This window comes from Streptomyces sp. NPDC043427 (genome assembly GCF_056436655.1).
The window spans coordinates 182,776-240,446 of record NZ_JBWKCC010000003.1 but is presented as its reverse complement, the minus strand read 5'-3'; the positions used below and the strand labels follow the sequence as shown (position 1 = coordinate 240,446).

The window sequence follows — 57,671 nt, the reverse complement described above, 5'->3', positions numbered from 1 at the left end:
GACGTACGCCCACAGCACCTCGTTCTCCGTCAGCTTCCAGCGATTGCACTTGAAGTGACCGTGGTAGACCGCGTCGAAACGCACCAGCGTGGTGAACAGCCGGATGTCCGCCTCGGTGATCGTGTCACCGACCAGATAGCGCTGCCGGGTCAGCCGCGGCACCAGCAGCTCCAGCCGCCGGAAGACGGCCGCGCACGCCTCCTCGTACTCCTCCTGGTCGGTGGCGAACCCCGCACGGTAGACACCGTTGTTGACGTCCTCGTACACGTCCGCCATCACCGAGTCGATCTCGTCGCGCAGCGCCCGCGGGTACAGGTCGGGCGCGCCCGCCCGGTGCAGGGCCGTCCACTCCGTCGCGAAGTCGAGGGTGATCTGGTGGTAGTCGTTGGTGACCAGCTTCCCGCTGGGCACGTCCACGACCGCCGGCACACTCACCCCGCCCGGGTAGCCGGTCTCCCGCCGGTCGTACGCCTCACCGAGGTAGCGGATGCCGAGGACCGGGTCCCGCCCGCCGGGGTCGAGGGTGAACCGCCAGCTGCGGTCGTCCTGGACCGGGTCGGCGACCGCCAGGGACACGGCGTCCTCCAGGCCCAGAAGCCGTCGCGACACCAGCGTCCGGCTCGCCCACGGGCAGGCGCGACTGACCACCAGACGGTAGCGTCCCGCCTCCACCGGCCAGCCGTCGCGGGCGTCCGCGGTGATCCGGTCGGTGAAGTGGCTCTTGGACCGCTTGAACCTCGTGTGGCCGTACGCGTCGTTGCCGGCGCCCCCGCCGCTCATGGTTCCTCCTCGCTGTCGTGCGTGTCTCGCGGCCGTGTACCCCCGCTTTCCGGCCGTTTTCCCCGCTTCTCCCCGGGTTCCCCGTTTTCCGCCGACGGCACGGTGTGATCAGCCATGGCCCGGGCAATCGGCGAAGGGTGAGTGAGACACCTACGGAACGCCAAGCCGATCGCAAGACACGCGTCACCGTCCTGGTGGCCCTGGCAGCCAACCTGGTCATCGCCGTCGCCAAGGCGGTGGGCGGCCTCCTCGCGCACTCGCCCGCGCTCCTGTCGGAGGCGGCCCACTCGGTCGCCGACAGCCTCAACGAGGTCTTCCTGCTGGCCGCACTGCGCCGCAGCCGCCGCCCGGCCGATGCCCGTCATCCCTTCGGCTACGGCAAGGAGCGGTTCTTCTGGTCGCTCCTCGCGGCCGTCGGGATCTTCGTGATGGGGGGCTGCTTCTCCTTCTTCCAGGGCTTCGAGGCGCTCAGGAACGGTGCGGAGGAAGAACTCGGCGGATACGTGGTCGGTCTGATCGTGCTCGGCGTCGCCCTTCTCGCCGAGGGCGCCTCCCTCGTACGGGCCCTGTACCAGGTGCGCAAGCAGGGCGGCGCCGCCGGTCTGCGCGACCCGGCCCTGCGCACGGTCGTCGCCGAGGACGGCACGGCGGTGCTGGGGGTGACCTTCGCCATTGTCGGCATGGCGCTGCACATGGTCACCGGCCAGGTGGTGTGGGAGGCGTCCGCGTCGCTCGCCATCGGCGCGCTGCTCGTGTACGTCGCCTACCGGCTGGGCCGTGACGCGCGCGACCAGTTGATCGGGGAGGCCGCCGACCCCGAGGCCGGCCACAGGATCCGGGCGCTGCTGCAGGCACAGCCCGAGATCGACAGCGTCGAGGCGCTGTTCACGATGAAGACGGGCCTGGACGCGGCACTCGTGGCCGCCCGGATCGACCTGGCCCCCGGTCTGGACAGCGAACGGGTCGAGGAGGTCGCCGACCGCATCAAGCGGTCCATCGCCGGGATCGTCCCCGAGGCGGACCAGATCTTCCTCGACGTGACCGACCGAGCGCCGCGCGAGACATGGGAAAGCCCCGCCGCGACGGGGGAACGCGGCGGGGCCTGACGTTCGGGTGCCCGGGGTCGGCCGGTTCATGCACCCGGACGCGGAAATTTTCCTGGATCAGCTTCCGTCGGCCGGTTCGAGGACGAAGACGGGGATCTCCCGGGTCGTCTTCGTCTGGTACTCGGCGTACGGGGGATAGGCCGCGACGGCACGGTCCCACCACGCGGCCTTCTCCTCGCCGGTGACCTCACGGGCCGTCAGATCCCGCTTCTCCGGGCCGTCCTGGAGTTCCACCCGGGGATCGGCCTTGATGTTGTGGTACCAGACCGGGTGCTTGGGAGCCCCGCCCTGGGAGGCGACCACGGCGTACCGTCCGTCGTGCTCCACGCGCATCAGCGGCGTCTTGCGGATCTTCCCGCTCCGCGCGCCCCGCGTGGTCAGCACTATGACGGGCATTCCCGTGTCCAGCAGGGTCGTTCCCTCCGTGCCGCCGGACTTCTCGTACAGCTCCACCTGCTCACGCACCCACTGGGTCGGGCTGGGTTCGTACTCGCCCTCAAGAGGCATGGCATCCGTCCCTTTCGTCGCTCGTCGCGTGGTACGGCTGACCCGTACCGCACTACAACACGCGTATGCGCGGGATTCATCCGCACCATGCCCGTGATCCTGTCCGCTCCTTCACGGGTCATGGCCCGGCCCCGCTCACACCTGCACGACGATCCGTACGGCCAGCACCGCCATCACCCCGCTCGACACGAGCGCCGTCACCAGGCGTCCCCGGTGCCCGGTCAGGGCCCGGCCCAGCAGTGCGCCGCCCCCGGCGAGCAGGAGTTGCCAGCTGGCCGACGCGGCGAAGGCGGCCAGCACGAACGCGCCCTGTTCCAGGGGGCGTGCCGCGTCCGCGGTGCCGGTGCCGAGCACGAGGGCCGCGAAGTAGAGGACGGTGGTGGGATTGAGGAGCGTGATCCCGAGCAGGGACAGGAAGGCCCGCGCCGGACTCGGCGGAGTTGGCTCGGAGCGCGCGCTGAGATGGTGCGCGCGGTACTGCCGTACGGCGGTGACCGTGCCCAGCGCCGCCAGCGCGAGCAGCACCAGGGCGGAGGCCCAGGCCAGCGGTGCCAGCACGGGCCGCAGCACGGCGGCCACGGCGGAACCGCCGACCGTGGCGAGCAGGGCGTAGAGCCCGTCGGCGGCCGCGACGCCGAGCGCGGCGCACGCGCCGGTGCGCAGGGAGGTGCGCGCGGTGAGGGAGACGAGGTATGTGCCGACCGCGCCCACAGGGATGGCGATGCCGTAGCCCGCGACCAGCCCCGCGACGAGCGCGCCCGTCATGAGCGCGCGGCGTCGAGCCTCCGTGGATCCCCGGGCTGCTGTCGGCCTCGCACCGGGACGGCGGGGGCGGACATCAGCGGCGCAAGGGCATCGATCGTGGGCATGGCTGGATCCTGGGGGTGGGCCCCTCGCGGCGGCAACCGAATTACCGGGCGAGGGCGGCATCCGCCCCTCCGGCCGACGCCGCGGAACGCTCAACTCCGGCCAGATCGTCCCGTTCACCGATCTGGCCGAACTTCGCGTCGCCCCATAGGTGCCCCGGGCATCTAATGAAGATCGGCACGACGCTCCCTTCGTCTGTGAGGTCTTCCATGACGGAACTCTCGGAACTGTCGGAACCCGTCGCCTTCCCCCAGGACCGCACCTGTCCCTACCACCCGCCGACCGCCTATGACCCGCTGCGCGACGCGCGCCCCCTGACGCGTGTCAGCCTCTTCGACGGCAGCCCCGCCTGGCTGGTGACCGGTCACGGTGTCGCCCGTGACCTGCTCGCCGACCCCCGCCTGTCGACCGACCGCACCCAGCCCGGTTTCCCCGCGCCCACCGAGCGCTTCGCGGCCGTCCGCCACAAGAAGACCGCCCTGCTCGGCGTCGACGACCCGGAGCACCGGGTACAGCGCCGAATGATGGTCCCCAGCTTCACCCTGAAACGCGCCAACGAACTGCGCCCGAGCATCCAGCGCGTCGTCGACGAGCGGCTCGACGCGATGACCGCCCAGGGACCGCCCGCCGATCTGGTGAGCGCCTTCGCGCTGCCCGTGCCGTCGATGGTGATCTGTGCCCTGCTGGGCGTGCCGTACGCCGACCACGAGTTCTTCGAGGAGCAGTCACGGCGGCTGCTGCGCGGACCCACAGCAGACGACACGCTCCGGGCGCGCGACCGACTCGAGGAGTACGTCGGCGAGTTGATCGACCGCAAGCGGAAGGAGCGGCAGCCCGGGGACGGCATCCTCGACGACCTCGTCCATCAGCAGCTGCGCGAAGGCGCCGTGGACCGTGAGGAGTTGACCGCTCTCGCGATCATCCTGCTGGTCGCCGGCCACGAGACGACCGCCAACATGATCTCGCTGGGCACCTACACGCTGCTCCAACACCCGGAAAAGCTTGCAGAGTTGCTGGCCGACCCGGCACTGCTGCCCGCCGCCGTCGAGGAACTGATGCGGGTGCTGTCCATCGCGGACGGGCTGCTGCGGCTGGCCACCGAGGACATCGAGGTGGCCGGGACGACGATCCGGGCCGGTGACGGTGTGGTCTTCTCGACCTCGGTCATCAACCGCGACGAGAGCGTCTACGCCGAACCCGACACCCTCGACTTTCACCGCTCCGCCCGCCACCACGTGTCGTTCGGCTTCGGCATCCACCAGTGCCTCGGCCAGAACCTGGCCCGCGCCGAGATGGAGATCGCCCTGCAGTCCCTCTTCGCATGCCTGCCGGAACTGCGGCTCGCCGCCCCGGCGGACACGATCCCCTTCAAGCCCGGCGACACCATCCAGGGGATGCTGGAACTCCCCGTGACCTGGTGAGAGGCCGACGGTCATGCACATCGACATCGACAGGGACGTCTGCATCGGCGCCGGCCAGTGCGCCCTCGCCGCCCCGGGCGTCTTCACCCAGGACGACGACGGCTACAGCGCCCTCCTGCCTGGCCGGGCGGACGGCGGGGGCGACCCGATGATCCGCGAGGCCGCCTGGGCCTGCCCGGTGAGCGCCATCGCCGTCACGGACCCGTGACCGGCGGCAGCCGATCGCCGTACGGCGGCCGGGCACGGTCGGTCCCACCCGCTTCAGTAGGGTTCCCCGCGTGACCGAACCGGATGGAAAGCCCTTCCTCTACGTCGTCGTCTGTGCCGCCGGGATCGCCGCGGGTGTCAGCAAGCTGATCACCGCCGCGCAGGAGCGGGACTGGGCGGTGGGCGTCTTCGCCACGCCCACCGCCCTGAACGGCTTCTTCGACACCGCCGCGGTGGAGGCACAGACCGGGCGACCCATCCGCTCCGCGTGGCGGCGCCCCGGCGACCCGCGCCCCTTCCCCGACCCGGACGCCGTCGTCGTCGCGCCCGCCACGTTCAACACCGTCAACAAATGGGCGGCCGGCATCGCCGACACCCTCGCCCTGGGCACCCTGTGCGAGGTGTCCGGCCTGGGCGTGCCGATCGCGGTCCTGCCGTGCGTGTCCGACTCCCTCGCCGCCCACCCCGCCTACCAGGACAGCCTGATCCGCCTGCGCGGCATGGGCGTGCGCTTCGCGGAGCCGTACGCGGGCGGCGAGGCGGGGGAGTTCGGCTGGGAGCGCGCGCTGGACCTGCTCGGTGGGACGTAGGGCGTGTTGCGAACGTCCCGCCTGCCCTGCGACGCCCGGCACGCGCGCTCGCCGCGTTGCCGGGATCGCCCCCGTACGCCCGGTACGCGGGCGACCCTCCGCCGTGCGATCACACGCACCGGACGCCGCAGGGCCCGCCCTTCGGGCGGACGACGGGACGCCCGCCACACGCCCTGGGCTCGAGGCGCCGTCTCACAACTGATCGGTGACGACGCGGCCGTACCCTACGACCGCGAGACCTTCGGCCAGGGGGAGTGGGAGGACCGCACCGTCGGTGCCGGCGCCCCGGCAGACGGCGCCGACCAGCCTTCAGGCGGACGTCCTCCTCCGTACCTCTCAGTGAGGCCCGTGCGGCGCGAACTCCGTGCCGCACGGCCCCGCGCCCTCGCTCTCCGCCAGGGCCACCCGCTCACCGCTCATGTTCACCGTCCGGTAGTACGCACCGATGCGGGCGGTGGAGCGGCCCACGTAGTGCCCGATGAACGAGCGCCGGAACCGGTCGCCGGTGCGGTTGGGCTGTGACCCGTGCACGAGACTGCCGTTGAAGAACAGCACGTCCCCCGGCGCCATGTCGACGGGTACGGTCGCGAGGCCGGGCGGCGGCGGTACGTACTCCCGTGCGAACGACACCCCCGCGTCCGCCTCCTCGGGGCAGAACAGGTCCATCGCGTGCGTACCCGGCACGACTTCGAGGCCCCCGTTCTCCCGGTCGATCTCGTCGCACGCGATCCACGCCGCCACGCACGTGCCCGGTTCCACCCGCAGATAGAAGTTGTCCTGGTGCAACGCCTGCCCTCGCGCCCCCGGCGGCTTGAAGTAGTACATGCTCTGGGCGGCCAGCACCTCCTCACCGAGCAGCGCCTCCAGCACACTCCGCAGCCGGGCGTCCAGCAGCACCCGCCGCGCGAGCGGGCTGACCTCGTGCGGCTGCATCACCCTCGGGTACGTGTGCAGCGGGTCGGCGGAGCCGGGGCGCGGCTCGAAGTGCCCGGGCACCGGCCCGGCCGCGTGCAGCGCCGCGAACTCGGCGCGGAGCCGGTCGATCTCCCCGTACCCGAACATCCCGCGCACGACGGTGAAACCGTCCTCCCGGTACTGCCGCAGTCCCCCCTCCGTCAGTATGGGAGCCTCGGCGGCGTCGATGCCCGTGGCTGTCATGCGGTCCCTCCCCGGTCCGGTGTCCTCTGCCCACCACGCTAGGGCCTCTCGTTTGGATCATGCCGGGCTCGCGGGGTCCGGCACCGCGCCTCGCCGCGTTGTCGTCGGTCGGCAGGGCTCCGCCCTGCCGCCCTCCTCTGCCTTGCGACGCACGGCACCGGACCCCGCTCCCTGATCCGGCCTGATCCAAACGAAAGACCCTAGGCCGACGCTGCGTACGAAAGGATGCCCATGCGTGCTGACGACATGCCCCGGGCTGCCACACCCGGCGACCCCTCGCCGCCGCCCGGCCATGTGGTCGTCGGCCATTTCGACCAACTCCCCGCGTACACCGTCGACCGGCCCGGGGGATCGGACAGCTGGCTGTTCACCTGGACGACCGGCGGGCGCGGCCGCCTGCGGCAGGGGCATGCGGGGACGCGCGCCGGAGCGGGGGACCTCGTGGTGCTCGCGCCGGGCGTCCCGCACGGCTACGGCGTCGAGCCCGGCGCCCCGCACTGGCGTTTCTGGTGGGCGCACTGTCAGGCGCGGCCCTCCTGGGTGTCCTGGCTGCGGCCGTACGGCACCGGCGACGGGATGTACGTCGTCACCCCCGTCCCCGCCGGCCTGCACGGGCGCGTCGAGGCGGCGTTCGGTCGCATGCTCGCCGACGCCCGCTGGACCGGCACCGAGGCCCCGCCCGTCACGACCCCCGCCGCGGACTATCCGGTCGCCGTCGCGCACGGCAGCGCTGCCAGGGAACTCGCCCTGTGCTCCCTGGAGGAGGTGGTCCTCCTCACGACCGCCGCCGCTCGCCCGCCGTCGGCCCGGCCCGGTGCCGACGCCCGGGTGCTCAGGGCGCAGGCGCTGATCGCCGCCGACCCGGGCGCCCCGCACACGGTCCGTTCGCTCGCCGGCGCGGTCGCCCTGTCGCCCTCCCGGTTCGCGCACCTGTTCACCGAGCAGCTCGGCCACTCGCCGATGCGGGCGCTGCGCGAGGCCCGGCTGGGCCACGCCGCCCGGCTCCTGGAGAGCACCGACCTGTCCGTGGAACGGGTGGCCGCTGCCTCCGGCTTCGCGAGTCCGTTTCACTTCAGCCGGGTGTTCCGGGAGCGGTACGGGATGCCACCGGGCGCGTATCGGGGAATCCCCACTCGAATTTACGCTCCGATAAGACGCGAAATTCCTTAGAGGTCCTGGAGTGACGTTCCGTCAAATGCGGTGGCCTGCACGCAATGCGCAAAACCGCGATATCTCTTGTTCACTGCCGATGACCTGTGTAAAGGTGTGCGTTGTCGGCGTGCAGACAAAATATTCTCGCTGTGCGCACGAGGCGTCTCCCCGTTCACCGCTCCGCGCTCCAAAAGAGCTGCCCCAGACGAACGTTCGAGATGCCGAACTCTGTACGGGTGGATCCGCCGCATGCCCTTGGAAGGAATGCCGCCTTGACTGACGCTGGCCCGTCGAATTTCCCGACCCCCGCGCGCCGGTTCGACGCCACGGACGAACAGCTCAGTGCCGAGCTGACCAAGTGGACGGGCGGCTCGCCCGCGCTCCACCCCGTCGGCGAACTTCTGGATCGGCACTGGGAAGCGGCCTTCGCCTACGCCAGGCTGTGCACCGACAGCGCGCGGGCCGCGGGCATGCTCACCACAGCGGCGTTCACGAGGCTCTTCGGAGCGTCCCTGCGACAGAGCGGACCGACCGCCGCGTGGCGGCCCCACCTCCTCGTCACCGTGCGCCGCATCGCCGCGGAGTGGGACACCGACGGCCGACGCGACCTGCTCCACCCCGCCCTGCGCTCCGACACCGACGAGGGGACCCGTGTCGCCGCCCGACTGCTCCCGTCGGCGGACCGGCGGCTGCTGTCCCGCGCGTTCCAGCGGCTGTCCCAGTCCGCTCGCTGCCTGCTGTGGCACACCGAGGTGGAGGCCGAACCGCTGGCGACCCCGGCCGGGCTGCTCGGCCTGGACGAGGAGGACGCGCGCGTCGAACTGCGCCGCGCCCGTGAGCGCCTGCGCGACGAGTGCCTCCAGGTCCACCGCGAACTCGCCCCCGACGACGACTGCCGCCGCTACCACCGGCTGCTGGACGTGACCTACCGGCGCGGCGGTGTCGACCTCGACCCCGACCTGCGCGCCCACCTCGAGCAGTGCAGGCACTGCCGGCACACCGCGGGCCAGCTGGAGCAGTTCAACGGCGGAGGGCTCGGGGTCGCCCTGGCCGAGGGGGTGCTGGGCTGGGGCGCGCGGTCCTACCTCGAGGCGCGGGCGAACCGGGTCGACGACCCCGCCGCGGCCGCGCCGTCATCGGCGGAGTTCGTGGGCTTCCCGGGAGAGCCGTTCGACTCACCCGGGCCCGGCCCGCAGGTCCGCCCCGGCGGCCCGGCCGACTCCAGATCGGCCGACCGCGCCGGCTCGGGTGCCGGTTCCGGCGCCCGCAAGGGCGCCCGCGCCGGCGGCCGTTTCGGTGCCCGGTCCCGCACCGGTGCCCAGTCCCGTGTCGAGACCCGGTCCGAGTCCCGTGCCGACACCCGCCCGGACTCCCGCGGCGACGCCCGCCGGGCCCCCCGCACCGATCCCGCCGGCGACGCCCGTCCCGTCTCCCGTCGTTCGGACCGCAAGGCGGCCCGTCGTGTCCGCCGCCGTAACCTCGCCGCGGCCGTCCTCACCGTCAGCGGGCTGGTCGTCCTGCCGCTGGTGCTGTGGTCCGCCGTGGGCCCCGACGACGGCACCACCTCGGCCGACGGCGGCGAGACCACCGAGGCGCCCGGCTCGGGCGCGGGCGACTCGACGACCAACCCGTCCTGGACGGGATCCGGTGACGAAGCCCGGGGCGCCCTGCGCGGCAGGCTGCACAACGTGGACTCGGGCCTCTGTGTCGGCATCGTCGGCGCGAAGACCGTCCAGGGCGCGGAGACACGGCTGGCCAAGTGCTCCTCGACCGAGTCCCAGCAGTGGACGTACGAGACCGACGGCCTGCTGCGCAACGCAGCCGACCCCGACCTCTGCCTGGACTCCCACCTCGGCTACTCCGTACGGCTCGCGCCGTGCACCGGCGCCGACCGGCCCGGCGAGAAGAACGTCCGCTACGACTTCACCCTTCAGGGCACACTGGTGCCCCGCTGGGACCAGGACCTGGCGCTGGCACCCGCCGCCACCGACGGCTCCGGCGCCCTCGTCCTGAAGAACCGTGCCGACGACCCCGCCCAGCGCTGGGCCATCGACACCTCGAAGCCCGACCCCCAGATGGAGGCCGTCAACTGGGGCACGGACAGCGACCCCGCGCCGACGCCCCCGCCGCCGGCGCCCACCCCGAAGGCCGCGAAAACCCCGGCCCCCACCCCCACTCCGACCGCGCCCCGCACCACCCCGAAGCCCACCCCGACCGCCGCACCGTCCACGGCCGACCCCTGCTCGTACAACCCGTACTACTGCTCCCCGAACAACCCGAACGGCGGCGCGCCGGGCGGCTACGGCGGCTATGGCAACGGCGGTTACCCGTACGGCGGTTACCCCTACGGGGGCTATGGCTACGGGGGCTATGGCTACGGGGGTTACGGCTACGGCGGCCGTTGAACCCGCGGGTGAGACGCGCGCTCAGGCCCCGACGACCAGCAGCGACCCCCACAGCGCCGCCACCGCCGGGACCAACGCGGCCGGTACCGCGAGCAGCCCGAGCCGGGTGAACTCACCGAAGCCCACGCCCGCACCCTCCTCCTGCCGTTGCACGATGCGCCGCCACAGCAGCGTCGCCAGCGACCCGGCGTACGTCAGGTTCGGCCCGATGTTCACCCCGAGCAGCACGGCGAGCACCGCGCCGGCGCCGGCCGGAGCGGTGAGCGGCAGCAGGACCAGCACCGCGGGCAGGTTGTTGATCAGGTTCGCCAGTACGGCGGCCAGGGCGGCCGGCGCGAGCAGGGCGACGAGCCCGGAGCCGCCGGGCAGCACGTGCCGCAGCGCGTCGGCGAGGCCGTTGTCCACCACAGCGCGTACGACGACGCCGAGGGCGAGCACGAACGCCAGGAACGCCGGGGAAGCGGCCCGCACCACCGTGAGCGGTGTGGCCCGCCGCCGTACGAGCGCGCGGACCGCCAGCACCAGCGCCCCCGCCGACGCGGCCCATGCCGGGTCGATGCCGACGGCGGAGGCCACCACGAACCCGGCGAGCGTGCAGGCCACGGTGGCCAGGGCGAACAGCGGAAGCGGCGGTGGCTCGGCGGTGTCGGCGGAGGGCGCGGGAGCCGCCAGGTCGTCGGCGAAGAACCGCCAGAAGACCAGGTACTCGGCGCCGATCGCCACCAGCCAGGGCAGCGCCATCAGCGCGGCGAACCGGGTGAAGCTCAGCCCGCTCGCCGTGAACGCCAGCAGATTGGTGAGGTTGGAGACCGGCAGCAGCAGTGACGCCGTGTTCGACAGATGCGCGCAGGCGTAGAGATGCGGCCGGGAGCGCACGCCCATTCGGGTGGCGGTGGCCAGCACGACCGGCGTCAGCAGCACCACGGTGGCGTCGAGACTGAGTACGGCCGTGATCACCGAGGCGAGGACGAACACCGCGGTCAGCAGCCGTCGGGGGCGGCCCCGGGCCCAGCGGGCCATCCACGCCCCGCACGCCGTGAAGAGGCCCTCGACGTCGCAGAAGTGGGCGAGGACCAGGACCGCGGCGAGGAAGCCCACCACCGGGCCGAGCCGCTCGGCCTCCGCCAGCGCGTGGTCCGGCGAGATCACCCCGGTGACGATGGCGATCCCGGCGGCCGGGACCGCCACGACCGCCTCCGGCCACCCGCCGGGACGCAGGACGGCCCACACGAGAGTGGCGACGAGCAGGGCGACGGACAGGGACTCGGAGAGCGGGGCGTTCAGGGCGGTTCCTTCAGGACACGATCAGATGGGGGAGCCGCCCATGAAAACACGGCTGGGTGAGACGCCCGCCGGGAGGGTCGGGGAGGGGCGGACGGTCAGGGGCCGGTGCCGGGCGCGAACACCGTCAGGAACACCGAGGAGGCGTTGCCGGACACGGGCACGGGCCCGCCCGTCCACTTCACCTTCAGTGGCTTGCGCTCGTCCGGAGGGGTGACCAGGAGCGCGGCGGGAGTGGCCGCGTGGGCGCCGCTGATCTCCGGATTGCTGTACGACAGCCCCGCCCACGCGCTGCGGCCCGGCGCCAGCGTGACCTTCGCCGGTTTCTGGTCCGGCGCGCGCTTCGGGTCGGGGCCCAGCTGCTTGCCGGACGCGTCCAGGAAGGCGGCGCCCGGATACCCGTACACCGTGCAGGTGCGGGAGGAGACGTTGGTGAGGACGACCGGGAAGTTCCACTGCCCGGCGCCCGGATCGTTGCGGCCGACGGAGGCGCGCAGCTCGGAGGTGTGGCACCGCGTGGTGCCGACGGCGGGCTCGGCCGCCATACGGTGCACTCCGTCCGTGGTGTCGGCCGATTCCTGTGACGGGCCCGTCGTGCCGCAGGCGGTCAACAGCCCCGGCACGGCGAGCGCGCTCACCCATAAGGCGACGGAACGCTTCGACTGAGACATGCGCGCCGAGTTCCCCCCGCGACCGATACGACACGACACCGATGCGACACCGATGGACACGACACCGATACGACACGACACCGATGCGAGGACACCTGTGTGACCGGCCGAGAAGTCCTCACTCCTCGTCGAGCAGCGCCAGCTCCGCCCAGATCGTCTTGCCCTCCGTGTGGTGCCTGCTGCCCCACCGCTGCGTGAGCTGGGCGACCAGCAGCAGCCCTCGGCCGCCCTCGTCCCACGTCTTGGCGCGGCGCAGGTGCGGAGCGGTGTGGCTGGTGTCGGACACCTCGCAGATCAGCGTGGCCGCGTCGTGGATCAGCCGCAGCCGGATGGGGCGGGAGCCGTAGCGGATGGCGTTGGTGACGAGCTCGCTCACCACGAGCTCGGTCGTGAAGCCGACCTCGTCCAGCTCCCAGACGGCGAGCTGTTCGACGACCTGCTTGCGGATCGGGGAGACGAGCGCCGGGTCGGCGGGGATGTCCCAGGTCGCCACCCGGGATGCCGGAAGACCCTGGGTACGGGCCAGCAGCAGGGCCACGTCGTCGGCGGCCCCGCCCGTCGGCAGCAGGGTGTGCAGGATCCGGTCGCAGGCCTCGTCGAGGGAGTCCGCGTCGGCCGCGAGGGCCTCGCACAGCAGCGCGTGGCCCGTCTCGACGTCCCGCTCGCGGGACTCGATCAGCCCGTCGGTGTAGAACGCGAGGACCGAGCCCTCACGCAGGTCCAGCTCGGCCGACTCGAACGGCAGTCCGCCCAGACCCAGCGGCGGCCCTGAGGGCAGGTCGACCTGCCGGGGCGCGCCGCCCGGCGGGAGCAGCACGGGCGGCGGATGGCCGGCCCGGGCGAGGGTGCAGCGTCGGGACACCGGGTCGTACACGGCGTACAGGCAGGTCGCGCCCACCTCGCCGGGACTGCCTTCGGTGCCGGCCTCGTCGGAGAGCCGTAGGACGAGGTCGTCGAGGTGGGTGAGGAGCTCGTCCGGGGCGAGGTCGATGTCGGCGAGGGTGCGCACCGCGGTGCGCAGTCGGCCCATGGTGGCGGAGGCCTGGACGCCGTGGCCGACCACGTCCCCGACGACCATGGCGACCCGCATCCCGGACAGCGGGATCACGTCGAACCAGTCGCCGCCCACCCCGGCCTGCGCGGCCGGAAGGTAGCGCGAGGCGGCCCTGACGGCGGCGGTGCGCGGGAGGTTGCGGGGGAGCAGGCTGCGCTGCAGGGCGAGGGCGGTCTCGCGTTCGCGGGAGTAGCGGCGCGCGTTGTCGATGCAGACGGCGGCCCGCGCGGTGATCTCCTCGGCGAGCAGCACGTCGTCGGGCGTGAACGGGTCGGGGCGCCGGAAGCGGGTGAGGACCGCGACGCCGAGGGTCGTGCCGCGGGCCTGGATCGGCACGGACATCGTGGAGTGGATGCCGTACTCCTCGATCCGCCGACGCCTAACCGGGTCCCAGGACAGCCACCGTTCGAGGTCGTCCGTCGCCGTCGACGCCACGATCGCGTGGCCCGCGAGCAGGGAGTCGGCCTGCGGCGAGGGGCTGGGGTAGACATCGAGCTGTCCCAGCTTGACCACGGCCTCGGGGCTGCCCGGGTTCACCGAGCTGTGCGCCAGGCGGCGCAGCGTGATCGGCGCGCTGAACTGTCCTGATGCGGGCTCCGCGCCCTGCTCCGGCGGCTCCAGCAGGTCGACGCTGACGAAGTCGGCCAGCGCCGGTACGCAGACGTCGGCCAGTTCCTGAGCCGTCCGGGGGACGTCGAGGGTGGTGCCGATGCGGACGCTCGCCTCGTTGACCAGTTGCAGCCGCTCCCTGGCCAGGTACTGCTCGGTGAAGTCGTGGGCGGCGACGCACACGCCCCGCACCCGCCCGTCGGCGTCGGTGACCGGGGACATCCGGGCCAGCCAGGCCGCCATGCGTCCGTCGCCGCTGATCGGCGCGTACGAGCGCACGTCGTGCCCCCGGCCGGTGGTGAGCACCCGGTGCATCTGCTGCTCGAAGTCCGCGCTCTGCGGCCGACCGTCGATGTCGGGGATGCGCAGGCCGCGCAGGCGCTCCTCGGGAACGCGCAGGACCTCGGCCATGGGGGCGTTGATCCGGTGCAGACGCAGCCGCTCGTCGAAGATCGCGACCGCGCAGGGGGACTGTGTCAGTTCGACCCCGGACAGCGGGTCGTCCGGCGGCAGCGGTCCGGGGGCCTGGAGCGGGCTGACGACGAGCCGGCCGCCGCCGTCCGCGGGGTGTCTGTGGTGGACGAGGGCCCAGACGGAGACGGTGCGGCCGTCGCGGTGCCGTAGCACCAGCTCGCCGTTCCAGCGGGGCTCGCCGGAGGGGATGGCGGGCGTGTCGCCGGCCAGCAGGCTCGCGGCCGGGCGACCCACGACCTCGTCCGGCGCCCAGCCCAGCAGACGGCGCGCTCCCTCGTTCCACTGGACGAGGAGGCCGTCCGTGCCGACGAGGGCCCGCGCCGTGGCGGCATCGTCGAACGGGTACACCGGGCTCATCGTCGCCACTCCATCGCGCACACTCACAGTGAACAGGTGTCACCGGTATCCCAGCCTAGTGCGTACCGGTCCTCCGCGAACGTCGACCCTTCCACGCCGGCCCTCCAGAAGGACCCTTCCACGCCGGCCCTCCAGAAGGAGGCGTGAGAGACGGAGCGGCTCACGGCACTCTTGACGGGCACGTGTGGCACGTCGTCAGATTCTGTTGGTTCACGATCAGTTGTGAGTACTTATGGGTCCTGATGAGCCCTGACGAGGGAGAGCCGCCATGTCAGTCACTCGCAGATCGGTCTTGATCGCCTCCGCGGCCGCCCCGGCCGCCGGATCGCTCCTGGGCGCCGCCCCGGCCGCGACGGCCGCCGGTGCCGCCCGGGACGCGCCCGGCCGCCACACGGTCGCCCTGCGCGACGGCTGGCGCTTCGCGCTGGTCAACCCGGACGGCATCACCGACCCGACCGGCGCCTACGCCGGTGCCGCCGACCCCGCCTACGACGACTCGGCGTGGCGCGAGGTCGCGGTCCCGCACGACTGGAGCATCGAGCAGACCCCCACCACCCAGCACGGCACGACCAGTGGCACCGGGTTCTTTCCCGGCGGCCTCGGCTGGTACCGCCTCGCCTTCACCCTGCCGCCCGCCCTGGCGGGCAAGCGCATCTCGGTGGAGTTCGACGGGGTCTACATGGACTCCGCCGTCCACTGCAACGGCACGGAGGTCGGCCATCACCCCTACGGCTACACCGGCTTCGCCTTCGACCTCACCGACCTGGTGCACACCGACGGCACCACCGAGAACATCCTCGCGGTCAAGGTCCAGAACCGGCTCCCCAGCAGTCGCTGGTACTCCGGCAGCGGCATCTACCGCGAGGCCCGCCTGGTCGTCACCGAACCGGTGCACGTGGCGCGCTGGGGCACCTGCGTCACCACACCCGAGGTCACCGCCGAGCGGGCCCTCATACGGGTGCGGACGGCCCTGGTGAACGAGGCCGGCACCGGCGCGGACGTCGAGGTCGTCTCCCGGATCACTGACCCCCGCGGCCGCACCGTCGCCCGTACGTCCTCCACGGTCGCCGTCACCGACGAGACCGACGAGACGCATGAACTCACCGTCCTGGAACCGGCGTTGTGGGAATTCGCGAGCCCGCGGCGCTACATCCTGCACACCGAGCTGCGTGTCGGCGGCACGACCACCGACACCTACCGCACCCCGTTCGGCATCCGCACCTTCCGCTTCGACCCGGACGAGGGCTTCTCCCTCAACGGCGCCCACACCAAGATCAAGGGCGTGGACCTTCACCACGACCTGGGTGCCCTCGGCGCCGCGGTCAGCATCGACGCGATCCGCCGCCAGATGACCCTCATGAAGTCGATGGGCGTCAACGCCTTCCGCACCTCCCACAACCCGCCCTCGCCGGAGATGATCCAGGTCTGTGAGGAGCTCGGCATCGTGATGATGGTGGAGGCGTTCGACTGCTGGCGCAGCTCCAAGACGCGGTACGACTACGGCCGGTTCTTCGACGAGTGGGCCGACATCGACATCGCGGAGATGGTGCTCGCCGCCCGCAACTCGCCGGCCGTGGTCATGTGGTCGATCGGCAACGAGATCAGTGAGTTCACCTCCACTGCGGGTCTCGGCATCGCGGATCGGCTGATTGCCCAAGTCAAGGCGCATGACGAGACACGGCCGATCGTGATCGGCTCCCACCGGCACCGCAGTGTGCCCGCGCCGGGTTCCCCGGGTGACCTGATCCTGGCCAAGCTCGACGGCCTGGGCCTCAACTACAACACCGCCAAGTCGGTGGACGCGCTGCACGCCCGCTACCCCAAGCTGTTCCTCTTCGAGTCCGAGTCCTCCTCGGAGACCTCGACGCGCGGCGCGTACCAGGAGCCCGAGCGCCTCAACACCGGCGAGAACCACACACCGGGCAAGCGCGCCACCTCGTCCTACGACAACAACCTCGCCTCCTGGACCATGAGCGGCGAGTACGGGCACAAGAAGGACCGCGACCGGAAGTGGTTCGCCGGGCAGTTCCTGTGGTCGGGCATCGACTACATCGGCGAGCCGACACCGTACGACGTCTTCCCGGTGAAGGCGTCCTTCTTCGGCGCGGTCGACACCGCGGGCTTCCCGAAGGACATGTACCACCTCTTCAGGAGCCAGTGGACCGACGAACCCATGGTCCATCTGCTGCCGATGACCTGGAACCACGAGGAGGGCGACACGGTCGAGGTGTGGGCGTACTCCAACGTCGACACCGTCGAGCTGTTCCTCAACGGAAAGTCCCTGGGCACAAGGAAGTTCGACAGAAAGAGGACCGTCGACGGGCGGGAGTACCTGGAGACCACCGAGGCGACGGGCGACGACAAGACCTTCACCGACGGTCCCTACCCCGGCAGCTACACCAGCCCCAACGGCAGCGCGGGCAAACTCCACCTCACCTGGAAAGTGCCCTACCGGCCGGGGAAGTTGAAGGCGGTCGCCCGCCGCGGTGGCAGGGTCGTCGCCACGGACGTCCTGCGCACGGCGGGGAAGCCGCACGCGGTACGGCTGACCGCCGACCGCAGGTCCGTCGCCGCCGACGGCCGTTCGCCGGCCTTCGTGACGGCCGAGGTCGTCGACGTCCGCGGAGTGGTCGTGCCCGACGCCGAGCACCTGATCCACTTCGACGTCACCGGCGGCTCCCTCGCCGGGCTCGACAACGGGCGCCAGGAGAGCGCTGAGCGCTACCAGGCCAGTACGCGAACCGCCTTCCACGGCAAGGCACTCGCGATCGTGCGCGCCGGCACGAAGGCCGGCGCCCTCAAGGTGACGGCACGGGCGGAGGGCTTGCGGGCGGGCACCGCGATCATACGGACGACCACCGCCCGGTCGGCGGCGACCACCCCGGCGCCCGAGTTCGCGCCCGAGTACCCGGCGCCGGTGAACTACCCCCATGCCGACGCCAGTTATTCAGGCCGACCGGACGCCCTACCCGCCGCCGTGCTCGACGGCGACCCGGCCACCGGCTGGTCCAACGGCTTCCTCAAGTCCGCGACCGCCCTGCTGCCCGCCTTCGACGGGGCCAGGCCGGAGGACTGGGTCTCGGTGGACTGGGGGCGGACGCGGGCCTTCGACCGGGTGGAGGTGTCGTTCACGGTGGACGCCGGGCACACGCTGCCCGCGAAGGTCGAGGTCGCCGTGTGGAACGGTCACGCCTACGCGCCGGTCACGGGGGCGGCGGTCGACTGGGCCACCGCCTCGGACGCGCCGACGGTCATCACCTTCGACGCGATACGCGGCTCCCGACTGCGGCTGACCCTGACCAGCAGCCATCCCGGTGCGGCCCAAGGGGCCGTCCGGATCAGCAAGTTGGAGGCACCGGCCTGACAGGAGTGGACCGCGTGGTGCTCAGGCCGGAAGCGACCGGCTTGGGCACCGCCCTCCCGGCAGCGCCTCACCCCGCGTCGGCCGCCCCGAACGTCACCTTGGCCGTCTCGACCGTGCCCGCGGTGCGCCCGGGCGCGCTCTGCCACGACCAGTACATGTTGGTGTGGGCTATCACCTGCTCCGGGGCCGGAGCGCCGTACTCGCTGAGGTCCTCCGTCGTGTGCGCGTCGCCGACCAGCGTCACGTCGTACCCCCGCACGAAGGCGCCGTGGAGGGTGGAGCGGATGCACGCGTCCGTCTGCGCCCCGGTGACGACGACTCGGCCCACCCCGTGCTCGGCGAGCAGCGTCTCCAGCGTCGTGTCCTCGAAGGAGTCGAACCAGGTCTTGTGGACGAGGGGTTCGGAGTCGAGGCGGACCAGTTCCTCGACGTACTGCCAGTTCTCACTGCCGCGTACGAGTTCGCTGTCGGAGTGCTGCACCCAGATGACCGGCACGTCCTGAGCGCGCGCCGAGGCGATCAGGGCGTCGATGTTCGCGATCACCTTGTCACGACGGGGTGTGCCCGCCACGATGCCCTTCTGGACGTCGATGACCAGCAGGGCGGTGTTCGGCCTGTCGGGCAGGGTGGTCATGGAGATCTCCAGTTCCTCGTCGTTGCGTGGTGAGCTGTTCAGCGGTGAACTCTCGGGGTCCCACAGTAGATTCCGCCACTGACAACGACCCGGAAGCCGTCTCGTCCGGACAGTTGACGGGGTGTCACCCTGCCGACCAGCATGGCCTCGTCCGTCTTTGGGAGCGCTCCCATGATGAGCGTCACCCGCACCTCCCAGAGGAGCCCAGACGTGAAACGACGCAGAACCGCCCTGCTGTCCCTGACGGCCCTGCTCGCCACCGCGCTGAGCGCGCTGCCCGCACAGCAGGCCGGGGCCGACGAGGTCGAGCAGGTCAAGAACGGCACCTTCGACACCACCACCGCCCCGTGGTGGACGACGAACAACGTCACCGCCGGTCTGTCCGAGGGCCGCCTGTGCGCCGACATACCGGGCGGCACCACCAACCGCTGGGACGCCGCCGTCGGCCAGAACGACATCACCCTGGTGAAGGGGGAGTCGTACCGGTTCTCCTTCAAGGCGTCCGGCGCGCCCGAGGGCCATGTGGCGCGGGCGCTCGTCGGCCTGTCCGTGTCGCCGTACGACACCTGGCACGAGGCGAGCCCGGTGCTGAGCGTGTCCGGCGACTCCTACAGCTACACCTTCACCTCGCCGGTCGACACCACGCAGGGTCAGGTCGCTTTCCAGCTCGGCGGCAGCGCGGACGCCTGGCGATTCTGCATGGACGACGTGTCGCTGCTGGGCGGGGTGCCGCCCGAGGTGTACGAGCCCGACACGGGTCCGCGGGTCCGCGTCAACCAGGTCGCCTATCTGCCCGCGGGCCCGAAGAACGCCACGCTCGTCACCGACGCCACCACGAAGCTGCCCTGGCGGCTGAAGAACGCGCAGGGCACCACGGTCGCCCACGGTTGGAGTGTGCCGCGCGGGGTGGACGCGTCCTCCGGGCAGAACGTCCACGCGATCGACTTCGGCGCCTACCGCAAGCAGGGCAAGGGCCTCACCCTGGTCGCCGACGGCGAGACCAGCCGCCCGTTCGACATCGGCGGCGCCGCCTACGAGAAGCTGCGGCTGGACGCGGTGAAGTACTACTACACGCAGCGCAGCGGCACCCCGATCCGCGACGACCTGCGGCCCGGTTACGGCAGGCGCGCCGGTCATGTCGACGTGGCCCCCAACCGGGGCGACTCAGCCGTGCCCTGTCAGCCGGGCGTCTGCGACTACACGCTCGACGTGACCGGCGGCTGGTACGACGCGGGCGACCACGGCAAGTACGTCGTCAACGGCGGCATCACCACATGGGAGCTGCTCAGCACCCACGAACGCTCCCTGCACGCCCGCACCGGGCAGCCCGCGCGGCTCGGCGACGGCACGCTGGCGCTCCCCGAGAGCGGCAACAAGGTGCCGGACATCCTCGACGAGGCCCGCTGGGAGCTGGAGTTCCTGCTGAAGATGCAGGTGCCGGGCGGGCAGCCCCTGGCCGGCATGGCCCACCACAAGATCCACGACGAGTCGTGGACCGGCCTGCCGCTGCTGCCGAGCGACGACCCGCAGAAGCGCGAACTGCACCCGCCGTCCACCCAGGCGACCCTGAACCTGGCCGCCACGGCGGCACAGGCCGCACGCCTGTACCGGCCCTACGACAAGGCGTTCGCGACGAAGGCACTGGCGGCCGCCCGCAAGGCGTGGTCGGCGGCGCTCGCCCACCCCGCGATGTACGCGGATCCCGACGACGGCACCGGCGGCGGCGCCTACCCGGACACCGACGCGACCGACGAGTTCTACTGGGCGGCCGCGGAGCTGTACCTCACCACCGGTGAGAAGCAGTTCGCCGACCACGTCGTGAACTCCCCGGTCCACACCGCCGACATCTTCGGTCCCAACGGCTTCGACTGGGGCAGGACGGCCGCCGCGGGCCGCCTCGACCTCGCCACCGTCCCGAGCAGGCTCCCCGGCCGGGACAAGGTGCGCCAGTCGGTGGTCAGGGCCGCCGACAAGTACCTCGCCATGCTCAAGTCCCAGCCGTACGGCATGCCCTACGCGCCCGACAACAACCTCTACGACTGGGGATCCAGCCACCAGGTCCTCAACAACGCGGTCGTCATCGCCACCGCGTACGACATCACAGGCGCCTCGAAGTACCGCGACGCAGCCGTCCAGAGCATGGACTACCTCTTCGGCCGCAACGCCCTGAACATGTCCTATGTGACCGGCTACGGCGAGGCGAACGCCCACAACCAGCACAGCCGCTGGTACGCCCATCAGCTCGACCCGAACCTGCCGAACCCGCCCGCGGGAACCCTCGCCGGCGGCCCCAACTCGAACATTCAGGACCCCTACGCCCAGCTCAAACTCCAGGGCTGCGTGGGCCAGTTCTGCTACATCGACGACATCCAGTCCTGGTCGACGAACGAAACCGCGATCAACTGGAACGCGGCACTGACCCGCATGGCGTCCTTCGTGGCGGACCAGTCCTGATGACGGAACGCGACGGATGGCTGAAGGCCCTGGCCCGGTGGAGCGCCGCCTCCGAGAGGGACGGCACCGCCTTCTGCCCGCACCGCGGGTGCTGTGATCTGCGCCTGCGGTACGTCGTCGATCCGCAGACACACGTGGGCTTCGCCCTCCTGTGGTGCGGCGCCTGCGCGCACGGGATCAGCGTCTCGCGGGTTCGCGCACCCGAGGGCGCGCCCGTCCGGTCGATCGACGACTCGACGGCCACGGAGGGGGTGCCGGAGTTCACCCGCGTCGCATGAGACGCGCTGCCAGGGGGCGCGGTACCGATGATCGGTACCGCGCCTCCGCCTTCATGACCTGCGGATATTTACGAGTAAGTACCCGAGCGGTACCGTGAGGGGCATGCCAGCCCTCAACGTGGAGTTCAGCGATCGCGAGCTGGAGGACCTGCGACAGATCGCCAAGGAGCGGGGTACGTCGATGAAGGCCCTCGTACGGGAGGCGGCCGCTGCCGACATAGCCCGGCACCGGGCGCTGCAGGAGGGCGCGAAGGCGTTCCGCCGGTTCTTCGCGTCCCATGCCGACGAATTCGCGGCCGCGTTCCCCGACGACGAGCCGCCCGCCAGGGGCGAGGGGCGGGTCGCCTGACCGATGGCACCCGTCATCCATATCGACGTGCCCTGGCTGCTCCAGCGCCACGAAGAGGTCCTGCCGGACCAGCCCACCATCAACGACTTCTCCGCACTGGTAGCCGCCGTCGCACGGCACCGCGTCGACCCGCCCCGACTCGGGGTGAACTCCGACCCGGCCTGGCGGGCCGCTGCCCTGCTGCACACCCTCACCCTGCTCAAGCCCCTGCCGTCGGCCAACGCCCGCTTCGCCTGCGCGACGGCGGTGTCGTACATGTTCGTCAGCGGGGTCGGCATGGACCCTCCGTACGGCGCCCTCGTGGACCTCGCCCGTGACCTGATCGACGGCAAGACGGACATCTACGGCGCGGCGGACCGGCTGCGCTCCTGGCAGATCTGACAGCGAAGGGGCCGGTCTCAAGGAACTGACGGGCCGCGGCCTCTGACTTTCCTTCAGTGATCGGATATTAAGTCATGCGCCTTGTTGTGTGTGAACTAATTGTGCAAAGGTGAACCACCCGTGGGGGGCAATGGCCGGGTCTCGTGCGTCCGGCGGTGACTCGAGTCCGTATCGCCGTCGGTGATCGCATGCCCCTCGCGCTTCGCGCCGCACAGGTACGTACCGAAGGAATCCGCTCAGTGCCCACCCCCCATCCGCCCCGCCCCTCCTTCCCTCCGCCGGGCGGGGCGTCCGGAGAGTCCGACGACTCCCTCGCCGCCCGCACGCGCGGCGGCCCGGACGACGAGGTCGCCCAGGCGACCGCCCTGCTGATCACCCGGCACTGGCAGCCCGCGCACGAGTACGCGGTGATCTGCCTCGCCACCTCCTCCGGCGTCGCCGCCATGGTCACCACGGCCGCCTTCCACCAGGTCCTCGACCGGCTGACACTGGGCGAGCCCGGCGCCGCGCTGCGCCCCCGGCTCCTGGTGGCCGTGCGGGACACCGTCCGGCTCTGGGCCGCCGAGGACCGTATATCCGGTGTCCTGCCGGAGCTGCAGAAGCCCGCCGGGGGCCGCGGGATGCGCACGGCCAAGTCCCTGACCCCCGAGAACCGCGTGCTGGCCGAGCGCTCGTTCCACGGCCTTCCCCCGGTCGCCCGGGCCATGCTGTGGCACGTCGAGGTCGAGGCCGAGCCCCTCACCGTCCCGGCCGGCCTGCTGGGCATGGACCCCGCCACCGCGGCCGCCGCCCTCGAAGAGGCGCGGGACAAGCTCCGCGAGGGCCTCGTCCGCGCCCACCGTGAACTCGCCCCGAGCAAGGACTGCCGCTTCTACAACCGGCTCCTCGACGTCCCCATCCGCCGCGGCGGCGTCCTGCTGCCGGACGTCCAGCAGCATCTGACGGAGTGCCGTTACTGCCGGGCCGCCGCCGAGCAGCTCGGCCATTTCGACGGGCGGCTGGGCGACCTCCTCGCGGAGGCGGCGCTCGGCTGGGGGGCCCGCCGCTACCTCGAGTCGCGGCCGGGCCGCAGCCAGCAGCAGACCGTGCGTGTGCGTGGTGCCCGCCACCGCGGTGGACGCCCGGGCGGGACAGGCCGCCGACTCCTGTCCCGCATCCCGTCCCCGGCCCGCCGCGTGCCCGGCGGGGGGTCCAAGGGGCCGCGCGCGCTGCTCACCGGTGTCGGCCTGGCCTCGGCCGGGCTGCTCACGACGCTGCTCGCCGCGGGCATGTGGGCCGACGGCGGCGGCGCCGACCCGGCCGCCTCCACCAGCGCGGCCGGTGGCCACGGCAGCGCGCCGGACACCGACTCCGCGGCCCCGCCCGCCGCGTCCCCCTCGCCGCCCGGCACCGCCCAACTGCCGACCGCGACCCGCCAGACCAGGCTGCGCAACGTCGCCGCCGACCTGTGCCTCGACGTCCGGGGCGAGGCGAAGGAAGGCGCAGCGACCGAACTCGCGGTGTGCTCCTCCGACTGGACCCAGCAGTGGTCGTACGAGGAGGACGGCCTGCTGCGCAGCGTGGCCGACCCCGAACTGTGCCTGGACTCGCACGCGGACGCGGGTGTCGTCGTCCTCGGGGAGTGTGCGGAGGAGGGCGACAAACGGGACGGTGACGTCCGCTACGACCTCACCGGCCGGGGCGAGTTGCTGCCCCGTTGGGACGACACCCTCGCCCTCGCCGCCACCACCGGTGATCCGGGCGCCGATGTCGTCGCCGAGGTCCGCGAGGGCGCCGCCGACCAGCGCTGGGTGACCGACTCGGTGTCGGCCAGCCCGGGTTCCCTCTCCATCAGAGGGACCGAGACGCCCTCCGCGCAGCCGGTGGAGCTGACGGACCGCACGTCGTGAGATGAGACGACCGGCGTCACCGCTCCTCGACGAGGTCGGTGGCGCCGACGGTGGCCGGCGTGGCGTGCCCGGACAGGGCCGGCGTCAGGTCGAACTCGGCGAGCAGGCATCGGATCACGTGCGCCCGCCTCCCGCCGTCCGGCCGTCTCGCGGTCTCGTCGTCGAGCACCACCGCAAGGCGACCATACGGCCGGGAGGCGGGGCGGCGGGTGTCGGTGAACGGTCCGACCGTCACTCACCTCCGTCCGACCGGTCGGACTCCTTCGCCTCGGACTCCTTGTCCGGCCCCTGAGCCCGCACCTGCTGGACGTGCTCCAGGGAGTCCCGCAGTTCGGTGAGCCAGTCGTCGGTGTGCCGCTGGACCAGGCGGACGCACCAGGCGAGGGCGTCGCTGCGGCTGCGGGCGACGCCCCCGGCGATGAGGGTGTCCAGGACCTGGCGCTCAGGCTGGCGCAGCCGTGTCATCACGGGCGCGGCCACGTGCGTGAACAGGGCGCGTTCCTTGTCGCACACCACGCCCCAGGAGACCTTGCGGTCGAACCGGTGCTCGGCCTCGCGGGCCACCGCCATCCTGGCCTCCCGGGTGCGTTCCCGGAACTCCTGGATGCGGCTTCGTACGGCCGCCTCCCGCTCGGCGTCCGAGGCCTCCTCGGTCAGCCGGGGTTCGGGGATGCGGCCGACCACGGTGATCTCCTCGCGGTCGACCGTGACCTCGGTCAGCTCCTCGAAGAGGTCGTCGGGCAGTCGGCCCGCGAACCATCCGCGCAGTTTCTCGCGCTGCTCTGTCGTAATCATGTAATGACCATTACTCGACCGGACCATGAACACAAGGGGGTACGGAGGAGTCCGCCGAGAGCGGAAGCGGAATGTTTCAAGACGATTAACGAGCATGTGAAAACCGGCCATCTGGCCCATCCGGGGGCTCAAGAGCCGCTCGGTTCCGGCGTTGAAACGTTCGAGTTCTGTGACTTCACGCCACTGATTCAATACACAAGGTTACTGAAACGCATGTGTTCGATGTGAGATTCGACGACGGACTCGGCAGACTCGCGCTCGCCGCTCCGGCACCGACCGAGCCGGATCCGGCAACCCTCGAAGCAAGCGGAAGGATGCACACAATGCGGAACACCGCGCGATGGGCAGCGACTCTCGGCCTCGCGGCCACCGCCGTATGCGGCCCCCTCACCGGACCCGCCCTCGCCACCTCGACCTCGCTCTACGCCCCCTCGGCGCTCGTTCTGACCGTGGGTCACGGAGACAGCTCGGCCCTCGCCACCCCGGCCCGCGCGGTCACCCTGACCTGCGCCCCGAAGCCCTCCGGCACCCACCCGGCCGCCGCTCAGGCCTGCGCCGAACTGCGCAGCGCCGACGGGGACTTCGACGCCCTGGGCAGCCGGGACGGCGTGGCGTGCACCAAGCAGTACGACCCGGTCGTCGTGACCGTCGACGGCGTCTGGCAGGGCAAGCGCGTCTCCTACGAGCGCACCTTCGCCAACGAGTGCGTGAAGAACTCCTACGGGACCAGTCTCTTCGCGTTCTGAGACCGGGATCGCGATCTCCCCGTGAACGCCGCAAGAGGCCCGCAAGTGGGGAGCACGGGTCACTGACGCGGGGGTTCATCGCGATCTCGCACCCAGGGGCCGGCCGGGCGGAGTGGGGCCGCCCGCCGGCCCCTGGGATCACTGCACGACCCACAGCGCCAGCACGACGAGGGGCCGCGTCTCCCTGCAGACGGGGCCCCTCGGGTCTGTCGCGGCTCGACCCGTCGGGTCACATGTGGACGACCGGCGCGGCCTCGGCGTCCTGCTGCGGCACTCCGCGGCGGTGCAGGAGGAACGCGAGCACCGCGCCGACGGCGAAGAAGCCCGCCGACCACCAGAACGCGGTGGTGTAGCTCTCGATCGTGGCCTGCGCCTGGACAGCCTTGCTGGTGACGTCCCGGCCGACCAGGTAGTCGGTCGCCGCGCTCGCGGCCAGCGTGTTCAGCAGCGCCGTACCGATCGAACCGCCCACCTGCTGCATGGCGTTGACCGTGGCGGAGGCGACGCCCGCGTCCTCGGCCGCCACCCCGCCGGTGGCCAGCTGCATGGCGGGCGGCATCACCAGGCCGAGGCCGACACCGATGAGAATCACCTGCGGCAGCACCGCGCTCGCGAAGTGCGAGCCGACCCCGATGCCGGTCAGCCAGGCCATACCGCCCGCGGCGATCGAGAAACCGAGCGGGATGGTCACCTTCGGCCCGATGCGCGGAATCAGGAACGTGGTGCCGAGCTGCGCCGTCACCATCAGCGCCCCGACCATCGGCAGGAACGCCACACCGGTCTTCGTGGGGCTGAAGCCGAGGTTCAGCTGCAGGTAGTAGGTGAGGAAGAGGAACACGCCGAACATGCCCGCGCTGGAGATCAGCACGGCGAGGAACGACGCCGCGCGGTCCCGGTCCAGCAGGATGCGCAGCGGCAGCAGCGGGTGCGCGGCACGCGTCTGCCACCAGGTGAAGGCCACCAGGAGCACCCCGCCCGCGATCAGGAAGCCCCAGGTCAGCGGGGAGTTCCAGTCGTGGGTCTCGGCGTTGGAGAAGCCGTAGACCAGGGCGAAGAGACCGGCCGCGACCAGGAGCGTGCCCGGCACGTCCAGCTTGGAGCCGGCCGCGTCGCGGTGGTTGCTCAGCAGCAGCCAGCCGCCGACGAAGGCGAGGACCGCGATGGGCACGTTGACGTACAGCGTCCAGCGCCAGTCGAGCGCGTCGGTCAGCAGGCCGCCGAGCAGCAGCCCCACCGCGCCACCGGCACCGGCGATGGCGCCGTAGACGCTGAAGGCACGGGCGCGTTCGCGGGCGTCGGTGAAGGTCGTGTTCAGCAGCGAGAGGGCGGCCGGTGCGAGCAGCGCGCCGAAGGCGCCCTGCAGGGCGCGGGCGGTGACCAGCATCCCGAATCCGTTCGCGGCGCCGCCCAGGGCGGAGGCCCCGGCGAATCCGACGATGCCTATGAGGAAGGCGGGCTTGCGGCCGAAGAAATCGGCGACGCGACCGCCGAGCAGGAGCAGCGAGGCGAACGCGAGGGCGTAGGCGGTGACGATCCACTGCCGGTTGCCGTCGGAGAAGCCGAGGTCGGCCTGGGCCGAGGGCAGGGCGATGTTCACGATGGTGGCGTCCAGCACCACCATCAGCTGGGCGAGGGCGACGACCGCGAGGATCCACCACCGCTTGGCGGAGGCTTCCGGCAGGGTCCCGACGGCACCCGTGCGGGCACCGTCGGTCAGGGTTTTCTGGGGCATGGTGAACCACTCCAGGGAAGTCGTTCGAGGGCTCTGGCAAAGAACACGTAAACGAAACTGTTTCGTACACCTGAAGGCTAGACCAGTCTCAGCGAAACGGCAAAGTTTCGCTGAGAGAGGTGGGAGGGGGTGTCAGAGGGGGAGGGCCTAGGGTCTCTCGTTTGGATCAGGCCGGACCCCGCGAGCCCGGCATGATCCAAACGAGAGACCCTAGGCCAGCTGCCGCCGCACCAGCTCGTGCAGCCGACCGCCCGTGTCCGCGAGGAGCTGCGCCGGAGGGCCCTGCTGGGCGACCTTGCCGTTCTCCATGACGATGACCCGGTCGGCGTCGAGGACCGTCGACAGGCGGTGGGCGATGACGATACGGGTGGCGTTGAGCTTGCGGGTGGACTCGATGACCGTGCGCTGGGTCTCGTTGTCGAGGGCGCTGGTCGCCTCGTCGAAGAAGAGGATGCGAGGCCGGCGGATGAGGGCCTGGGCGATCATCAGGCGCTGGCGCTGTCCGCCGGAGATCGCGCCGTTGCCGCCGACGATGGTGTGCAGTCCCATCGGCATCCGCTTGATGTCCTCGGCGAGCCCCGCCATCTCGGCCGCGGCCAGCGCCTCCTCGGGCGTGTACGGCTCGGTGCCGCAGATGACGTCGAGAAGGGAACCGGTGAACGGCTGGGCGTGCTGGAGCACCACTCCGCACTGCCGGCGCACGGCCGACTGGTCGAGGGCGGCCAGGTCCTGGCCGTCGTACAGCACGCTGCCGGAGGCCGGCTTGTCGAAGCCGATGAGCAGCCTGAGCAGTGTCGACTTGCCGCAGCCGCTGGGGCCGACGACCGCGACGAACTCGCCGGGCCGCACCTCGAACGACACGTCGTCCAGGACGAGCGGGCCGTCGTCGGAGTAGCGGAACGACAGGCGGCGGGCCTCGATCGCGCCGGACAGCGGGCCGGGCCGGGTGCTGGCCGTACGCACCTCGGGTGTGGCGTCGAGGACCGGCCTGATCTCCTCGAACAGCGGCAGCGCGGCCACGGCCGAGACGAACGCGCCGGTCAGCTGGGTGACCGAGGTGAGCAGCATTGTCACCGACGTGTTGAAGGTGAGGAAGTCGGCGGCCGACATCGCGCCCCGCGCCGGGCCCGCGAGCAGCATGAACATCAGCAGGGAACAAAGTGGCAGGTAGATCGTGCCCAGCACCGTGTTGAGGTTCTTGATCCGGCCGAGGCGCTGCTGGAGCTCACGGCTGCGGGCGAACTCCGAGGCCCAGGCCGCGTAGGCGTAGTTCTCCGCGGCGGCCACCCGCAGCTTGGGCAGGCCGCGCAGGGTCTGGAACGCCTGGTTGTTCAGCTTGTTGGTGAGCACGACGAGGCGCCGCTGCCAGCGCACCTGCCACAGCCCCAGCCCCAGGAACACGCCGGCGATCACGACCAGCATGCCGATCGCCGCCATCGCCATCGGCACGCTGTACCAGAGCAGCAGGCCGAGGTTCATCGCGCCGACGGTGACGGACTGGGCCACCGAGGGACCGAGCCCGGCCAGCAGCCTGCGGATGGCGCTGATGCCCATGGCCGCGCTGGCCAGTTCGCCGGTGGAACGCTCGGTGAAGAACTTCGTCGGCAGCCGCAACAACCGGTCCCACACGGCCGGTTGGAGGGTCGCCTCGATACGGCCCTCCAGGCGCAGGATGGTGAGGTTCTGCAGCAGCATGAACGCCGCCGCGACCAGGCTGCTGACCATCACGGCCAGACACACCTGCACGATGAGTCCCTGCTGGGCCTTCGGCACGTACTCGCCGAGCACCTTGCCGGTCGCGATCGGCACCAGTGCCCCGATCGCCACCGTCACCAGGCCGCTGCCGATGAGGTTGGTCAGGTCGCCGCGCGTGCCCCGCATGCTGAACCGCAGCAGACGGAGCGGGCTCAGCCGTCGCTCGGGCAACGGGCGGTAGAACATCACCGCGCGCGGCTCGAACTCCTCCACGTTGGCTTTCTCGACCGGAGTCTCCCGCCCGGTCGCCGGATGGACGGCGACATAGCCGCCACGCCGCCACAGCAGCGCGACCGGCGCCCCCGACAGGGCCCGGTGCCCCACCAGCGGTCCGACGTTCTCCCGCCACCAGCGCCCGTCGAGGCGCACCGCCCGGGCCCGCACCCGCGAGGCGAGGGCGATCCGCTCGACCGGGTCGAGCCGGTCACTGTCGGCCCCGCTGCTCGCGGGCTCGGCGAGCGTGATCCCGGCCGTCTCGGCCACCAGCTTGCAGGCGGCGAACGTGGCGTCCGCGTCGGCGGCCGTGGAGCGTTTCGCCGACCGCTTGCCGATGGCGGCGATCAGGGTCCGGTCGGCCTGCGCGCGGACCGCCTCACCGGCCTTGATACCGGCGGCCGTCCGCGTCTCGTGGGTGCGTTCCAGCTGCTCGATCCAGCGGTCCAGCGTGGTCAGCAGGCGGTACTGCTGGTCGACCATGGTCTGCCAGACCGCCGGGTCCATCAGCAGGTCCGCGGCCGCCTCCGCGCCGTACAGCGAGCCGTACTGGACGCTGCCGGGCGGCACCTGCATCCAGAACACGTCGTCGTCAGTGACCTCCGCGGCCCGCTCGGTGGCCATCGGCGCCTGGAAGAGGATGGACAGGCTGCGGCCGACGCCCAGGGCGAGGGCGTACTCCAGCGGGCTCGTCGTCGGCGGGATGTACTGGGGGTTGCCGTACTCGTCGTACGACCAGGTCTGGGTGTCCGCGGGCTGGTACAGCTCGCGCAGGCCGATGCGGTGCACCACGCAGTCCCTGAGCGGGCGCGCCACGAGGGTGTGCTCGGGGCCGGCGACCGGGCCGAGCAGCAGCGAGCCCGCCTCGAGTCGGCCGAGGTGGTGCCAGTGGCCCTGCTGCCCGGCGTCCACCGCGAACAGGTCCATGGCACCGGCCGCGACCAGCCACAGCACCTGCGGGCCTTCGAGGTCGAGGCGGTTGAAGCCCGTGCAGTCCATGCGGGCGCCCAGCGAGCCGAGGGCGCCCAGGACGAGGTCGCCTTCCTGGGGCGGCTGGGGCGGCTGGGCCTGGGGCTCCTGAGGGGATGGGGGGTACGTCATCTCACCGCTCCCTGACCAGTGCCGCGTACGCGCCGCCGCGTGCCACCAGCTCCTCGTGCCGCCCGCGCTCCACGATCGTGCCGTGCTCCAGGACCACGATCTCGTCGCTGTCGCGCACGGTGCTGAGCCGGTGGGCGATCACCACACACGCGCAGCCGCGCCGGCGCAGGTTGTCCATGACCACCTGCTCGGTCTCCGCGTCCAGCGCGCTGGTCACCTCGTCGAGGACGAGAATGCTGGGCCTGCGCACCAACGCCCGTGCGATCTCCAGGCGTTGACGCTGGCCGCCGGAGAAGTTGCGGCCGTCCTGCTCGACCCGGCTGCGGATGCCGCCGGGCCTGCGCATCACCACGTCGTACAGGGCCGCGTCCCGCAGCGCCTCCACCACGGCGTCGTCGGGGATGGACGGATCCCACAGCGCCACGTTGTCGCGGACCGTGCCTTCGAAGAGGAAGACGTCCTGGTCGACGAAGGAGACGGAGGCCGCGAGCGCCCCGCGCGGGATGTCGTCCAACCGCTGCCCGTCGATACGGATCACACCCTCCCAGGGCGTGTACAGGCCCGAGATCAGCCGGGAGACCGTGGACTTGCCGCTGCCCGAGCCGCCGACCAGCGCGACCTGCTGCCCCGGGCCGACGGTCAGGTCGAACCCGCTGAGCAGCGGCTTGTCCAGCGGGCTGTAGCCGAACTCGATGTTCTCCAGCTCCACGTGCCCGTGCAGCCGCCGAGTGGAGTCGGCGCCACCTGAGCGGCCGTAGAGGGGGTCCGCCTGGAAGTTCTCCACGTCCTTCAGCCGCGCCACGTCCGCCGCGAAGTCCTGGATGCGGCCCGCGACACCGTTCAGCCGCGTCAGGGGAGCGGTGAAACGGGTGACCAGGGCCTGGAAGGCGACCAGCAGACCCACCGAGATGTGGCCCTCGATCGCCCGCATCCCGCCGATCCACAGGATCAGCGCGCTGTTCAGCGCCGCGAGCGTCGGCGCGACCACGCCCAGCCACGCGCTCGGCACCCCCAGCCGCTGCTGCTCCTCCAGAGTGGTGGCGTGCTGCCCGGCCCACTTGCGGAAGTAGCCGTCCTCCCCGCCGGTCGCCTTCATCGTCTCGATCAACTGCAGACCGGTGTAGGCCGTGTTGGTGAGCCGTGCGCTGTCGGCGCGCAGCTTCGCCGTGCGGGTCGCGCGCAGCCGGATGACGACCCGCATGGCGACGATGTTGAGCAGGGCCACACCGATGCCGACGTACGTCAGCTGCGGGTCGTAGGTGTAGAGGAGCACCGCGTACAGCACGACGACCACCGCGTCCACGCCCGCCGCCGCCAGGTCGCGGGCCAGGGTCTCGGCGACGGCGTCGTTGGACTGCAGGCGCTGCACCAGGTCGGCCGGGCTGCGCTGGGAGAAGAAGGTGACCGGCAGCCGCAGCAGATGGCGCAGGAAGCGGGCGCTGGAGAGGGTGGAGGAGATGATGCGGCCGTGGTGCAGGTTGGCCTGCTGGAGCCAGGTCAGCACGAGCGTGAGCAGCACGCACGCCCCCATGGACGTGAAGAGCACGCCCAGCAGGGAGGTCTGACCTCCGATCAGGAACATGTCGATATAGGTACGGCTCAGCGCCGGTACCGCCGCGCCGACCAGCACCAGCAGCAGGCTCGCCAGCACGGCGGCGGGCATGGTGCCGGCCGTGCCGCGCAGCCGGGCCGGCATCGCGCCCAGGACGCCCGGCTTGCGCCCGCCCTTGGTGAATCCGTCGCCGGGCTCCAGGACCAGCACGACACCGGTGAAGCTGCCGTCGAAGTCCTCCATCGGCACGAAGCGGCGGCCCTTGCCGGGGTCGTTGACGTACACCCCGCGGCGGCCGAAGCGGCGCCCCATGCCGTCGTAGACGACGTAGTGGTTGAACTCCCAGAAGAGGATCGCGGGCGCCTTCACCTCGGCGAGGGCGGCCAGGTCCATCTGCATGCCCTTGGCCGTCAGGCCGTAACTGCGGGCGGCCTTCAGCAGGTTGCTGGCGCGCGAACCGTCACGGGAGACACCGCAGGCGATGCGCAGCTCCTCCAGCGGAACGTGCCGGCCGTAGTGGCCGAGCACCATCGCGAGGGAGGCCGCGCCGCACTCCACGGCCTCCATCTGGAGCACGGTGGGTGTACGGACGGTCTTGCCGCGGCCCTTGGGGACGGTGCGTTTGGGCGGGGCGGCGCGGCGCCTGCTCCGGGTCTCCTGAGCGGTGGTCACGGAAGCAGCCAATCGACGGGACGCTCGTCGGCCAGCCGGATCGAACCCGTGGCCATGGTCATGGAAGTGAGGGTGTAGGGAGGTCCGTCCGCGGACGACCACTTGTAACCGCTCTTCGTCGACGTGGACTTGTCGAGGCGCACCAGGACGGCCACCGGGCGGCCCTTCTTGGTGAACTGCTCGCCCAGCTGGCTGTCGCCGAGGAACGCGGAGATCTGCTGCGCCGACTGGGCCGCGCGGTCCACCGACTTCACATGGCCGCGCAGGACGCCGTACTGCTGGGTCGGCACGGTCTGGACGGTCAGGTCGACTGCGGCGTCGCCGGGGATGGAGGAGGCGTTCTCGGCGGGGACGTACACCGTCGCGTAGAGCGGATCGTCGGCGTGCGCCACCTTCTCCACGGCGGCGACGTTCGCGCCGGTCTGGATGATCTGGCCGATCGTGGCGGCCAGCGCGGTGATCCGTCCGGCGGCGACCGTGCGGACCACGGTGTCGCCCTCGCTCGTACGCACCTTCAGGACGGGGGCGTTCGCCGGGAGCCGTTGGCCCTCCTTGGCGAGGATCGCCGTGACCTGGCCCGCGGCGGGGCTCTGCAGGATGTAGCTGCCCTCTCCGTGGGTGAGGACGGCGGGTGCGCTCACGGTGGAGGCGACCGAGCCGGTCACCGCCCACACGGACGCGGCCGCGAGAGCGATCAGCGTCACCGACAGCACCAGCCAGCCCTGCGGGCGGGCGAAGCGCACCGGGAGATCGAGTTCCTCCGGTGACTGGAGCTTGGCGAGGGCCTGTTGGCGGAACTGCACGGGACTTTCCCTCACCTGCGACGTAAGACACGCACCGCGTGTCGGCTACTTCAGGGACACGCACGCGTGTCGGTTGCTTCAGATGCTTCAGAGGACACGCACGCGTGTCGGTTGCTGCAAGGGGACAGGCACGCGTGTCGGCTGCTCTACGACGAGCGAGAGTCCCGGAGCCGGCAAGGCTCCGGGACTCAGCAGCACGAAGGCGCGATCAGAGACCGGCGACCAGGCTCGTGACCGGCGCGGTGTTCAGGCCGGTGGCACCCTCAACGGTGCCGACGGCCGTGTCGACCAGGCCGGAGACCGGGGCGACGCCGTCCACCAGGCCGGTGACGGTGCCGAGGGCGTTCACGGCCAGACCGCCGGAAACGGTGTCGAGGTCGGCGTCGGAGATCTCGACGGTCTCAACCTGGGGGGTGGAGTTCATGGTGGAACTTCCCTTCATATGGATATCTCATAAGGGGGGAGCGGCCCCCTCTGGGGACAGATGACGGCCGCGACCGCAGGTGGCCCAGGACCCCGTTTTCCAGGAGCCGTCGGCGTCCCTGCGATGCGATGGATCAAAGCAGGTTTGCGGCCGACGCATCCAATCAACCAGCGGCCTCACCTGCGCACTTGCGCCGTAGCGGTGCCGATCCGTGCACAGATGTGCACGGCGTGCTGGCGACTTCTTCACATGCGGCACCGTGGCGGCGTGCGGGAGTGTGCGGGGGAGTGACGGCGAATCAGACACTCCCGCCCCAAAGACGTGGCCGGCGCCGCGGAGTTGTGCAGATCCGCCGACGCCGGTGACCTCAATGAGCATTCGATGTGCAGATTCCCTGAAGCCAGGATTCCGCTTCGAGTTCCCAACCGATCGTTGCCGGTCAGTAGCGGAACGTGTTACTCCGGTGGGTCCGTGGATCTCAGCCCAGCAGCGCGTAGACCGTGCTCGCCCGGGCGGCCAGTTCGCCCGACCTCTCGTCGGTCATCGTGATGTCGGCGAACGCCATACGGCGGCCCACCTTGGTCAGCACCGATTCGATCAAGACATCCGAACCGGTCACCGGTCGCTGGAAGGACGTGGACTGCTGAACCGTCGTCATCGGTCCGTAGGCACCCCGGGCCGCCGAGACGGCGATCACCGTCGCGGTGTCGGCGGCGGCCATCAGCGCCTGCCCCGAGAGCGCGCCACCCTCCCGGGCCAACGCTTCTGACCAGGGCAGGCGCAGGACAGCGCGGTTGTCTCCGAGCGCCTCGACCGACAGGCCGAGGGCGAGGACCCAAGGGGCGAAGTTGTCGGTGAGGATCTTGTCGGCTTCGGCGGTGGTCATCGTCATATGGGGGATTGTTCCCGCCGCCGGCCCGTCATGCGCGTGCCATGGCCGATTCCGTGTTTCGCAAAAGCAGTTGGCAAACAGCTTTGAACACACCGAGCGCCCCCTGCGTACCTACAGCCATCCAGGCGCCGCTGTACGAGCTGCCGATCGGCAGCACTGACCCCGTCCCCCCAGGAGGTCGAGAAGTTTGAGTCACAAGCGAATTCCGAAGCGCAAGGCCGCGATTGCGGTGGGTGGCGTGGCAGCGCTCGGAGCGGCGGCACTGCTGCTCCCGAACGCCAACGCGTCCCAGGACGGCGCTACGGACGCGGCCGCGCCCAAGACCCTCAAGTCCGCGGACGCCTCAGACCTCGCCTCGCAGCTCGCGAACCTGCTCGGCGACGAGTTCGCCGGGTCGTACTACGACGCCGACAAGCAGCAGCTCGTCGTCAACGTGGTGAACGGCGGCGACAACAACGTGATCGTCCAGGCGAAGAAGGCGGGCGCGGAAGTCCGCCAGGTGGAGAACAGCCTTGCCGAGCTCGACGCCGGTGCGAAGACGCTGAAGGCGAAGGCGACCATCCCGGGCACCTCGTGGGCCGTCGACCCCAGAAGCAACAAGATCCTCGTCACCGCCGACAGCACGGTCACCGGCGGCAAGTGGGACCGGCTGGAGTCCACGGTGCAGGGCCTCGGCTCGAACATGGCGACCATCAAGAAGTCGGCCGGCACGTTCAAGACCTTCGCTTCGGGCGGTGACGCCATCTTCGCCGGTGGCTCGCGCTGCTCGCTCGGCTTCAACGTCACCGCGGGCGACGGCTCCCCGGCCTTCCTGACGGCGGGTCACTGCGGGGTCGCGGCCGAACAGTGGTCCGACTCGGAGGACGGTCAGCCGATCGCCACGGTCGACCAGGCCACCTTCCCGGGTGACGGTGACTTCGCGCTCGTGAAGTACGACGACCCGAACACGCAGGCACCGAGCGAGGTCAACCTCGGCGACCAGACCGTCCAGATCACCCAGGCGCAGGACGCGACCGTCGGTGCGCAGGTCTTCCGGATGGGCAGCACGACGGGTCTGGCCGACGGCCAGGTTCTCGGGCTGGACGCCACGGTGAACTACCCCGAGGGCACGGTCACCGGCCTCATCCAGACCAACGTCTGCGCCGAGCCCGGCGACAGCGGCGGCTCGCTGTTCACCCAGGACGGCAGCGCGATAGGCCTCACCTCGGGCGGCAGCGGTGACTGCACCGCCGGCGGCGAGACCTTCTTCCAGCCGGTCACCACCGCCCTCGAGGCGGTCGGCGCGACCCTCGGCGACGGCGGCGCGGGTGCCGGCGGAGCCGGTGACCAGGGCGCCGGTGGCCAGGAGGCCGGTGGCCAGGGCGCCGGTCAGGAGGCCGGTGGTCAGGGCGCCGGTCAGGAGGCCGGTGGTCAGGGCGCCGGTCAGGAGGCCGGTGGTCAGAACGCCGGTGGCCAGGAGGTCGGTGGTGAAGGCGCCGGTCAGGAAGTCGGCGGCCAGGAAGTAGGCGGTGAAGGTGCCGGTCAGGAAGTCGGCGGCGAGGACGCCGGCCAGGGCGTCGGCGGCGACGGCGCCGGTGCCGGCCAAGCCGGCAGCAGCCAGGACAACGGCCTGAACGAGAACCGCTGATCCGGCCTCACCAGCGGTCCCGGCCGGCAGTGGAACGGTCCGGCCCTCGCCCCCCAGGGGCCGGACCACCCCCCCACCCACTCGCTGAGCCCCCGCCGACCGACCGCCGCCCACACTCCCGTGGGCGGCGGTCGGCGTTTGAGGTCACGACGACGGCGACTGTGCGGCCAGCAGACGAGAGTCTCAGCGGGCCGCCCGACTCACCGGCTCCGGCAACCGCCCCCTCGCCCCTCCTCCTCCCGCGCCCGCAACAGCAACACCGCTACGTCGTCCGGGCGTTCCTCCGCGCAGGCGTGGCGGTGCATGAGGGCGTCGGCCAGTGCGTCGAGGGGGCGGGCCGCCGGCCCGCCCGCCGTGCACGGCGAGCGGCGCCACCTTCTACCCCCTCGCCGACCGGCCATGCCCCCGCAATCGAAGCGCGCGGCAGTGAACGGGCGCCGCACATGCGCCCCCGCGCACCCTGATGGCCGGTTCTTCGCGCCCACGAACGGTCGCGGGCGTCAACAATGGGCACGCGCTCCACACGATGGAGACAAGAGGCGTACGGCGAGCTGAAGGGGTGGCAGTGATCCGGGTACTTCTGGTGCACGACGCGTGTCTGGTGCGATCGGTCCTGGCGGAGTGGCTGGGCCGCGAACCGGACCTGCGGGTCCACGACACCTTTTGGCCCGGCGCGCCGGGCCTGGTGCGGTCCGTACGACCCGATGTGTGCGCCGCGGACCTCGAGTGCTCGGACTCCTACGGCATCCCGCCGCTCGGCGAACTGTCCCGGCCGGGCCCGGACCAGGCGCCGCCGCGGCTGCTGGTGCTTGCCGCCGCGAACAGACCGGGGTTGCTGAAGCGTGCCGTCGAGGCGGGGGCGCTCGGCTACGTCGACAAGGAGGGCTCGCCGGATCGCCTGGTGCGCGGGATCCGCCGGGTCGCCGAGGGGAAACGTTTCGTCGACGATTCGCTGGGCCTTGGTTTCCTCAAGGCCGCGGAGATGCCGCTGACCCGGCGCGAGTTAAGTGTCTTAACCCTGGCCGCAGAGGGAGCGTCCGTCGCGGAGATCGCCGGGAGTCTGCACCTCTCCCACGGCACCGTGCGGAACTACATCGCGGCCATCACCCGCAAGACCGGCGCCCGCAACCGCATCGACGCGATCCGTATCTCACAGGGGGAGGGCTGGTTGTGACGGCCGGCCGCCGACGAGCTCGCGGTACGGTGCCGAGTCGCGCATGAGCTCGTCGTGGGTGCCGTACGCCGTGCGCGGGCCGTCCATCAGCAGGACCCGGTCCGCGCGTCGCGCCGAACTGATCCGGTGCGCGACGACGACCAGCGTGCCGCCGGGCCGCTCCACGAAGGCCCGTTCCGCGCGTTCCTCCGCCCGCGCGTCCAGGTGACAGGTCGCCTCGTCCAGCAACGCGAGGGGGGCGTACGACAGGTAGGCCCGGGTCAGCGCGACGAGCTGCCGCTCGCCTGCGGAGAGCCTCCCGGGGTCCACCTCGCCGTCGAGCCCGCCCAGCCGTTCCAGCAGCGGGGTCAGCCCGACCGCCTCGGCCGCGGCGAGCAGCTCCGCCTCCGGCACGGGGTCGGGGCGGAGGTAGGCGAGGTTCTCTGCGAGGGTGCCGGTGTGGACGTAGGCCTCCTGCGGAATCAACACCCGCCGCACCGAGGCCTCGCCCCCCGGCACCGGCCACCCGCACACCCGTATCGTTCCGCACCGCGGCGCCAGCAGCCCCGCCACCAGGGCGGTCAGCGTGGACTTCCCGATCCCGCTCGGGCCGACGACAGCGAGGTGGGCTCCGGCGGGGAGCGCGAGATCGAGACCGTCGATGACGGGGGCGCTGTGGGGGCCGTAGGCGAAGGTGAGGGAGGAGAGGGAGAGGGCGGGTGCGGGGGTGCGGGTGGAGGCGGGGGCGATGCCGGAGGGGGCGCCGGGGACTGAGGCCGGTTCGTTGGCGTCGGCCTGCTTGGCCCGCCGGCCGCGCCCGGTCTGTTCGGTTTCTCGGGCCTGGTCAGCCCGGCCGGTTGGCCCGGCCCGCTCGGCCCGCTGGCTCCGCTCGGCCCCCTCAGCCCCGTAGGACTGATCCGCCCCCTCCGTTGTAAGCCGTCGCAGCACCACCGTCAGGCGGGAGCCGCTGGTGCCGAGGCCGTGGATGAGGTGGGTCAGGGCGGGGAGGAGCGACTGGGTGACGTAGGCGAGGGCGCCGAGGAGCGCGCCGGGGGTGACGTCGTGGCGGAGGAGCCAGGGGGTGGTGGCGAGGAGCAGGACGATGGGGAGCTGGCCGCCGATCGCCAGGGCGGCCACGCGCAGGGTGCTCCACCGGGCGAGGGAACGCGCGGTGCGCAGCTCGGCGTCGATGCGGTCTGAGATGTCCGCGGCGACCCGTTCCTCCGCTCCGGCGGCCGTGACGTCCCGCAGCCCCGGGCAGACCGTGCCGAGATGGCCCGCGAGGGCCTCGTCGGCGACGAGGAACGCCTCCTGCCTGCGGGCCAGCGGTCGTAAGGTCGCCGCGAACAGCGCCACCCCGGCCGCGAGCGGGGGCACGACGACCAGGAGCAGCGGCGGGGCCAGGGAGAACAGGCCGACGAGCGCGCCGACCGCGGTGAACACGAAGGAGCGGGAGACCATCACCAGACCGGCGAAGGTGTCCCGCGCGATCTCCGTCTGCTGGGTGAGCCCGGACAGCGCCCGGTGGTCCCCCTCCCGCACCCCGCGCCCGACCACTCGCTCGACCAGCCGGTCCCTGAGCGGTTCGACGAGCGCCGCGACCGCCGCGTACACCCGTGCGGTGCCGTACGCGCCGAGGACGACCCCGATGCCCGCGACGCCCAGCCAGCAGAGCCCGACCTCCGGACGCCCCCGCAGAAACCCCGCGTCGAGGGCCCGGGCCGGTGCGTAGCCGATGAGGAACGTCTGGCCCGTCTCCAGCACGGACCACCCGGCGAGCCGCACGAGCACCCGCCGCCGGGCCCGCAGGAACCGCAGGCCACGCCGCTGTATCTCGCCGCGCGGACCGCGCCGCCGGACCCCGCCCGTCACGACCCCACCCCTTCCCTGGCCACCGCCCGGTGTTCCGCTTCTTTGGATCCCGGCCGGTGTTCCGCTTCTTCGGGCCCTGGCTGGTGTTCCGCCTGCGCGGGCTCTGGCTGGTGCTCCGCGCTCTCGGGTCCCTGCCGATCCTCCGGCTCCCCGAACACCGCCCGGTAGTCCCCCTCCCGCCACAGCCGCGCATGTGGCCCCACCGCGCGCACGCGTCCCCCGTCCAGCCAGGCCACCGTGTCGGCGCGGGCCGCAGTCGCCGCGCGGTGGGCGACCAGGAGACGGGTGGTGCTTGTGCCGCCGCTCAGCAGGGCGTCGGTGATGCGCGACTCCGTCACCGTGTCGAGGCTGGAGAGGGCGTCGTCGAGGATCAGTAGGCGGCCGGCGTGGGCGAACGCGCGGGCGAGGCCGAGGCGTTGGGACTCGCCCCCGGAGCGGGGGGCGTCGGCGCAGAGGGTCGCGTAGCCGTCGGGGAGGCGGCGGACGAAGTCGTCGGCGTGGGCGGCGCGGGCCGCTTGGCGGACGCGGGCGGGGGAGGGGGACGTCAGGGCGAGCCCGATCGCGTCCTCGACGGTGCCGCCGAGCAGGGCGGGGCGTTCGAAGGCATAGGCGATCGCGCGGCGCAGGTCGTCGTGGGGGAGGTGACGTAGCGGCACTCCGTCGAGCAGGACCTCCCCGTCGTCCGGGTCGGCGAGCCGCCCCGCCAGCGCGGCGAGGAGGGACTTGCCGGTGCCGGAACGGCCGACCACGGCGAGCGTCGTGCCGCCGGGGACGACCAGGTCGACCCCGTCCAGCACGGTGCGGCCACCGCGCCGGACGGTCACCCCGCGCAGCTCCAGTCGGCCGGGCCCGTCGGGCAGCGGTCGCGTCCCGTGGGCGGGGGCCGGCTCAGCCAGGACCTCGGCCAGGCGCCCGGTCGCGGCTCGGGCCCGCGCCAGGCTCGCCACCTGCCCGACCAGCACGCCGACCCCGGTCGCGAGGACGGCGTACCGGGAGGCCGCGAGGACCTCGCCGACCGTCAGCCGGTGCCGGCTGAGCAGCACCCCGGCCACGGCGACCACCCCGAGTTGGAGCAGCGGCGCCACGGCGACGGCGCGGGCGGCGGCCCGCCCCTGCACCCGCCACATGAGGTGGCCCGCGCGGGACAGCTCGGGCAGCGGTCGCAGGATCCGCGCCGTCTCCTTCGCGGCCGTACCCGCCGCCCGGATGGTGCGGCGTCCGCCGACGGCCTCCGTGAGCGCGGACGCGATCCGCCCCTGCGCCTGCTGGTAGCGCGCCGCGCACGACGAGGTGTCCCGGGCGACGGAGCGCAGCAGCAGGAACAGCACGGGCGCTCCGGCGAGGAACACGGCGGCGAGCCACGGGTCGATCACGGCGAGCGCGACGACACCGCCGAGCGGACCTGCCGTCGCGGCGAGCGTCGCGGCCCGCGCGGCGGGTGCCGTGCCCGCCTGCGCGGCGTTGCCTACGAGCCGGGCGACGAGGTCACCGGAGCCGAAGCGGTCCGCGGCCCGCGGGCCGACCGCCAGCACGTGCCCGGCGAGCCGCCGGCGCAGCCAGGCCGTCGTGCGCGCGTCGACGGTGCCGGTGAGGACGGTCCCGGCCGCGTCGAGCAGTGCGAGCAGCAGGACCAGGGCGGCGCAGTACAGCACCCACCTGGTCGCCGGGGCGTGCGCCAGCAGGAGATCGAGGGCCCGGCCCAGAGCGGCCGGCAATGCCAGGCCCGCACCGGTCGCGGCCGTGCTCAGCAGACACAGCGCGAGGCAGCGCCGACCACTGTGCCGCCCGGCGGACCGCGCCAGCGCCCGCGCGTCCTGGGTCGTGCGTGGGGCGTCCTGTTCGTCGTCGGCACGGGTCGTCATGCGGCAGCAGCCCCCGCGGGTGAGGGACGGGACCCCGGGCGGCCCTCCCTCGCGGGAGTGGGCCGCCCGGGGCCGGGACGTACGGGGTCCGTCAGAGACAGAGCAGAACGCTGGCGGCGCTGATGCAGGACAGCAGGCTGACCGTGCTCTGCCCGCCGCCGGTGTACTCGTCGGACTCCATCGTCTGCAGGTCGAGAAGTGCCATTTCGGTGTCCTTCCTAGGGTGTCCATCCGTGGGGACGGGGTGGTGTCACGACTCCGTCAGGTCGCGGAGCCGCGCTGTGTGGGCCGCCCGAGCGGCGGCAGGAACGGCAGGTGAGCGGTGGACCCCGGGTCGAGGGCCGCGCCGAGCGCGAGCAGGCACCCTGCCGTTCCGGTGCCCAGGTCCATCGACAGCCGCATCATCTGGTGTCCGGGGAAGGCCAGTTGGCCCTGGTACGCCATGGCGAACCAGCCCAGCCCGGCGATCTGCTCGGCGAGCCGGTCCACGCCGACGCCGGGCGCCGAGGTGCGGGCGAGGTGCAGGATCATTCCGGCGCGGCCCTGGAAGAGGCCGGGCTGGGCGTAGAAGCGCGAGGTGGCGGCGGTCACGACGCCGGCGCGGGCCCGCTCGAACTCCGCTACGGCGTCCGGGGCGTTGCCTGCGTTGTCGGTGTGCGCCAGGAAGTCGTCGAGCACCATGCCGAGGCCCGCACTGCCGTCGCCGAGGTACGGCAGGGTCCGCCACCCCTCGTCGACCTCCAGCGATCCGCCCTTCTGGATCACGCAGCACTCCAGGTCCCGGCGCAGCGCCCCGGCGGCCGCCTCCAGCAGCTCCGGCTCGCCGGTCCGCCCGTACTGCCGCAGCAGGAACAGCGCGGGCCCGCTCGCGCCCCGCAGCAGCCCGGCCCGCCGCCGGGGCGCGTCGGGGAGGGGCTCGGCCAGCCGTCGTACGAGGAGATCGGCGGCCTCGGCGGCTCGCTCCCGCAGCTCCGCTTCGCCGGTCGTCCCCGCGAGGTGGCCGAGGACGAGACCGAGCCCGGCCAGTCCGCCGTGCAGGTCCGAGGAGAGTTTCTGCCACTTCTCCGCGAGGATGCCGTCGACCAGGTCCAGCGCCCGCCCCCGGTGCCCGAGCCGGTCCAGGACCAGGGCCACGCCCGCCAGACCGTCGTACAGGCCGAGCGGTGTGCCCGGGGGCGGCGGCTCGGTGTGCTCCAGCAGCCAGCGCTCGCCCTCGTCGTACCGTTCGGCACCGGTCTCGGCCAGCGCGTACAGCACCCCGGCCGCACCGTGCGCCAGACCGAGCCCGCCGCCGTCGGAGAACTGGGCGATGTCGCCCGGGAAGAGCCGGTCGTCGCGCTCCGGCGTCGCCGAGGCGAGGATCGCCTTCACCATCGAGTCGCGGCTGTAGGGCCAGTCACCGGGAGACACGAGAGACGCACCGACGAGCCGCGCCGCCCTCGCGAAGGCGCCCGACCGACCCGTGTGCCGGGCCTCCTGCGCGCCCGACCGGCCCGTGTGCCGGGCCTCACCCGCGTCCGCCCGTTGCGCCCCCGGCGTCCGCGTGATCTCCGCGACCGCCTCCTCCAGGAACCCCTGCGGCACGTCCGGGAACTGCTCCGCGACGACCTGCGCCAGGTGCGCCGCCTTCTCCCGGTCGACCACGAACAACGTGGTGACCGGCAGGAAGAGGGCCAGTCGCAGACAGGCGAGGGCGTAGCGGTCGACGTCGACGCCTCTGCGGTCGGGCGGCGCGAAGAAGCCGGGGTGGGCGACCACTTGGCGGCCCTGTTCGGCGACGGGTGCCGCCGCCTCGAAGTCGATCAGTCGGACGGACTCCCCGTCGGGCGCGACCATGATGTTGAAGACGTGCAGGTCGTTGAAGACGATCCCGCGTGCGTGCAGCGCCTCGACCGCCTCCTCGACCGCCCGGTGGATGCGCAGCGCCCACGCCGTGTAGGAGGCGATGTCCTCGGGATCCGGGTCCGGCGTCAGCAGCGGGTGGCGTTCGGCGAAGAAGGAGTTCAGGGGGCGGCCCTCGACGAAGTCCATGACCAGGAAGCGGTGGCCGCCGAGCTCGAACCAGTCGCGTACCTCGGGCACCACCCCGGTCCCCGCCGCCCGCTCCAGCGCCGCCTTCTCCCGCTCCAGCCTGGCGATCGCGTCCGCCCCGTCCGCGGCGAGGCCCGCGTGCGGCCTCCCCTCCTTCAGGACGACCTTGCGCCCGTCCCGGGTGTCGGTGCCCGCGTATACCCCGCCGCCGTTGGAGAAGTGCAGCGCCTTCTCGATGCGGTACGGCAGCTCGCCCACCGTCGTGGTGTTGCGCGCCGCGAGATGCGGTTCGAGGAACGCCGGCAGCGTCACCCACTCCGGCACCTGGAACGACGGCGCCCGCCGGTCCGGCACCAGCCGGTCCGCGCCGTCCCGCACCGCCGGCACGAGCGAGCCCCGCTCGTCGACGACGAACATGCGCGCGAACGCGCCGTAGCGGACGTAGAGCGGTCCGTCGTACCAGCGCAGGTCGGTGAGGATGTACGGGCCCTCGTAGCCCTTGAGCAGATCGCCCAGCTCGCACAGGACGGTGTGCAGCTGCTCCTCGTCGGCCGGGTAGACGGTGACGAACTTGCCGCTGCCGTCGCGGGCCGCGTACTTGGTGTTGCGCAGGTGGAGCAGGTGCGGACCGGGGACGAACTTGAACGGGATCCGCCGGGGCACGCAGTAGTCCCACACGATCGCCGCGATCTCGTCCGCGTTCGCCCGGGTGGCCGAGGCGTGGATCTTCCAGCCCTGGGCCGGTCCGGCGAGCGGTTCGCCGTCGGGGCCGTTCGGGGTCAGCGTCAGCCAGTCGCCGATGCGTGCCGCGGCCCAGTCGTCGGGGACGGCGCGCCGTGCCGTCTCGAACAGGGGCGCGGCCTGCGGCCCGCCCGCCGACAGGCGGTCCGGCGTGTCGTAGAAGTGCCCGTCCGCCAGCGCGTACACCTCGTACCGCTTGTCCATGCCTCCCCCTCCGTGACCCGGCACCGAGACTTCCAGCCGGTCGGGGGGCGCGGACAGTAACCGCTGTCACGAGATCACCGTGCGGTACGCACGTGTAAAGACATGTTCGGTCTCTTTCGAGTGGACGGGTCCCGTGTGTTCATCGAACGGTCACAGGGGCTGCGCACAAGTCACATAAGCGCTGTAATGACGGACGTGGTCAGTGAGGGCGCCGGCGTACGCAGGACGAGAGCGTTGCGTGCCGAGGTTGCCCTCAAGACGCTCACGACTGCCCCCGACTCACCCGACCGGGTGCGCCGCACCCTCGAACAGGCACTCGTCTTCACCAGTGCGTCCCTCGCCGCCCTCTACGCGCCGGGCACGGAGGGCGGCCTGCTGTGCCTGGTCGAGTCGGTCGGTGTACCGAGGACGCTGTACGGACTGCGCGAGAGCTACCCGCTCGCCGGACGCTCCCCGGCCGCCGACGCCCACCGCACCGCGGAGCCGGTCTGGCTCGGCCCCGCGGAGCTCGCCGGGTACGCCGAGTCGCGACGGATGGCGTCCCAGGACGTCCACCTGGCGGCCCTGCCCGTTCGGGACGACGAGAACGGCGGCTGCTGTCTGCTCGTCGTGACCGAGAGCCCCGACGGCTTCGACCCCGAGGACCGCGCGTGCCTGGCGCTCGTCGCCGGGGCCGCCGCCTGCGCCGCCCCGTCCCGGCCCGCCGCCGGCGGCGGCGAGGAACTCGCGGGGGGTGCCTTCAGCCTCGCCATGGACACCGGCCGCGTCGAGGTCGGCGACGACATCCTGGAGCTGTTCGGCCTCACCCACGAGGAGTTCGACGGCAAAGTCGAGACCCTGCTCGGCCTCACCGTCCCGGAGGACCTGCCCTCGCTGATGTCCGTGGTCGAGGCCGACCACATGTCCATCGGCGACCGCGAACTGGAGTTCCGCGTCCTGCAGCCCAGCGGACCGCCCAGGTGGCTGCGGCTGCGCGGCCGGCTGCTGCCCGGCGGAGACGGCCGCCCGGCCCGGCTCGCGGGCACCGTCGCCGACGTCTCCACCCTGCGTTCCGACGTCACCGACGTGGCCCGCGTCCAGCGCCTGGCCGCCGCCCTCGCGACCGCAGGCACGGTCCGCGACGTCAGCCAGGCCGTGGTCACCGCCCTGCGCAAGCCGCTGCGGGCCGACCGGATCGCCCTCGCCGAACTCGAGAACGACCGGCTCGTCGTCATCGTCCTCGACCCGCCCGAACCGGAGGCCTGGCCCGAGCTGTGGCGGCTGGAGTGGCGCTCCGAATGGCCCGACGCGCCCGTCCGTACCATGCCCACTCTCGCCGCCGCCCTGCGCGAGGGCCGCGCCCGGATCTGGCCCGCCGGCACCGCCCTGGAACCCGCCCTCGCCGACGTCGGCCCCGGCGGCCTCGCCGTGCTGCCGTTGCCCGCCGCGGGCCGCATGGCCGGCGCCTGTCTGATCGGCTGGGACGCCCCGCACGACTTCGGCCCCGACGAACGCGCCCTGCTCACCGCCTCCGCGGGCCTCGCCGGACAGGCCCTCCTGCGCGCCCACGCCTTCGACGCCGAGCACGAACTGGTCGGCATGCTCCAGCGCCAGCTCCTCCCGCGCCGCCTGCCGAATCTGCCCGGCGCGGTCGCCGTCGCCCGCTACCTGCCCACCACCGCTGGCCTGGAGGTCGGGGGCGACTGGTACGACGTGATCCCGCTGTCCGACCACCACGTCGCCCTCGTCATCGGCGACGTCCAGGGCCACAGCGCGGCCGCCGCCACCCTCATGGGCCAGATGCGCACCGCCCTGCGCGCTTACGCAGCCGAGGGGCATCCCCCGGACGTGGTGGTCTCCCACTCCAACCGGCTCCTCATGGAGCTGGAGACCGACCTCTTTGTGACCTGCTGCTACGTCGACGTCGACCTGGAGGAGGGCACCGCCTGGTGCGTGCGCGCCGGACACCTGCCGCCGGTGCTGCGTCACTCCGACGGCAGCACGGAGATCGCGGAGGCGGACGGCGGCCCGCCGCTCGGCGTACTGGCGCAGGCCGACTTCCCCCTCAGCCCCCTCTCCCTGCGCCCGGGCACGGTGCTCGCCCTCACCACCGATGGTCTTGTCGAGACCCCCGGCTCCGACATCGACACGGGCATGGAGCGGCTCGCCGACCAACTGGCCGCCGCCGACCCCGCCCACCTCGGCCTCGTCGCCGACGCCCTCCTCGGCAACGCTCAGCGCACCGACGACATCGCCCTGCTCCTCATGCGCTACGACGGCATGGCCGTACGCCCCCGGCGCGAGACCTGGACGGTGTGGCGTGTCCCCGAGGCGGTGCGGCACGCCCGCCGCTACACCCGCCGTACCCTGCGCGGCTGGGGCGTGCCCGGCGACGACATCGACACCGCCCTGCTCGTCGTCTCCGAGCTCGTCACCAACGCCCTCGTCCACACCGACGGCCGGGTCCGTCTCGACCTCACCCTGCACCACCACCGGCTGCGCGTCGCCGTCACCGACGCCTCGCCCCGCAGCCCCGTCAAGCCGCCCGACATCGGCTGGGAGGCCACGGGCGGCCGCGGCATCCTCCTCGTCGAGGCCGTGTCGGACACCTCGGGAACCGTGCCGGTCAGCGGCGGCAAACAGGTGTGGTGCGAGCTCGTGCTGGAACGTTCCGGCGACTGAGCCGGGCTGACGTACGGGCGGACGAACCGGGGACCCCGCAGGCGGAGGTGAAGGTTCCATTTCAGCTGATCATGGCTATGGTGAAGCAGATGAAGGCTCTCGTGCTGTCCGGCGGCGCCGGTACGCGGTTGCGGCCGATCACCCACACGTCGGCCAAACAGCTCGTCCCCGTGGCCAACAAGGCGGTGCTCTTCTACGGACTGGAGTCGATCGCCGCGGCCGGCGTCACCGAGGTGGGCGTGATCGTCGGAGACACCGCCGGCGAGATCCGCGAAGCGGTCGGCGACGGAGCCTCCTTCGGCCTCGACATCACCTACCTCCCCCAGGAGAAGCCCCTCGGGCTCGCCCACGCCGTGCTGATCGCGCGGGACTACCTCGGCGACGAGGACTTCGTGATGTACCTCGGCGACAACTTCATCGTCGGCGGCATCGCCCACCTCGTCGACGCGTTCCGCCGCACCCGCCCCGACGCCCAGATCCTCCTCACCCGCGTGGCCGATCCCCGCGCCTTCGGCGTCGCCGAACTGAACGGCTCCGGCCAGGTCGTCGGCCTGGAGGAGAAGCCCGAGCACCCCAAGAGCGACCTCGCCCTGGTCGGCGTGTACCTGTTCACGCCGGTCATCCACGAGGCGGTGCGCGCCATCTCGCCGTCCCGGCGCGGCGAACTGGAGATCACCCACGCCATCCAGCACCTGATCGACACCGGCGCCGACGTGCGCTCCACCCTCATCAAGGGCTACTGGAAGGACACCGGCAACGTCGTCGACATGCTGGAGGTCAACCGTACTGTCCTGGAGAGCCTCGAACGCCGTATCGACGGCGAGGTGGACGGCGGGTCCGAGACCATCGGCCGGGTCGTCGTGGAGGAGGGCGCGCGCGTGGTGAACTCCCGCGTCGTCGGCCCCGTCGTCATCGGCGCGGGCACCGAGGTCCGCGACTCCTACGTCGGCCCCTTCACCTCCATCGCGGAGAACTGCCGTATCACCGACAGCGAACTGGAGTTCTCCATCGTGCTGCGGGACTCCTCCATCCACGGCGTGGGCCGCATCGAGAACTCCCTGATCGGCCGGCACGTCGAGGTGACTCCGGCCCCCGTCGTCCCCAGCGCCCACCGCCTCGTCCTCGGCGACCACAGCAAGGTGCAGATCCACACATGAACGTCCTCGTCACCGGCGCCGCCGGCTTCACGGCTCCGCCTACGTCCGCACCCTGCTCGCCGCCGACGACGCCGTCCGCGTCACGGTGCTCGACCGGCTCACCTACGCCGGCAGCACCGACAACCTGCCCCTGGTCCACCCCCGCCTGGAGTTCGTCCACGGCGACATCTGCGACCCCGCCCTCGTCGACAAGCTGATGGCCGACGCCGACCAGGTGGTGCACTTCGCGGCCGAGTCCCACGTGGACCGCTCCATCGACGGCGCCGGCGAGTTCGTACGCACCAACGTGCTGGGCACCCAGACCCTCCTCGACGCGGCCCTCCGGCACGGCGTCGGCCCGTTCGTCCACGTCTCCACCGACGAGGTGTACGGCTCCATCGACACCGGCTCCTGGCCCGAGACCCACCCCCTGCGCCCGAACTCCCCGTACTCCGCCTCCAAGGCCTCCTCCGACCTGCTCGCCCTGGCCCATCACCGCACCCACGGCCTCGACGTGCGTGTCACGCGCTGCTCCAACAACTACGGCCCGCGCCAGTTCCCCGAGAAGGTCGTCCCGCTGTTCGTCACCAACCTCCTCGACGGCCGGAAGGTCCCGCTCTACGGCGACGGACGCAACGTTCGCGACTGGCTGCACGTCGACGACCACTGCCACGGCGTCGACCTCGTCCGCACCCTGGGCCGCCCCGGCGAGGTCTACAACATCGGTGGCGGCACCGAACTCAGCAACAAGGAGCTCACCGCCCTCCTCCTCGACGCCTGCGGGGCCGACTGGGACCGGGTCGAACACGTCGCCGACCGCAAGGGTCACGACCTGCGCTACAGCGTCGACTGGACCAAGGCCCGCACCGAACTCGGCTATCACCCGCACCGGGACTTCACGACCGGCCTCGCCGAGACGGTCGCCTGGTACCGCGACAACCGCGCCTGGTGGGAGCCCCTGAAGCGACGCGTCGGCCGGGACGGCGGAACGCCATGACGGGGCCGGTCGCGGGACGGCGGGGTGTGATGAGGCGGCCGGTCGCGGGACGGCGGGGTGTGATGGGGCGGCCGGTCGCGGGACGGCGGGCGCCATGAGGTGGCTGGTCACCGGAGCGGGCGGGGGGCTCGGCCGCGACACGGTCGACGAGCTGGCCCGGCGCGGCGCGGACGTGGTGGGCCTGGACCGGCGCGCCCTGGACATCGCCCGGGTCGACTTCGTGGAGCGGGTTTTCACCGTCCACCGGCCCGACCTGGTCGTCAACTGCGCCGCATACACGGCCGTCGACGACGCCGAGACCGACGAGGCACGCGCCCTGCACGTCAACGGAGAGGGCCCCCGGCTGCTCGCCCGCGCCTGCTCGGCGACCGGCGCCCGCCTGATCCACGTCTCCACCGACTATGTCTTCTCCGGCGACGCCCGCACCACCCCCTACCCGGAGGACCACCCCCCGGCCCCCCGCACCGCCTACGGCCGCACCAAGCTCGCCGGCGAGCTGGCCGTGCGCGCCGAACTCCCCGACGCGAGCGCCGTCGTCCGGACGGCCTGGCTGTACGGAGCCCACGGCCGCAACTTCGTACGCACGATGCTCGACCTGGAGGCGCGCCGGGACACCGTCGCCGTCGTCGACGACCAGCGGGGCCAGCCGACCTGGAGCGCGGACGTGGCCGCACGCCTCGCCGACCTCGGCCCGCGCATCGGCCCCGACACCCACGGCGTCTTCCACGCCACCAACTCCGGCGAGGCCACCTGGTGCGACCTGGCCCGCGAGGTGTTCCGGGGCGTCGGCGCCGACCCGGACCGGGTGCGCCCCACCGACAGCGCCGCCTTCCCCCGGCCCGCGCCGCGCCCCGCGTACAGCGTCCTGGCCCACGGCCGCTGGCAGGAGGCCGGCCTGCCGCCACCGCGCGACTGGCGTGCCGCCCTGCACGAGGCACTGCCCCTGATCGGCAAGGAGTCCCCGCGTGAAACGCCATGAGTTCCTACGGGAACTGCACAAGGTCACCGCGAACCGCAACTACCTGGAGATCGGCGTCAACGACGGCCGCAGCCTGAAGCTCTCCCGCGTCCCCAGCATCGCGGTCGACCCCGCCTTCAAGGTGACCTCCGAGATCCGGTGCGACGTCCACCTGGTGAAGGCCACCAGCGACGACTTCTTCGCCCGCGCCAACCCCCTCGCCCACCTCAAGGGCGGCCGTCACCCGCTGCGCAACCTGCGCCGGGCCCGCCACCCGCTCGGCCACTGGCGCCGCACCACCCTCGACCTGTCCTTCATCGACGGCATGCACCTGTTCGAGTACGCGCTGCGCGACTTCATCAACGTCGAGCGGTACTCCGGCTGGGGCAGCGTGATCGTCCTCGACGACATGCTGCCCCGCAGCATCGACGAGGCCGCACGCGACCGCCACACCACGGCCTGGACCGGCGACGTCTACAAACTCGCCGAGATCCTCGCCCGCCACCGCCCCGACCTCGTGACCGTCCTCGTCGACACCCAGCCCACCGGACAGCTCGTCGTCTTCGGCGCCGACCCCCGCAACACCGCGCTGCGCGACCGGTACGACGAGATCGTCGCGGAGTACGACGTGCCCGACCCGCAGAAGGTGCCCGAGGCGATCCTGGAGCGCGCGGGAGCCGTGCGCCCGGAGACACTGCTCGAAGCGGGCCTGTGGCGACCCCTCGTCCGGGCCCGCAACCTGGGCCTCCGGCGCGCCCAGGGCTGGGAGCCGGTCCGCCGGGCCCTGGAACAGGTGGGCGTCGGCACCTGAGCCGGTCGTGGTGACGGGGGAGCGGAGTCAGCCCCTGAGCCCGTCGTAGTGCGCGAGGCAGGCCGCGTAGGACGGCAGCAGCCCCGCCCGTTGCGCCTCGGCCAGCGACGGGGCCTGCGCGTCCTTCGGCGACAGCAGCGGGGAGAGGTCCTCGGGCCAGGCGATGCCCAAAGCCGGGTCGAGCGGGTGCACCCCGTGCTCCCGCTCGGGCGCGTATCCGGTCGAGCACAGATAGACCACGGTGGCGTCGTCGGTGAGGGCCTGGAAGGCGTGCCCGAGCCCCTCCGCGAGGAACAGGGCGTGTCGGTCGACGTCGTCCAGCCGCACCGCCTCCCACCGCGCGAAGGTGGGGGAGCCGACCCGCAGGTCCACCACCACGTCCAGGACGGCACCGCGCACACAGGTGACGTGCTTGGCCTGGCCTGGCGGTACGTCGCAGAAGTGCACCCCGCGCAGGACGCCCCGGCGCGAGACGGAACAGTTGGCCTGCGCGAGCGCCAGGTCGTGACCGGTCGCCTCGCGGAACTGCGCACCGCGGTACCACTCGTGGAAGCTGCCGCGTTCGTCCGGGAACACCGCGGGTTCGAGGACCCAGGCACCGGCTGTCTCCAGGGGCCGCATGCGGTTCGTCACCTCCGTGCCTCGACTGTGCCCCGGGCTGTCCAGGGCGTGTTGCGAAAGTCCCGCCCGCCCTGCGACGCCCTGGTGCTGTGACCGGAGGGGTTCACCGGCTCGCGGCGTCCGGCACGGCTCCCCCACGCTCGGCTTCGCTCGCGCGGGAGGGGCCCCCACCGCCGCGTTGTCGCATGATCCGAGCACATCCAGTACACGGGGCGTGCTCCGCCTTGCGAGGCACCGCACCGGACGCCGCGAGCTTTCCGGCGAACCTCTCCGGTCACAGCCCTAGGCCCTCCCCACCCCCACGGCCGCGCCCAGCACCCGCCGCACCCTGCGGGCCAGCCGCCCTGAGACACCGGGCCGCGGGACCCGCACCACCCGGGCCCCGCCAAACCCGAAGCGCAGGGCGAACGGCAGCGCGTGGAAGCGGGGCGGCCCGGCGTCCGGGGCCAGGCACAGCGCGACCCGCCGGGTCCCGGTCACCGCACCGACGGGCAGGGCGGCCTCCAGGCCGGAGGGGGCGGCAGGGCTCAGCGTGCCCGGCACGTCGACGGAGGCACCGGCGCCGGTCAGCCGCAGCAGCACACCCGTGGGCCCAGGAACGTACAGCGGCAGCACCGCGCGCAGCCGCCCGCCCTCGACCGTGACGTCCCCGGGCGCGATGCCGCCGAGGCCGAGCCGCGCGCCCGCGCGGCCGACGTCCAGGGCGAGGCTCGTGTGCGGGCGGGTCCAATACGGCAGGACCACGAGCCCGTCCACCACACCGGCGTGGCAGGGAGTCGGACGGCCTGTCCGCGGGTCCGGGCCCAGCCGGCACTCCTTGGTCCAGCCGCCCAGCCTGACCCGTACGAAGGCGTCCCACAGGCCGTCGCCCAAGGGGCCGCCGCTCACCGCGCGGGCCGGGTCGACGGTGGACGTCACGCGCACCACCAGCCGCACGCGGGTGCCGTCGCCGACCGGGACGGTCTCACGCGTGACCTCCACCGGCTGGAAGTACGGCGCGGCGCTGGACCGCTCTCTCAGCTGCAGATCGGCCGAGGCCGTGGTGAAGCGGACCACGGCGTCCGCACCCACCCACGTCACGGCCTCGGCCGCGTCCAGAGGAGGCTCGTCGTCGGACACGGGGCCGGTGGGGAATTCCACCGGCCGCCCGTCCCGTACGAACTCGGCGGTGAGGCCGACCCGCAGCCTCCCGCCCCGCCACTCCACGCCCTTCGGCTCCGCCCGGAGAGCGAGGGCGGCCTCCCACTCCGCGAAGGCCACGGCGTCGTCGAACCGGCCGGCGGCGGCAAGCGCGGCGACGACCCGCTGAGCGGGCGGCAGCCCCGCCGCCACGCCCGGCCCGAACCGCTCGACGACGACCCCGTGGATCTCCTCGAACAGCTCCCGGCGGTAGTCCTCGGGCAAGGCGAGGAGGCGCCGCCCGCGCAGCCGCTCGACCATCTCCACGCGCAGCCAGCGCCGGAAGAGCCTGTCCCGCAGCGGCCCCGGATCGGTGTACCGCTCGACGACGTCGAGGGCTTCCCGGAGGTTCTTGAAGTAACCGGCCGGTTCGAAGCGCCGGAAGCCCGCGTTGGACTCGTCGTCGCGCTTGACGTGGTAGTAGCAGACGTAGTCGCTCAGCACGGAGACGCGCTCGGCGCGCAGATACGCCTCCGCGACGAAGACGTGGTCCTCCAGCCGCCGCCTGCCCTCGGGAAAACGCAGACCGATGCCGTCGAGGAAGGCGCGGCGGACCATCTTGTGCGGGGTGAGGCTGTCGATCAGTGGCGCGTTCGCGACGGTCGCGCGCGGACGATTCGTACGGAAGAGCTCCACCGGCACGCCACGCCCCTTGCCGGCCATCTTCCCCACGACCACATCGGCGCCGTTGGCCACGCCGTAGTCGTACATCCGCTCCAGGGCCTCGTCACCGAGGAGGTCGTCGTGGTCGACGAACATCACGTACTCGCCCCGGGCGGCGGCGATGCCCACGTTGCGGGGCTTGCCTGACCAGCCGGAGTTCTCCTGGTGGACGACCCGGACGCGCGGGTCCTCGGCCGCCAGCGCATCGAGCCGGGCCGGCGTCTCGTCGGTGGAACCGTCGTCCACGAAGATCATTTCGTACGAGTCGGCGGGCATCGACTGCCGCAGCAGTGACGCGACGCAGTCCTCGAGGTACGGCCCGGGGTTGTACACGGGAACGATGACGCTGACCTTGACCGGCATGGGCTCCTGGCCCCCTCGGGTCGGTTGCCGTGCGCCTGGCTGCTCTGGCGCGCGCCTGGCCCGATGCTAACCCTGGGGGAGCGGATGTTGCTCTTTTCGGCCATATGGCAGAGGTGGCCGAATCGCGACGCCGTGGCGGGGAGCCCATACGCTGACCCTGTGCGTCTGCTTCTGATGTCCGACACCCATCTGCCCAAACGCGCCCGGGAACTGCCCGCGCCCCTGCTCGCCGAACTCCCGCACGCCGATGTCGTGTTCCACGCCGGGGACTGGGTCGACACGGCCACCCTCGACCTGCTGGAGAGCCGCAGCCGACGACTGATCGGCGTGTACGGCAACAACGACGGCCCCGCCCTGCGCGCCCGGCTGCCCGAGGTGGCGTACGCCGAGCTGGACGGTGTCCGCTTCGGCGCGATCCACGAGACCGGCCCGGCCCAGGGCCGCGAGTCCCGGTGCGCCGCCCGCTTTCCCGACCTCGACGTGCTGGTCTTCGGTCACAGCCACATCCCGTGGGACACCACCGCCCCGACCGGCCTGCGCCTGCTCAACCCGGGTTCCCCGACCGACCGCCGCCGTCAGCCCCACTGCACGTACATGACGGCCACGCTGGCCGACGGCCACGTCACCGACGTCGAACTGCACCGGCTGCCGCAGCGCGTCTAGTCCGGCGGCCACGCCCCAGGGGCCTCAGGGGACACAAGGGCCGGGCCGCTCCGGTCCTCTCGCCCGGAAGCGGCCCGGCTTCGCGACTGGTGCGCTGTCAACGGACCTCCTTCCTCTGCACGAGGGAATGATCTGGAGAAGGCGATGGGCCCACTCCATTGAGTGGCGCGTACCCCTCTCGGTCCACCCCACACCCCCGAAACCGGGGAGAAAGGCGGAGAATTTTCGCCGCCGCACGGGCGGAATTCCGATGGCACACGCCGAAATTCGGTGGACGCATCGCCCCGGGACCCGCTGGCATGATCCTTGTGCTGATCGACGCCTCCCTCGTCCACCGCCTTCTCGCCGCCCAGTTCCCGCACTGGGCGCACCTCCCCCTCGCCCCCGTCCCGCGGTCCGGCATGGACAACGCCACCTTCCGGCTCGGCGACGAGCTGTCCGTACGGCTGCCGCGCTACGCCCACTGGGCCGGCCAGGTGGAGCGGGAGCACCGCTGGCTGCCGCGCCTGGCCCCGTACCTGCCGCTGCCCGTCTCGGAACCGGTGGCTCAGGGTGAACCCGGCGAGGGCTACCCGTACCCCTGGTCGGTGTACCGCTGGCTGGACGGCGAGACGGCGACCACCGAGGATCTCGCCGACCCCGTTCGTACCGCCCTCGACCTCGCCGGCTTCCTCACCGCCCTCCAGGGCGTCGACGCCACCGACGGGCCCGGCCCCGAGCAGAGCAACGCCTTCCGCGGGGTCCCGATGGGGGACGCCCGCGACTCCCTGGCCGCGGAGGCCCGCGTCCGGCCCAAGATCGAGGCGCTGCGCAGGACCGACCTCGTCGACGTCGACGCGGTGGAGGAGGTGTGGGAGGCGGCCCTCGCCGCGCCCGCCTGGCACAAGCCGCCGGTGTGGATCCACGGCGACCTCGCCACCGGCAACCTCCTGGCCAGGAACGGCCGGCTCAGCGCGGTCATCGACTTCGGGACGCTCGCCGTGGCCGACCCGGCGGTGGATCTGCTGCCCGCCTGGAAGTTCCTCCCCGCCTCGGCACTGCCCGCCTTCCGCGAGGCCGTCGACACCGACGACGCCACCTGGGCACGCGGCAGGGGCTGGGCCCTCGCCGGGTCGCTCCCGGTACCGGAGGACCCCTTCTTCCGCGAGGACCCGTCCCGCGTCACGGCGGCGCTGCGCCACCTGGAGGCGATCGTCGCGGACCATCGCCGTCACGGGGTGTGACGGGGGTCGCCGCGTCACGGGGTGTGACGGGGGTTGCCGTTACGGGGCTTCGCCATGACGGAGCTCTGCCGTCGCCCTCCCGGGCGGATGGATGGCCCCGTCCGTCGCGCTGAGCGGAGCGCCGCTGCCGCCCCAGCGCAGGGCGACGATCTCGGCGGCCACGGACACGGCCACCTCCTCGGGCGTACGGGCCCCGAGGTCGAGCCCGACGGGCGAGCGCAGCCGGGACAGCTCGCGGTCCGTGAGGCCGGCCTCGACGAGCCGCTTACGCCGGTCGTCGTGCGTACGGCGGCTGCCCATCGCCCCGATGTACGCGGCCGGCCGACGCAGCGCCTCCTCCAGGAGCGGTACGTCGAACTTCGGGTCGTGAGTGAGGACGCAGACGACCGTGCGCTCATCGGTGTCCCGCTCCCGCAGATACCGGTGTGGCCACTCCACGACCACCTCGACGCCCGGCGGGAACCGCTTCGCCGTGGCGAAGACCGGGCGCGCGTCGCACACCGTGACCCGGTAGCCGAGGAAGTCACCGATGCGAGCGACGGCGGCCGCGTAGTCGATCGCGCCGAAGACCAGCATGCGCGGCGGCGGTGCGAAGGAGTGCAGGAACACGGACACGGCGTCCTCGCGCCGCTCCCCGTGCGGCCCGTAGTGCCGGACACCCGTCGCACCCAGGGCCAGCTCACCGCGCGCGTCCGCGGTGACCGCCGCGTCCAGACCGGCCGCGCCGAGCGTGCCGGCCACACGATCCGGCCAGACGGCGAGGGCGGCACCGCGCGGGGCCGGACCGTCGAACACGGTCGCCACGGTCACCGCTTCGCCCGCGGCGACCGACTCCGCGACCGCACCGAAAGCGGGATCGCGCTCGGGCGTGACGGGACGGACCAGCAGGGTGATCTCGCCGCCGCAGGTCAGCCCGACCGCGAAGGCGTCCTCGTCGCTGTACCCGAAGCTCTCCAGCCGGGCCTCCCCGCTCGCCACGACCTCCTGCGCGAGCTCGAACACCGCGCCCTCGACACAGCCCCCGGACACACTCCCGACAACCTCGTCCTTGGGCCCCACCGCCATCGCGGCCCCCGGATCGCGCGGCGCACTCCGACTCACCGCGACGACGGTGGCGAGCCCGAACGGGGCTCCCGCGCCGTACCAGCCGCTCAGCACCGGGAGAATCTCACGCATCCTTGAAGTATCGACCTTGTGACTGCGAAGGTCACACGGAGGACTCCGCGACGGCAGGATGTGCACGCCCGCCAGGATCATGATCATCGAGCAGGCGAGGGACCTCGCCGTGTTCTGGTCGGGCACCCAGCGGTCGAACCACTCCGCACCGGCGTGGACCCACTCGTGGCGGCAAGGCCGTCCGCGGCCGCCTCGGAGGCGGGTGCGACGGACGCGACCGGGTCCTACGCGCTCTCCGGCAAGGCCGGCACCGTCCGGCCGTACTCGGCGCCGGACGGGCGGGTCGTCTCCTTCCTCGGCTGCTGCGTGCCGCCGGAGAAAGAGTGGTGGATCGCGCCAAAGGGCGCGACTGCTTCCGTCGCGATGTGTTTCTGTAGAACGATCTATCACATGGGGGTGCGATGCCGGAGATCGAACTGTCGTCCGGGCCGATCGACTTTCAGGACACCGGTGGCGGAGGGCCGGTGCTGGTGTTCGGTCATGGCCTGCCGATGAACGAGACGCAGTGGCGCAAAGTGGTACCGCTGCTGGACGGGTATCGCTGCGTCCTGCCCACGCTGCCCCTCGGCGGTCATCGTCGGCCGATGAACCCGGACGCCGACCTGTCCCACCGGGGTGTGGCGCGACTGCTGGGCGAGTTCATCGAACGGCTGGGGCTCGACGAGGTGACTCTCGTCCTCAATGACTGGGGCGGCGGCCAGTTCCTGGTGGCGGAGGAGCAGGGCCGGAGGATCGCGCGGATGGTGCTGGTGGCCTGCGAGGCGTTCGACAACTTTCCGCCGGGGCCGGCCAGAGCGGTTGCCCATGTGTGCAGGGTTCCCGGCGGCGTCCGGCTTCTCACGCGGCTCATGCGCGTGCCCGCGTTCCGGAACAACCGCAACGGATACGGCGGGATGAGCCTGCGCGGAATCCCGGACGAGATCATGGACGACTGGTTCGCTCCCGCGACCCGGAGCAGGGCCATCCGCAGGGACTTCGCCAAGTTCGCCACGTCGGCGCCCGGGCGAAGGACCCTGCTGGCCTGGAGCGAGGAACTACGCGACTTCGACCGCCCCGT

45 protein-coding genes and 1 pseudogene (2 of these 46 only partly in view) are annotated in these 57,671 nt (G+C 72.2%); 23 read left to right on the top strand and 23 right to left on the bottom strand.

Annotated features, from left to right (window positions below; genetic code table 11):
• Window positions 1-780 carry the 5' portion of a glutathione S-transferase family protein gene (locus tag AC067M_RS08380; protein ID WP_478696203.1) on the bottom strand. It extends 240 nt beyond the left edge of the window, so only the first 780 of its 1,020 coding nucleotides appear in the window; it begins with the start codon at window positions 778-780; the stop codon falls past the left edge of the window.
• A 137-nt stretch (window positions 781-917) separates the two neighbouring features.
• Here AC067M_RS08380 and AC067M_RS08375 point away from each other — a divergent pair, with 137 nt between their 5' ends.
• On the top strand, window positions 918-1,886 hold the full coding sequence (locus tag AC067M_RS08375; protein WP_478696202.1) for a cation diffusion facilitator family transporter: 969 nt from the start codon (window positions 918-920) through the stop codon (window positions 1,884-1,886).
• Between the two features lie 57 nt (window positions 1,887-1,943).
• On the opposite strand, the gene AC067M_RS08370 is transcribed toward AC067M_RS08375, so the two are convergent.
• Window positions 1,944-2,393: a nitroreductase family deazaflavin-dependent oxidoreductase gene (locus AC067M_RS08370; RefSeq protein ID WP_478696201.1), complete on the bottom strand. Its 450-nt coding sequence runs from the start codon at window positions 2,391-2,393 to the stop codon at window positions 1,944-1,946.
• 135 nt (window positions 2,394-2,528) lie between these two features.
• Entirely contained in the window at window positions 2,529-3,158 is a 630-nt protein-coding gene (locus AC067M_RS08365) for a LysE family transporter (RefSeq protein WP_478696200.1), read from the bottom strand.
• Window positions 3,159-3,469: 311 nt separating this feature from the next.
• Here AC067M_RS08365 and AC067M_RS08360 point away from each other — a divergent pair, with 311 nt between their 5' ends.
• From AC067M_RS08360 to AC067M_RS08350, 3 genes are all read left to right on the top strand, one after another.
• Entirely contained in the window at window positions 3,470-4,681 is a 1,212-nt protein-coding gene (locus tag AC067M_RS08360) for a cytochrome P450 (RefSeq protein WP_478696199.1), read from the top strand.
• 13 nt (window positions 4,682-4,694) lie between these two features.
• Window positions 4,695-4,889, top strand: a complete 195-nt coding sequence (locus AC067M_RS08355) for a ferredoxin (RefSeq protein WP_478696198.1) — start codon at window positions 4,695-4,697, stop codon at window positions 4,887-4,889.
• Window positions 4,890-4,959: 70 nt separating this feature from the next.
• Window positions 4,960-5,478, top strand: a complete 519-nt coding sequence (locus AC067M_RS08350; RefSeq protein WP_478696197.1) for a flavoprotein — start codon at window positions 4,960-4,962, stop codon at window positions 5,476-5,478.
• A 336-nt stretch (window positions 5,479-5,814) separates the two neighbouring features.
• Here the strand turns inward: AC067M_RS08350 and AC067M_RS08345 are convergent, their stop codons facing one another.
• On the bottom strand, window positions 5,815-6,636 hold the full coding sequence (locus AC067M_RS08345; protein WP_478696196.1) for a phytanoyl-CoA dioxygenase family protein: 822 nt from the start codon (window positions 6,634-6,636) through the stop codon (window positions 5,815-5,817).
• A 231-nt stretch (window positions 6,637-6,867) separates the two neighbouring features.
• On the opposite strand from AC067M_RS08345, the gene AC067M_RS08340 reads away from it, so the two are divergent.
• Window positions 6,868-7,806: a helix-turn-helix domain-containing protein gene (locus AC067M_RS08340; protein ID WP_478696195.1), complete on the top strand. Its 939-nt coding sequence runs from the start codon at window positions 6,868-6,870 to the stop codon at window positions 7,804-7,806.
• 254 nt (window positions 7,807-8,060) lie between these two features.
• A complete protein-coding gene (locus AC067M_RS08335) occupies window positions 8,061-10,193 on the top strand; it encodes a ricin-type beta-trefoil lectin domain protein (RefSeq protein ID WP_478696194.1) in 2,133 nt (710 codons plus the stop codon).
• 21 nt (window positions 10,194-10,214) lie between these two features.
• Here AC067M_RS08335 and AC067M_RS08330 read toward each other — a convergent pair whose 3' ends face one another.
• The 3 genes from AC067M_RS08330 to AC067M_RS08320 all read right to left on the bottom strand — a co-directional run bounded on the left by AC067M_RS08330 (window position 10,215) and on the right by AC067M_RS08320 (window position 14,639).
• The gene (locus tag AC067M_RS08330) at window positions 10,215-11,477 is read right to left on the bottom strand and encodes an arsenic transporter (RefSeq protein ID WP_478696429.1); all 1,263 of its coding nucleotides are present in this window, start codon (window positions 11,475-11,477) and stop codon (window positions 10,215-10,217) included.
• A 95-nt stretch (window positions 11,478-11,572) separates the two neighbouring features.
• The gene (locus AC067M_RS08325; RefSeq protein ID WP_478696193.1) at window positions 11,573-12,145 is read right to left on the bottom strand and encodes a DUF4232 domain-containing protein; all 573 of its coding nucleotides are present in this window, start codon (window positions 12,143-12,145) and stop codon (window positions 11,573-11,575) included.
• Between the two features lie 118 nt (window positions 12,146-12,263).
• Window positions 12,264-14,639, bottom strand: coding sequence for a SpoIIE family protein phosphatase (locus AC067M_RS08320; protein ID WP_478696192.1), 2,376 nt, complete (start codon window positions 14,637-14,639; stop codon window positions 12,264-12,266).
• A gap of 268 nt (window positions 14,640-14,907) precedes the next feature.
• Between AC067M_RS08320 and AC067M_RS08315 the strand changes: the two genes are divergently transcribed.
• Complete coding sequence (locus AC067M_RS08315) at window positions 14,908-18,003, top strand: glycoside hydrolase family 2 TIM barrel-domain containing protein (RefSeq protein ID WP_478696191.1); 3,096 nt, start codon at window positions 14,908-14,910, stop codon at window positions 18,001-18,003.
• Window positions 18,004-18,070: 67 nt separating this feature from the next.
• Here AC067M_RS08315 and AC067M_RS08310 read toward each other — a convergent pair whose 3' ends face one another.
• Window positions 18,071-18,637 carry a cysteine hydrolase family protein gene (locus AC067M_RS08310; protein ID WP_478696190.1) on the bottom strand — a complete coding sequence of 189 codons (567 nt, stop codon included), beginning with the start codon at window positions 18,635-18,637 and terminating at the stop codon, window positions 18,071-18,073.
• 210 nt (window positions 18,638-18,847) lie between these two features.
• Here AC067M_RS08310 and AC067M_RS08305 point away from each other — a divergent pair, with 210 nt between their 5' ends.
• From AC067M_RS08305 to AC067M_RS08285, 5 genes are all read left to right on the top strand, one after another.
• Window positions 18,848-21,091 carry a glycoside hydrolase family 9 protein gene (locus AC067M_RS08305; RefSeq protein WP_478696189.1) on the top strand — a complete coding sequence of 748 codons (2,244 nt, stop codon included), beginning with the start codon at window positions 18,848-18,850 and terminating at the stop codon, window positions 21,089-21,091.
• Window positions 21,091-21,369 carry a hypothetical protein gene (locus tag AC067M_RS08300; protein WP_478696188.1) on the top strand — a complete coding sequence of 93 codons (279 nt, stop codon included), beginning with the start codon at window positions 21,091-21,093 and terminating at the stop codon, window positions 21,367-21,369. Before AC067M_RS08305 ends, AC067M_RS08300 begins: the two co-directional genes overlap by 1 nt.
• A 103-nt stretch (window positions 21,370-21,472) precedes the next feature.
• Window positions 21,473-21,718: a hypothetical protein gene (locus AC067M_RS08295; protein ID WP_478696187.1), complete on the top strand. Its 246-nt coding sequence runs from the start codon at window positions 21,473-21,475 to the stop codon at window positions 21,716-21,718.
• Window positions 21,719-21,721: 3 nt separating this feature from the next.
• Window positions 21,722-22,099, top strand: coding sequence for a toxin Doc (locus tag AC067M_RS08290; protein ID WP_393619590.1), 378 nt, complete (start codon window positions 21,722-21,724; stop codon window positions 22,097-22,099).
• A 239-nt stretch (window positions 22,100-22,338) separates the two neighbouring features.
• On the top strand, window positions 22,339-23,988 hold the full coding sequence (locus AC067M_RS08285) for an RICIN domain-containing protein (protein WP_478696186.1): 1,650 nt from the start codon (window positions 22,339-22,341) through the stop codon (window positions 23,986-23,988).
• Window positions 23,989-24,004: 16 nt separating this feature from the next.
• On the opposite strand, the gene AC067M_RS08280 is transcribed toward AC067M_RS08285, so the two are convergent.
• Together AC067M_RS08280 and AC067M_RS08275 are read right to left on the bottom strand one after the other, a co-directional pair.
• Window positions 24,005-24,223, bottom strand: coding sequence for a hypothetical protein (locus AC067M_RS08280; protein WP_478696442.1), 219 nt, complete (start codon window positions 24,221-24,223; stop codon window positions 24,005-24,007).
• Window positions 24,220-24,783 carry a hypothetical protein gene (locus AC067M_RS08275; protein ID WP_478696185.1) on the bottom strand — a complete coding sequence of 188 codons (564 nt, stop codon included), beginning with the start codon at window positions 24,781-24,783 and terminating at the stop codon, window positions 24,220-24,222. The genes AC067M_RS08280 and AC067M_RS08275 overlap by 4 nt, the downstream gene beginning before the upstream one ends.
• Window positions 24,784-25,106: 323 nt before the next feature.
• Between AC067M_RS08275 and AC067M_RS08270 the strand changes: the two genes are divergently transcribed.
• On the top strand, window positions 25,107-25,529 hold the full coding sequence (locus AC067M_RS08270; RefSeq protein ID WP_478696184.1) for a protease inhibitor: 423 nt from the start codon (window positions 25,107-25,109) through the stop codon (window positions 25,527-25,529).
• 229 nt (window positions 25,530-25,758) lie between these two features.
• On the opposite strand, the gene AC067M_RS08265 is transcribed toward AC067M_RS08270, so the two are convergent.
• The 6 genes from AC067M_RS08265 to AC067M_RS08240 all read right to left on the bottom strand — a co-directional run bounded on the left by AC067M_RS08265 (window position 25,759) and on the right by AC067M_RS08240 (window position 34,673).
• A complete protein-coding gene (locus AC067M_RS08265) occupies window positions 25,759-27,261 on the bottom strand; it encodes an MFS transporter (RefSeq protein WP_478696183.1) in 1,503 nt (500 codons plus the stop codon).
• Window positions 27,262-27,471: 210 nt separating this feature from the next.
• Entirely contained in the window at window positions 27,472-30,330 is a 2,859-nt protein-coding gene (locus tag AC067M_RS08260) for an NHLP bacteriocin export ABC transporter permease/ATPase subunit (protein ID WP_478696182.1), read from the bottom strand.
• Window position 30,331: 1 nt separating this feature from the next.
• Entirely contained in the window at window positions 30,332-32,554 is a 2,223-nt protein-coding gene (locus AC067M_RS08255) for an NHLP family bacteriocin export ABC transporter peptidase/permease/ATPase subunit (protein WP_478696181.1), read from the bottom strand.
• Window positions 32,551-33,357, bottom strand: a complete 807-nt coding sequence (locus AC067M_RS08250; protein WP_478696180.1) for a hypothetical protein — start codon at window positions 33,355-33,357, stop codon at window positions 32,551-32,553. The genes AC067M_RS08255 and AC067M_RS08250 overlap by 4 nt, the downstream gene beginning before the upstream one ends.
• Before the next feature lie 208 nt (window positions 33,358-33,565).
• A complete protein-coding gene (locus AC067M_RS08245) occupies window positions 33,566-33,781 on the bottom strand; it encodes a type A2 lantipeptide (protein ID WP_478696179.1) in 216 nt (71 codons plus the stop codon).
• Window positions 33,782-34,259: 478 nt separating this feature from the next.
• Complete coding sequence (locus AC067M_RS08240) at window positions 34,260-34,673, bottom strand: PaaI family thioesterase (RefSeq protein ID WP_478696178.1); 414 nt, start codon at window positions 34,671-34,673, stop codon at window positions 34,260-34,262.
• Window positions 34,674-34,860: 187 nt separating this feature from the next.
• Here AC067M_RS08240 and AC067M_RS08235 point away from each other — a divergent pair, with 187 nt between their 5' ends.
• Together AC067M_RS08235 and AC067M_RS08230 are read left to right on the top strand one after the other, a co-directional pair.
• Complete coding sequence (locus tag AC067M_RS08235; RefSeq protein ID WP_478696177.1) at window positions 34,861-36,300, top strand: S1 family peptidase; 1,440 nt, start codon at window positions 34,861-34,863, stop codon at window positions 36,298-36,300.
• Window positions 36,301-36,865: 565 nt separating this feature from the next.
• The gene (locus AC067M_RS08230; RefSeq protein WP_478696176.1) at window positions 36,866-37,474 is read left to right on the top strand and encodes a LuxR C-terminal-related transcriptional regulator; all 609 of its coding nucleotides are present in this window, start codon (window positions 36,866-36,868) and stop codon (window positions 37,472-37,474) included.
• On the opposite strand, the gene AC067M_RS08225 is transcribed toward AC067M_RS08230, so the two are convergent.
• From AC067M_RS08225 to lanKC, 4 genes are all read right to left on the bottom strand, one after another.
• Window positions 37,451-38,914: an ATP-binding cassette domain-containing protein gene (locus AC067M_RS08225; protein WP_478696428.1), complete on the bottom strand. Its 1,464-nt coding sequence runs from the start codon at window positions 38,912-38,914 to the stop codon at window positions 37,451-37,453. The genes AC067M_RS08230 and AC067M_RS08225 overlap by 24 nt on opposite strands.
• Before the next feature lie 407 nt (window positions 38,915-39,321).
• On the bottom strand, window positions 39,322-41,187 hold the full coding sequence (locus AC067M_RS08220; protein ID WP_478696175.1) for an ABC transporter ATP-binding protein: 1,866 nt from the start codon (window positions 41,185-41,187) through the stop codon (window positions 39,322-39,324).
• A gap of 91 nt (window positions 41,188-41,278) precedes the next feature.
• Complete coding sequence (locus AC067M_RS08215) at window positions 41,279-41,392, bottom strand: SapB/AmfS family lanthipeptide (RefSeq protein ID WP_478696174.1); 114 nt, start codon at window positions 41,390-41,392, stop codon at window positions 41,279-41,281.
• A 56-nt stretch (window positions 41,393-41,448) separates the two neighbouring features.
• Entirely contained in the window at window positions 41,449-44,163 is a 2,715-nt protein-coding gene (gene lanKC / locus AC067M_RS08210) for a class III lanthionine synthetase LanKC (protein WP_478696173.1), read from the bottom strand.
• 186 nt (window positions 44,164-44,349) lie between these two features.
• Between lanKC and AC067M_RS08205 the strand changes: the two genes are divergently transcribed.
• The 5 genes and pseudogenes from AC067M_RS08205 to AC067M_RS08185 all read left to right on the top strand — a co-directional run bounded on the left by AC067M_RS08205 (window position 44,350) and on the right by AC067M_RS08185 (window position 50,726).
• Entirely contained in the window at window positions 44,350-46,824 is a 2,475-nt protein-coding gene (locus AC067M_RS08205) for a SpoIIE family protein phosphatase (protein ID WP_478696172.1), read from the top strand.
• Between the two features lie 89 nt (window positions 46,825-46,913).
• A complete protein-coding gene (locus AC067M_RS08200; RefSeq protein WP_478696171.1) occupies window positions 46,914-47,981 on the top strand; it encodes a glucose-1-phosphate thymidylyltransferase in 1,068 nt (355 codons plus the stop codon).
• Window positions 47,978-48,957, top strand: a pseudogene (rfbB, locus tag AC067M_RS08195) (dTDP-glucose 4,6-dehydratase). Before AC067M_RS08200 ends, rfbB begins: the two are co-directional and overlap by 4 nt.
• Before the next feature lie 94 nt (window positions 48,958-49,051).
• Window positions 49,052-49,936 (top strand): dTDP-4-dehydrorhamnose reductase, encoded by an 885-nt coding sequence (gene rfbD / locus AC067M_RS08190; protein WP_478696170.1) that lies wholly within the window; start codon window positions 49,052-49,054, stop codon window positions 49,934-49,936.
• Window positions 49,923-50,726 carry a class I SAM-dependent methyltransferase gene (locus AC067M_RS08185; protein ID WP_478696169.1) on the top strand — a complete coding sequence of 268 codons (804 nt, stop codon included), beginning with the start codon at window positions 49,923-49,925 and terminating at the stop codon, window positions 50,724-50,726. Before rfbD ends, AC067M_RS08185 begins: the two co-directional genes overlap by 14 nt.
• Before the next feature lie 27 nt (window positions 50,727-50,753).
• On the opposite strand, the gene rfbC is transcribed toward AC067M_RS08185, so the two are convergent.
• Together rfbC and AC067M_RS08175 are read right to left on the bottom strand one after the other, a co-directional pair.
• The gene (rfbC, locus tag AC067M_RS08180; protein ID WP_478696168.1) at window positions 50,754-51,347 is read right to left on the bottom strand and encodes a dTDP-4-dehydrorhamnose 3,5-epimerase; all 594 of its coding nucleotides are present in this window, start codon (window positions 51,345-51,347) and stop codon (window positions 50,754-50,756) included.
• A gap of 282 nt (window positions 51,348-51,629) precedes the next feature.
• Window positions 51,630-53,552 carry a glycosyltransferase family 2 protein gene (locus AC067M_RS08175; protein WP_478696167.1) on the bottom strand — a complete coding sequence of 641 codons (1,923 nt, stop codon included), beginning with the start codon at window positions 53,550-53,552 and terminating at the stop codon, window positions 51,630-51,632.
• A 159-nt stretch (window positions 53,553-53,711) separates the two neighbouring features.
• Between AC067M_RS08175 and AC067M_RS08170 the strand changes: the two genes are divergently transcribed.
• Both AC067M_RS08170 and AC067M_RS08165 read left to right on the top strand, forming a co-directional pair.
• Complete coding sequence (locus AC067M_RS08170) at window positions 53,712-54,215, top strand: metallophosphoesterase family protein (RefSeq protein WP_478696166.1); 504 nt, start codon at window positions 53,712-53,714, stop codon at window positions 54,213-54,215.
• A 299-nt stretch (window positions 54,216-54,514) separates the two neighbouring features.
• Window positions 54,515-55,438 (top strand): aminoglycoside phosphotransferase family protein, encoded by a 924-nt coding sequence (locus AC067M_RS08165; protein ID WP_478696165.1) that lies wholly within the window; start codon window positions 54,515-54,517, stop codon window positions 55,436-55,438.
• 39 nt (window positions 55,439-55,477) lie between these two features.
• Here the strand turns inward: AC067M_RS08165 and AC067M_RS08160 are convergent, their stop codons facing one another.
• Entirely contained in the window at window positions 55,478-56,614 is a 1,137-nt protein-coding gene (locus AC067M_RS08160) for an XdhC family protein (RefSeq protein WP_478696164.1), read from the bottom strand.
• A gap of 401 nt (window positions 56,615-57,015) precedes the next feature.
• Here AC067M_RS08160 and AC067M_RS08155 point away from each other — a divergent pair, with 401 nt between their 5' ends.
• On the top strand, window positions 57,016-57,671 hold the 5' portion of the coding sequence (locus AC067M_RS08155; protein ID WP_478696163.1) for an alpha/beta fold hydrolase. Its footprint extends 202 nt past the window's final position; 656 of the gene's 858 nt are visible here — the first part of the coding sequence; the start codon lies at window positions 57,016-57,018; the stop codon falls past the right edge of the window.

Excerpts from the sequence above, each read along its gene's own strand:
- AC067M_RS08370 (WP_478696201.1), bottom strand. The coding sequence starts at position 2,393 with ATGCCTCTTGAGGGCGAGTACGAACCCAGCCCGACCCAGTGGGTGCGT.
- AC067M_RS08365 (WP_478696200.1), bottom strand. The coding sequence starts at position 3,158 with ATGACGGGCGCGCTCGTCGCGGGGCTGGTCGCGGGCTACGGCATCGCC.
- AC067M_RS08360 (WP_478696199.1), top strand. The coding sequence starts at position 3,470 with ATGACGGAACTCTCGGAACTGTCGGAACCCGTCGCCTTCCCCCAGGAC.
- AC067M_RS08355 (WP_478696198.1), top strand. The coding sequence starts at position 4,695 with ATGCACATCGACATCGACAGGGACGTCTGCATCGGCGCCGGCCAGTGC.
- AC067M_RS08345 (WP_478696196.1), bottom strand. The coding sequence starts at position 6,636 with ATGACAGCCACGGGCATCGACGCCGCCGAGGCTCCCATACTGACGGAG.
- AC067M_RS08340 (WP_478696195.1), top strand. The coding sequence starts at position 6,868 with ATGCGTGCTGACGACATGCCCCGGGCTGCCACACCCGGCGACCCCTCG.
- AC067M_RS08325 (WP_478696193.1), bottom strand. The coding sequence starts at position 12,145 with ATGTCTCAGTCGAAGCGTTCCGTCGCCTTATGGGTGAGCGCGCTCGCC.
- AC067M_RS08320 (WP_478696192.1), bottom strand. The coding sequence starts at position 14,639 with ATGAGCCCGGTGTACCCGTTCGACGATGCCGCCACGGCGCGGGCCCTC.
- AC067M_RS08315 (WP_478696191.1), top strand. The coding sequence starts at position 14,908 with ATGTCAGTCACTCGCAGATCGGTCTTGATCGCCTCCGCGGCCGCCCCG.
- AC067M_RS08310 (WP_478696190.1), bottom strand. The coding sequence starts at position 18,637 with ATGACCACCCTGCCCGACAGGCCGAACACCGCCCTGCTGGTCATCGAC.
- AC067M_RS08300 (WP_478696188.1), top strand. The coding sequence starts at position 21,091 with ATGACGGAACGCGACGGATGGCTGAAGGCCCTGGCCCGGTGGAGCGCC.
- AC067M_RS08295 (WP_478696187.1), top strand. The coding sequence starts at position 21,473 with ATGCCAGCCCTCAACGTGGAGTTCAGCGATCGCGAGCTGGAGGACCTG.
- AC067M_RS08290 (WP_393619590.1), top strand. The coding sequence starts at position 21,722 with ATGGCACCCGTCATCCATATCGACGTGCCCTGGCTGCTCCAGCGCCAC.
- AC067M_RS08275 (WP_478696185.1), bottom strand. The coding sequence starts at position 24,783 with ATGATTACGACAGAGCAGCGCGAGAAACTGCGCGGATGGTTCGCGGGC.
- AC067M_RS08270 (WP_478696184.1), top strand. The coding sequence starts at position 25,107 with ATGCGGAACACCGCGCGATGGGCAGCGACTCTCGGCCTCGCGGCCACC.
- AC067M_RS08265 (WP_478696183.1), bottom strand. The coding sequence starts at position 27,261 with ATGCCCCAGAAAACCCTGACCGACGGTGCCCGCACGGGTGCCGTCGGG.
- AC067M_RS08260 (WP_478696182.1), bottom strand. The coding sequence starts at position 30,330 with ATGACGTACCCCCCATCCCCTCAGGAGCCCCAGGCCCAGCCGCCCCAG.
- AC067M_RS08245 (WP_478696179.1), bottom strand. The coding sequence starts at position 33,781 with ATGAACTCCACCCCCCAGGTTGAGACCGTCGAGATCTCCGACGCCGAC.
- AC067M_RS08240 (WP_478696178.1), bottom strand. The coding sequence starts at position 34,673 with ATGACGATGACCACCGCCGAAGCCGACAAGATCCTCACCGACAACTTC.
- AC067M_RS08225 (WP_478696428.1), bottom strand. The coding sequence starts at position 38,914 with ATGGTCTCCCGCTCCTTCGTGTTCACCGCGGTCGGCGCGCTCGTCGGC.
- AC067M_RS08220 (WP_478696175.1), bottom strand. The coding sequence starts at position 41,187 with ATGACGACCCGTGCCGACGACGAACAGGACGCCCCACGCACGACCCAG.
- AC067M_RS08215 (WP_478696174.1), bottom strand. The coding sequence starts at position 41,392 with ATGGCACTTCTCGACCTGCAGACGATGGAGTCCGACGAGTACACCGGC.
- lanKC (WP_478696173.1), bottom strand. The coding sequence starts at position 44,163 with ATGGACAAGCGGTACGAGGTGTACGCGCTGGCGGACGGGCACTTCTAC.
- AC067M_RS08205 (WP_478696172.1), top strand. The coding sequence starts at position 44,350 with ATGACGGACGTGGTCAGTGAGGGCGCCGGCGTACGCAGGACGAGAGCG.
- AC067M_RS08200 (WP_478696171.1), top strand. The coding sequence starts at position 46,914 with ATGAAGGCTCTCGTGCTGTCCGGCGGCGCCGGTACGCGGTTGCGGCCG.
- rfbD (WP_478696170.1), top strand. The coding sequence starts at position 49,052 with ATGAGGTGGCTGGTCACCGGAGCGGGCGGGGGGCTCGGCCGCGACACG.
- rfbC (WP_478696168.1), bottom strand. The coding sequence starts at position 51,347 with ATGCGGCCCCTGGAGACAGCCGGTGCCTGGGTCCTCGAACCCGCGGTG.
- AC067M_RS08175 (WP_478696167.1), bottom strand. The coding sequence starts at position 53,552 with ATGCCGGTCAAGGTCAGCGTCATCGTTCCCGTGTACAACCCCGGGCCG.
- AC067M_RS08165 (WP_478696165.1), top strand. The coding sequence starts at position 54,515 with ATGATCCTTGTGCTGATCGACGCCTCCCTCGTCCACCGCCTTCTCGCC.
- AC067M_RS08160 (WP_478696164.1), bottom strand. The coding sequence starts at position 56,614 with ATGCGTGAGATTCTCCCGGTGCTGAGCGGCTGGTACGGCGCGGGAGCC.